Raw genomic sequence first — 57671 nt, forward strand, 5'->3', positions numbered from 1 at the left:
AAGACCGACCGGGCGATCCTGGAGCTGTTCCCCGGGGACGAGAAGCTGGCCCGCTGGATCCGGCTGGCCGGCGAGCGGGTGGAGTTCCAGGGCCTGCCGGCCCGCATCTGCTGGCTCGGCTACGGCGAGCGGCACCTCGCGGGCCTGCGGTTCAACGAGATGGTGGCCTCCGGCGAGCTGTCCGCGCCGATCGTGATCGGCCGCGACCACCTGGACTGCGGCTCGGTGGCCTCCCCCTACCGGGAGACCGAGGCCATGGCCGACGGCTCGGACGCCATCGCGGACTGGCCGCTGCTCAACGCCCTGGTCAACACCGCCTCGGGCGCCACCTGGGTGTCGCTGCACCACGGCGGCGGCGTGGGCATCGGCCGCTCGATCCACGCCGGCCAGGTGACCGTCGCGGACGGCACCGAGCTGGCCGCGCGCAAGATCGAGCGGGTGCTGACCAACGACCCGGCCATGGGCGTGATCCGGCACGTCGACGCGGGCTACCGGCGCGCCGCCGACGTGGCCGCCGCGAAGGACGTCGTGATCCCCATGGCGGGTGCGCGGTGATCGACCTCGCGGACCTCGCCGACGTCGGCCGCGACCCGCGGCGCGGCGGGTACTCGCGGCACGGCTTCGACCGCGCCGAGCTGGAGCTGCGCGCCTGGTTCACCGAGCAGGCGCGGAGGCGCGGCCTGGACGTGCGGCCCGACCGCAACGGCAACCTGTGGGCCTGGTGGGGCGAGCCGGGTCCGGGCGCGGTGGTCACCGGCAGCCACCTGGACTCGGTGCCCGGCGGCGGCGCGTTCGACGGCCCGCTGGGCGTGGTGTCCGCGCTCCAGGCGGTGGACCTGCTGCGCGCCCGCGGCTTCACGCCGACCAGGCCGCTGGCGGTCGTGGTGTTCGTGGAGGAGGAGGGCGGGCGCTTCGGCGTGGCCTGCCTGGGCTCGCGGCTGATGACCGGCGCGATCTCGGCCGAGGCCGCGTGCGCGCTGACCGACGCCGACGGCGTCACCTTCGGCGAGGCGGCCCACGCGGCGGGCTTCGACCCGCTGCGCATGGGCCGCGACGACCGGGCGCTGTCGTCCGTCGGCGCGTTCGTCGAACTGCACGTGGAGCAGGGGCGCGGACTGGAGGTGCCGGTCGGGCTGGCATCGTCGATCCTGGCGCACGGCCGGTGGCGCCTCACCTTCACCGGCGAGGGCAACCACGCCGGGGCGACGCTGGTCGAGGACCGCCGCGACCCGATGCTGCCGGCCGCCGCGGCGGTGCTGGCCGCCCGGCGGGCCGCGACGGGCGGCGCGCGGGCGACCGTGGGCCGGGTCGTGCCGAACCCCGGCGGCACCAACGTGATCGCCTCGTCCGTGGACGTGTGGCTGGACGCCCGCGCCGACGACGAGCCGCGCACCCGCGAGGTGGTCGAGGCGGTCACCGCGGCCGCCCGGGAGGCCGCGCGGGACGAGGGCTGCGAGGTGGTCGTGCGCGAGGAGAGCTGGGGCGGGACGGTGACCTTCGACGCCGGGCTGATGGCGGAGGTGCGCGCGGCGATCGGGGCCGACACGCCCGCGCTGCCCACCGGGGCCGGGCACGACGCGGGCGTGCTGGCCGCGCACGTGCCCACCGCGATGCTGTTCGTGCGCAACCCCACCGGGGTGAGCCACGCGCCGGGGGAGCACGCCGAGCCGGACGACTGCGCGGCGGGCGTGGTGGCCCTGGCGACGACGCTGGAGCACCTGGCCAGGTGACGGGCTTCTGGCTGGAGCGGGCGTGGCTGCCGGAGGGGCCGGCCGCGCGGGTGCTGGTGCGGGTGGACCGGGGGCTGATCACCTCCGTGTCCACTGTGGACACCATCCCGCTGGGCGTGGAACGCCTGCGCGGCATGGTGTTCCCGGGTTTCGCGAACGCCCACTCGCACGCGTTCCACCGGGCGTTGCGCGGGCGCACGCACGGCGACGGCGGCACGTTCTGGACGTGGCGCGAGCGGATGTACGCGCTGGCCGGGCGGTTGACGCCCGAGTCGTACCTGCGGCTCGCGCGGGCGGTCTACGCGGAGATGGCCGTGGCCGGCGTGACGGCGGTGGGTGAGTTCCACTACCTGCACGCGGGCGGCAACGAGATGGGCGAGGCGCTGCGGACCGCCGCCGCCGAGGCCGGTGTCCGGCTCACCCTGCTGGACGCCTGCTACCTCGCCGGGGGCATCGGCGAACCGGTGCGCGGGGTGCAGGAGCGGTTCTCCGACGGCACCGGCGAGCGGTGGGCGGCCCGCGTCGCGGAGCTGCGGGAGGACGGCAACACCAGGGTCGGCGCGGCCATCCACTCCGTGCGCGCCGTGCCCCGCGAGGAGTTGGCCCTGGTGGCGGGCGCGTTCCCGGACCGGCCGCTGCACGTGCACCTGTCGGAGCAGCCGGCCGAGAACCGGGCCTGCCTGGACGCGTACGGGATGACGCCGACGCGGCTGCTGGCCGAGGCGGGCGCGCTGACGCCGCGCACCACCGCCGTGCACGGCACCCACCTGTCCGCCGAGGACGTCGGGCTGCTGGGCGCGTCCGGGACCGGCGTGTGCTTCTGCCCGACCACGGAGGCGGACCTGGCCGACGGGCTCGGACCGGCGCGGGAGCTGGCCGACGCCGGGTCGCCGCTGTCGCTGGGCAGCGACCAGCACGCGGTGGTCGACCCGCTGCTGGAGGCGCGCGCCCTGGAGCACGGCGAGCGGCTGCGGACCGGCCACCGGGGGCGGTTCGCGCCCGCCGAACTGGTCGCGGCGCTGACCAACCACGCGGCGATCGGGTGGCCCGGGGCGGGGCGGATCGCGGTGGGCTCGCCGTGCGACCTGGTGGCGGTGCGGCTGGACTCGGCGCGCACGGCCGGCGCGTCGCCCGACCAGGTGGTCCTGGCGGCCACCGCGTCGGACGTGGCGACGGTCGTCTCCGGCGGCCGGGTGGTGGCGCGCGACGGGGTGCACGAGGCGTTGGGCGAGGTCGGGCGGTTGCTGGGGGAGGTCCTGTGAGCAGCGCGGTGGTCACCGGCATCGGTGAGCTGACCACGAACGACCCGGAGCTGGGGCGGCTCGCCGACGCGGCGCTGGTGGTCGAGGACGGGGTGGTGGCGTGGGTCGGGCCCGCCTCGTCCGCGCCGGCCGCCGACGGGGCCGTGGACGTCGGCGGGCGGGCCGTGCTGCCGGGGTGGGTGGACAGCCACACGCACCTGGTGTTCGCGGGGGACCGGACCGCCGAGTTCGAGGCGCGGGTGGCCGGCCGGCCGTACACCGCCGGCGGGATCGCGGTGACCGTGTCCGCCACCCGGGCGGCGTCGGACGAGGAGCTGGCCGCGAACCTGCGGCGGCACGTGGCCGAGGCCGCCGCGCAGGGCACCACGACCGTCGAGACCAAGACCGGCTACGGGCTGACCGTCGCCGACGAGGTGCGGTCCGCGCGCATCGCCGCGGCGGAGGTGGACGAGGTGACGTTCCTCGGGGCGCACCTGGTGCCGCCGGGCGCGGACGCCGCCGGCTACCTGGACCTGGTGACCGGGGAGATGCTGGACGCGGTCGCGCCGCACGTGCGGTGGGCGGACGTGTTCTGCGAGGTCGGGGCGTTCGACGAGGACCAGTCCCGGACCGTGCTGCGGGCCGCCGCCGCGCGCGGGCTGGGGCTGCGCGTGCACGGCAACCAGCTGGGCGAGGGGCCGGGCGTGCGGCTGGCGGTGGAGCTGGGCGCGGCGAGCGTCGACCACTGCGCGCACCTGTCGGCGGCCGACGTGGACGCGCTGGCCGGGTCGTCGACGGTGGCCACCCTGCTGCCCGCGTGCGACCTGTCGACCCGCCAGCCCCTGGCCCCGGCCCGGCGCCTGCTCGACGCGGGCGCGACCGTCGCGCTGGCCAGCAACTGCAACCCGGGCAGCTCCTACACCAGCTCGATGGCGTTCTGCGTGGCCACGGCCGTGCTCCAGATGGGGTTGACGGTGCGGGAGGCCGTCGCCGCCGCCACCCTGGGCGGCGCGCGGGCGCTGCGCCGCGACGACGTGGGCCACCTCGGCGTGGGCGCGCGGGCCGACCTGCACGTGCTCGACGCGCCGTCGGCCACGCACCTGGCGTACCGGCCCGGCGTGCCGCTGACGTGGGCGGTCTGGCGGGCGGGCGTGCGGCTGCGGTGAAGGAGGCCCGTGGTCCCGGTGCTCCCGGGACCACGGGCCGGTCGAATGGACCTCCAGGGTGGTGGGCGGCGAGTCGGCGGCGCCGACCGGCGGCGCCGACGCGAGCGCGGCCCCGGCGACCAGGGCGGTGGCGACCGCGACCTTCGCCGGGTTGAGCACGTGCTGTCTCACGGGCGTCGGGCGGGCGCGGGACCCGCGCGTCACCTCGTCGGGCCGGGACCTCCCGTTCGACGTGCCGGCCCTCGGGGGAGCTGGAGCGGCTCCACGTGGCCGGATCCGCGCGGTACGGGCAGGCTTGGCGGTATGGAGTACACCCAGCTCGGCCGTTCCGGCCTGTCCGTGTCCCGCCTGTGCGTCGGGACGATGAACTTCGGGCCGGAGACCCCGGAGGCCGACAGCCACCAGATCATGGACCGCGCCCACGAGCACGGCCTGAACTTCTTCGACACCGCCGACGTCTACGGTTGGCAGAAGGGCGAGGGCGTCACCGAGCAGATCATCGGCCGGTGGTTCGCCCAGGGCGGCGGGCGGCGCGAGCGCACCGTGCTGGCCACCAAGCTGTACGGCGACATGGGGGACTGGCCCAACGAGAAGCGGCTGTCCGCGCTGCACATCCGGCGGGCTGCGGACGCCTCCCTCAAGCGGCTCCAGACCGACTACATCGACCTGTACCAGATGCACCACGTGGACCGGAACGCGCCGTGGGACGAGGTCTGGGAGGCGTTCTCGGTCCTGCGGCAGCAGGGCAAGGTGATCTACTTCGGGTCGTCGAACTTCGCCGGGTGGCACCTCGCCCAGGCCCAGGAGGCGGCCCGGAACAGGAACTTCCTCGGGCTGGTCAGCGAGCAGTCGATCTACAACCTGCTCAACCGGTACGTGGAGCTGGAGGTGCTGCCGTCGGCCCGCCACTACGGCATCGGCGTCATCCCGTGGTCCCCGCTCAACGGCGGCCTGCTCGGCGGCGTGCTGCGCAAGCAGCGCGAGGGCGGGGGCTCGCGGGGCAACAGCGGGCGCAGCGCCGAGGCGCTGGAGAGGTACCGCTCGGCCATCGAGGCGTACGAGAAGCTGGCCGCCGACCTCGGTGAGGACCCCGCCCACCTGGGCCTGGCGTGGCTGCTGCACCAGGAGGGCGTGACGGCGCCGATCATCGGCCCGCGCACGCGGGACCAGTTGGACGGCTCGCTGCGGGCGGTGGAGATCAAGCTGGACCGGGAGGTGCTGGACCGCCTGGACGAGCTGTTCCCGGCCCCGGGCCCGAACGGCAGCAAGCCCGCGCCGGAGGCGTACGCCTGGTGAGCACGGACGCCCGGTGAGCGCCGATGCCCGATGAGCACGGACGAGGCCCCCGCCCGGGAACGGGCGGGGGCCTCGTCGGCTCGTCGTCGGCTCAGTCCTCGAAGTCGTCCTCGTCGTCGCGCGCCAGGTACGTGGCCAGGCGCTCGACCGCCGTCTCGAACTCCGGGTTCGCGTCGACGAACCGGCGCAGCTTGTCGGCCAGCCAGGCGAGGCTGACCTCCTCCTCGCCGCGCCGGCTCTCCAGCTCCTCGATACCCCGGTCGGTGAAGTACACGACCCCTACTCGAACGCCTTGGTGATCAGCTCGCGCTGCTCGACCTCGTGGACCTTGGACGACCCGGCCGACGGCGCGGCCATCGGGCGCCGGGACACGCGCTTGACCCGGAAGCGGTCCGGCAGCAGCTCCGGCAGCGCCAGCCCGAAGAACGGCCACGCGCCCTGGTTCGCCGGCTCCTCCTGGACCCAGCGGACCTCGGCGGCGTTCGGGTAGCTCTCCAGCGCCTCGGTCAGCTTGCGCGCCGGCACCGGGTACAGCTGCTCGACCCGCACCACCGCCACGTCCTTGACGCCGCGCTTCTCCTGCTCGGCCAGCAGCTCGTAGTAGATCTTGCCGTAGCACAGGATGACCTTGGTGACCTCGGACTTCACCACGTTCCGGTCGTCGATGACCGACTGGAAGCGGTTCTCGACGAAGTGCTCCACCGGGCTGACCGCGGCCTTGAGGCGCAGCATCGACTTGGGGGTGAACACCACCAGCGGGCGGTTCACGCCGTCCAGCGCGTGCCGGCGCAGCAGGTGGAAGTAGTTCGCCGGGGTCGACGGCACCGCGATCGTCATCGAGCCCTCCGCGCACAGCTGGAGGAACCGCTCGATGCGGCCGGAGGTGTGGTCAGGGCCCTGGCCCTCGTGACCGTGCGGCAGCAGCAGCACCACGTCGGACAGTTGGCCCCACTTCGCCTCACCGGACGAGATGAACTCGTCGATGATCGGCTGCGCGCCGTTGACGAAGTCGCCGAACTGCGCCTCCCACAGCACCAGCGCGTCCGGGTTGGCCACCGAGTAGCCGTACTCGAAGCCGAGCGCCGCGAACTCCGACAGCACCGAGTCGTAGACCATGAACTTGCCCTGGGTCTCGGCCAGGTTCTGGAGCGGGGTGTACTCCTCGGACCGCTTGCGGTCCACCAGCGTGGCGTGCCGCTGCACGAACGTGCCGCGCCGCGAGTCCTGGCCGGCCAGGCGGACCGTGCGGCCCTCCATCACCAGCGACCCGAACGCCAGCAGCTCGGCGAACGCCCAGTCGATGCCGCCCTCGCGGGCCATCTTGGCGCGCCGCTCCAGCACCGGCTTCACCCGCGGGTGCGGGGTGAAGCCCTCGGGCAGGTCCACGTGCGCGTCGGCGATCCGCTCGATCGTCGACCGCTCGATGCCGGTGGGCAGCTTGGCCGGGATCTGCTGCTCGGCCTCGATCGACGGCGAGGTCTTGATCGGGTGCTTCTCCAGCTCCCGGACCTCGTTGAACACGTGCTCCAGCTGCGAGGAGAAGTCCTGGAGCGCCTTCTCGGCCTCCTCCACGGAGATGTCGCCGCGACCGATCAGCGCCTCGGTGTAGGTCTTGCGGACCGAGCGCTTGGTGTCGATCACGTCGTACATCGAGGGCTGCGTCATCGACGGGTCGTCGCCCTCGTTGTGGCCGCGCCGCCGGTAGCAGACCATGTCGATGACGACGTCCTTGTGGAACCGCTGCCGGTACTCCACGGCCAGCTTCGCGACCCAGTAGCACGCCTCGGGGTCGTCGCCGTTGACGTGGAACACCGGCGAGCCGATCATCTTCGCCACGTCGGTCGAGTACTTCGACGAGCGCGAGTTCTCCGGCGCGGTGGTGAAGCCGACCTGGTTGTTGACGATGACGTGCACGGTGCCGCCGGTGCGGTAGCCGCGCACGAGCGCCAGGTTCAGCGTCTCGGCGACCACGCCCTGGCCCGCGAACGCGGCGTCGCCGTGCAGCGCGACCGGCAGCACGGTGAAGCCCTCGCCGCCCTTGTCGAGCATGTCCTGCTTGGCCCGGACGATGCCCTCCAGCACCGGGTCCACGGCCTCCAGGTGCGACGGGTTCGCGGTCAGCGACACCTTGGTCTCGCCGTCGCCGAACATGCGGAAGTACTTGCCCTCCGCGCCCAGGTGGTACTTCACGTCGCCGGAGCCGTGCGCCTGGCCCGGGTCGAGGTTGCCCTCGAACTCGCGGAAGATCTGCGAGATCGGCTTGCCGACGATGTTGGCCAGCACGTTCAGCCTGCCGCGGTGCGGCATGCCGATGACGACCTCGTCGATCTCGTGCTCGGCGGCCTTGTCCAGCACCGCGTCGAGCAGCGGGATGACGGTCTCGCCGCCCTCCAGCGAGAACCGCTTCTGGCCGACGTACTTCGTCTGGAGGAAGGTCTCGAACGCCTCGGCGGCGTTGAGCTTCGACAGGATGTACTTCTGCACGGTGGCCGGCGGCTTCTCGTGCGGTACCTCGACGCGCTCCTGGATCCAGAGGCGCTCCTCCGGGTCGAGGATGTGCATGTACTCGACGCCGACCGTGCGGCAGTACGAGTTGCGCAGCACGCCCAGGATGTCGCGCAGCTTCATCCGCTCCTGGCCCGCGAACCCGCCCACCGGGAACTCCCGGTCCAGGTCCCACAGGGTCAGGCCGTGCGACAGCACGTCCAGGTCGCGGTGGCTGCGCTGGCGGTAGTTCAGCGGGTCCGTGTCGGCCATCAGGTGGCCGCGGGTGCGGAAGGCGTCGATCAGCTCGATGACGCGGGCGGTCTTGTCGACCGCGCCCTCGGGGATGTCGGCGACCCAGCGGATCGGCTCGTACGGCAGGCGCAGCGAGGTGAAGACGTCGTCGTAGAAGCCGTCCTCGCCCAGCAGCAGCTGGTGGATCCGCTTGAGGAACTCGCCGGACTCCGCGCCCTGGATGATCCGGTGGTCGTAGGTGGAGGTCAGCGTGATGATCTTGCTGACGCCCATGTCGGTCAGGGCCTGCTCGCTGGTGCCCTGGAAGTGCGCCGGGTACTCCATCGCGCCCACGCCGATGATCGCGCCCTGGCCCGCGGTCAGCCGCGGCACCGAGTGGTTGGTGCCGATCGTGCCGGGGTTGGTCAGCGAGATCGTGGTGCCGGAGAAGTCCTCGGCGGTCAGCGCGCCGCCGCGCGCCTTGCGGATCAGGTCCTCGTACGCCTGCCAGAACTGCGTGAACGTCATGTTCTCGCAGCCCTTGATCGAGGCCACGACCAGCGAGCGGGAGCCGTCCTTGCCGGGCAGGTCGATGGCCAGGCCGAAGTTGACGTGCTCGGGCGTGATCGCGTTCGGTTTGCCGTCGATCTCGGCGTAGTGGCGGTTCATGTTCGGGTACGCCTGGAGCGCCCGGACCACCGCGTAGCCGATCAGGTGGGTGAAGGAGACCTTGCCACCGCGGGTGCGCTTGAGGTGGTTGTTGATCACGATGCGGTTGTCGGCCAGCAGCTTGGCCGGCACCGCGCGCACGCTCGTCGCCGTCGGGACGGTGAGCGACAGCTCCATGTTCTTCGCGATGGCGGCGGCCGCGCCGCGCAGCGGCTTGCGCTCCTCGCCCTTGCCCTGCTGCACCGGCGCGGCCTTGGCGGCCTGCGCGGGAGCGGGCTTGGCCGGCGCCTGCTTCGGTTGTGCCTGTGCCTGTGCCTGTGCCTGCTTCGGCTGCGCGGCCGGCGCGGACCGGTCGGCCGGCTTGTCGGCGGGCTTGTCGTCGGTCCGGCCGGTGGGCTTAGCGGCCGGCTCGTCAGCGGGCTTCGCGGCGGACTTGGTGGCCGGCGCCGCGGCGGCCTTGGTGGCCGTCGTGGTGGTCGACGTGCTCGTGCCGTTCTCCGCGGACGTCGCGGCCCCGTTGGCGGACCGCTGCGTCGACTTGTAGTCGGCGAAGAAGTCGTGCCACGCCGGGTCTACCGACGACGGGTCGGCGAGGAACTGCTCGTACATCTCCTCGACCAACCACTCGTTGGGGCCGAACTGCGAAGCAGGGCTGCTGCTGGACACGGCTGGCGCTCGCCTCTATCCATCTCGCTCTTGGCAATGACTCACTCATCGTCAGGCTAGTCCCCCGTCTGGTGCAGTTCACACACAGGAGGGGCCGGGCGTCGAGTGTTCCCTCACAGGATCGATCAGGGCATCGGTCCCGTAACGGGTGCTTGAGCATCACTTGAGGTCGAGCCCGTCGCGTACTTCCCGGACTTCGACCCGACGTCGCCGCGCGCCCCCGCCCGCACTTCGGCGGTGAGGTGTTCAGTCACCTGAACGGAACCGATCCCACCTGCGTTTTCAACCTTGTGGTTGACCAACCGCGCAGACCGCCGTACCGTTGTGTTCAACCGAGCGGTTGAGCAAGGAGGCGGTGGTGGACGACCGGTTGTCGCGGGTGTTCTCGGCCCTGGCCGACCCGATCCGGCGCGACGTGGTGGCGCGGCTGGCCTCGGGGGACGCCACCGTGAACGAGCTGGCCGAGCCCTACCCGGTGACCGTGCAGGCCGTCTCGAAGCACCTGCGGGTGCTGGAGGAGGCGGGGCTCGTCACGCGCGGCAGGCAGGCGCAGCGGCGGCCCGTCCACCTGGAGGCGGAGGTGTTCGACCTGATGACGAAGTGGATCGAGCGCTACCGGCGTGAAGCCGAGCAGCGCTACCAGCGACTGGACGCCGTGCTCGCCGAGTTGGCCGAGCCCGAGCAGACCCGTGCCGAAGGAGAAGTGCCATGACCACGACCGAGCGAGCGGGAACCACGATCAGCGCCGACCCGGCGCTCCCGCTCATCCGCATCACCCGGGAGTTCGACGCGCCGCCCGAGGCGGTGTTCCGCGCGCACACCGAGCGCGACCTGGTGGTCAGGTGGCTGGGCCCGCGCTCGGTGACCATGGAGGTCGTCCGCTGGGACGCCACCACCGGCGGCGCCTACCGCTACCTGCACCGGCGCGACGACGAGGAGTACGGGTTCTTCGGCTCGTTCCACGAGGTGCGCCCGGCGGAGCGGATCGTGCAGACGTTCACCTTCGAGGGTTTCCCGGACGGGGTCTGCCTGGAGACGCTGACCCTGGAGGACCTGGGGGACGGGCACACCCGCCTGCACGCGCTGAGCGTGTACGAGTCGATCGAGGTGCGGGACGCGGTGCTGTCCAGCGGCATGGAGACCGGTGTGGTCGAGGGCTACGAGCAGCTGGACGAGCTGCTGGCCTCCTGAGCGCCGCCCTGTCGGCCCCCCTCGCGTGGTGAGCGGGGCCGTCAGGCGTTGGGGGTGGCCGGGCTGGGCTGGCCGGGGTGCGGCGGCCGGGCAGGGCTGGTCGGGCAAAGGCAGGGCGGGCAAGGCCACCCCGCCGCCCGACGCGGCGCCGCCCGACCGCAGGGCGCGGTCAGCCGGCCTGGGCGTCGGCCAGGTCACCGCCTGCCGCGCCGCCGGGCGCGCTCTCGTCGTCCGGCACGCCCTCCCCGATCCCGTGCGCCCACAACCGCGCGTAGTGCCCCCCGGCGGCCAGCAGCTCGGCGTGCGTCCCGACCTCCACCACCCGCCCGTCCGCCAGCACGACGATCCGGTCCGCCCGAGCCGCCGTGGCCAGCCGGTGCGCCACGACGAAGGTCGTCCGGGCACCCGCCAGGTGGTCGGACGCCTCCAGCACCGCCGACTCGGTGGCCGGGTCCAGTGCCGCCGTGGCCTCGTCCAGCAGCAGCAGCGAGGGCCGCACCAGCTCGGCCCGCGCCAGCGCCACCAGCTGCCGCTGCCCGGCCGACAACCCCTGCCCCCGCTCACCGACCTGCTGGTGGAACGCCGCCGGCAGCGAGGCGACCACCGGCAGCGCGCCCACCGCCCGCACCGCCGCCTCGATCTCCGCCCGCGTGGCCTCCGGCCGGGCGTAGGCCACGTTCTCCGCGACGTCCCCGCCGAACAGGTGCGCCTCCTGCGGCACCACGCCCAACCGCTGCCGCAGCGCCGACAGGTCGTAGTCCCGCACGTCGACCCCGTCGACCAGCACCTGCCCGCCGGTCGCGTCGTAGAACCGCGCCACCAGCTTCACCAGCGTCGACTTCCCGGCGCCCGTGGCACCCACCAGCGCCACCGTCTCGCCGGGCTCGACCCGCAGGGACACGCGGTCCAGCGCCGGCCGCTCGGCGCCCTGGTAGGCGAAGGTGACGTCCCGCAGCTCCACCTCGCCGCGCAGCTCGGTCACCGGCACCGGGTCGGCGGCCTCCGGCACCGTGGTGGGCGTGCGCAGCAGGTCCCCGATCCGGCTCAACCCCACCCGGGCCTGCTGGTACCCGTCGAACACGCCGGACAGCTGGTAGAGCGGCGCGAAGAACAACCCCAGGTACAGCACGAACGCCAGCAGCACGCCGGGCGACAGCGTCCCCTCCGCCACCCGGTACGCGCCGACCACCAGGATCGCCGCCTGCGCCACCCCCGACAGCAGCGACAGGAACGGGAAGTACGTCGCGATGTAGCGCTGCGCCCGGATGCGGGACCGCCGGTAGGCGTCGCTGCGCTCGGCGAACGCCTGCGCCGAGCGCCCCTCCCTCGTGTAAGCCTGCGAGACGCGCAGGCCCGAGACGTTCTCCTGGAGGTCCGCGTTGACCGCGCTGACCCGCTCCCGCGCCTCCGCGTAGGCCGCCGACGACAGGCGCTGGAAGATCACCGTCGCGATCACCAGCACCGGCAGCACCGCGAGCGCCACCAGCGACAGCCCCGGGTCGGTCACGACCAGCGCCGCGGCGATGCCGACCACGGTCAGCACGCTGATCGCGAACGTGGTCAACCCCGTCTGGAGGAAGCTCGACAGCGCGTCCACGTCCGTGGTCATTCGGGTCATGATCCGGCCGGCCATCTCGCGCTCGTAGTAGTCCAGGCCGAGCCGTTGCAGGTGGGCGTAGCTGCGCACGCGCAACAGGTACAGCAGGCGCTCGCCCAGCCGGGAGGTCACCACGACCCCCGCCGCCGTCGACACCCAGCCCGCCGCCACCAGGCCGAAGCCGATCCCGGCCACCGCGACCAACCAGCCGGCCGCGCCGCCCACCACGCCCCGGTCGATGCCGAGCCGGACCAGGCCGGGCAGGGCCACCGCCAGCGCCGTGTCGACCAGCAGCAGCCCGCCGACGCCGAGCATGGCCCAGCGCACCGGGCGCAGCAGGGTGCGCAGCCGGAAACCGGGGTCGGGCCGGCCGGGGTCCTCGCCCCGCAGGTCGGGTTCGTCGGTCGCGGGCGGCAGGGCCTGCACGCGGGCCATCAGCTCCGGCGTCGGCGGGGTGCCGCCCACCAGCGCCGAGGTGCCCCCGCCGCCCCTGGCCCGCGGCGCGGCGGCGGGAACCGACCGGTTCGCCGCGCGGACGGCCAGCTCGTCCTCGTCCGAGCCCGGCCACAGCTCCGGGGTGAAGCCGTCGGGACCGGGTTCCAGCCGGTGGTCGGCCCGCGGGTCGACGTGCTCGATCGCCTCGCCGGGCCCGGCCAGCAGCTCCCGGTACAGGCGGCAGCGCCCGTGCAGCTCCTCGTGCGTGCCCACGTCGACCACGCGGCCCGCGTCCAGCACCGCGATCCGGTCCGCCAGCGCCAGCGAGGAGCGCCGGTGCGCGACCAGGATCGTCGTCCGCTCGGCGGTGACCGCGGCCAGCGTGCGGTGGATGGCGGCCTCGGTGGCGTTGTCGACGGCCGAGGTGGCGTCGTCGAGCACCAGCACCCGCGGGTCCGACAGCAGTGCCCTGGCCAGGGCGACGCGCTGGCGCTGGCCGCCGGACAGGGTCAGGCCGCGCTCGCCGACGACCGTGTCGTAGCCCCGGGGCAGGTCCTCGACGAACCCGTGCGCCTCGGCGGCGCGGGCCGCCGCGCGGACCTGCTCGTCGGAGGCGTCCGGCAGGCCGTAGGCGATGTTCGCGCGCACCGTGTCGGAGAACAGGAACGCCTCCTCGAACACCACGCCCACGGTCCGGCGCAGCGATTCCAGGCGCAGCTCCCGCACGTCGACCCCGCCCACGGACACGGCGCCGGACTGCACGTCGTAGAAGCGCGGCAGCAGCAGGGAGATCGTCGACTTGCCCGACCCGGCCGTGCCGACGACCGCCAGCGTCTCGCCCGGCTCGACCCGCAGCGACACCCCGGACAGCACCGGCTCGCTGCGCGTGTACCCGAACGACGCGTCCCGCAGCTCCACCGCCACCGGACCGGACGGCACGTCGCGCGCGCCGTCCACCACGTCCGGCTGCGAGTCGATCAGCTCGTAGACCCGCTCCACGCCCGCCCGCGCCAGCTGGGCGGTCACCATCAGGCTCGACAGCAGCCGGGTCGGGCCGACCAGGTTCGCCACGTAGGTCGCGAACGCCACGAACGTCCCCAGCGTCACCTCCCCGCGCAGCGCGAGCCAGCCGCCCAGCGCCAGCACCGCCACCTGGCCCAGGTAGGGCAGCCCGGAGAGGGTGGCGGCCGGCCGGGCGGTCAGCCGGGCCGCCCGCATCCGCTCGGCGAACAGGACCCGGGCCCGCCGCTCCAGCCGGGAGACCTCGCGCGCCTCCTGCCCGAAGCCCTTCACCACGCGCACGCCGGTGACGGTCTCCTCCACGTGCTGCGCCACGTCCGCCGCGCGCTGCTGGGCCGACCAGGTGGCCGGGAACAGCGTCAGCCTGGTGCGGGCGGCGACGACGCCCACCGCGGGCACGATCACCAGCGCGACCAGGGTGAGCACCGGCGACAGCCAGAACATCGCCACCAGCGCGGCCACCGCGAACACGACCGTGCCGAACGCCAGCGGGGTCATCGACAGCAGGCTGTTGACCAGCTGGAGGTCGGTGATCGAGCGGGACACCACCTGGCCGGTGCGCAGCGCGTCCTGCTTCGGCCCGTCCAGCCGCTGCACCGCGCCGAACACGGCCCGGCGCAGGTCGTGCTGCACGTCCACGGCCAGCCGCCCGCCCAGGTAGCGGCGCACGAAGGCGGAGCCGAAGGTCAGCAGCTCCAGCCCGACCAGCACGACCGCGAGCCCCGCCAGGCGGTCCGTCCGGCCGGCCACCGCGTCGTCCACGGCGGCCTTGATCAGCAGCGGCCCGACGGCCTGGAGCCCCACGCCCACGACGGCGGCCAGCACCGACCACACCACGAGACCGCGGTGCTGCCAGCACGCCTGGGCGAGTCGCTTGATCCAGCCATCGGGGTTGTCCACGCCCCCACATTAGGTCCGGTCACCGACGCTGTCCGGACGCGGGAAACCGACGAGGGCCGCCCCGGGAATTCCAGGGCGGCCCTTGGTCCTTTCAAGATCACCTGATCAGGTGATGTCCTTGCGCTGCGTAGCCGCCCAGCCGGCCAGGAAGAACAGCCCCGACCACACCAGGAAGATGAGCCCGCTCAACCACCAGTCGAACGCCCCGAGCGCGCCCGCGACCGCCCGCAGCACCTCCACCAGCTCGTCGGGCACCACGCCCGCGTTGGCCAGGAACAGCGACGAGGCCACCGAGCCGGTCAGGCCGTTCACCGCGCCGTTGGGCAGGAAGCCGATGACGTCCGGCAGCTCCTGCGCGGCCAGCACCAGCTGGATGCCGTTCTCGATGATCAGCATGTAGAGGATCAGCACCACGGTGGTGGCCACCGTGCTGGTCATCAGCGCGCCCACGCCCACGCCGAACATCGTCATCAGGATCGACGACAGGATGCCGACGCCGGCCAGCGCGAGCCAGCCGCCCGCGCTCGGCAGCGCGCCCGCGTCCGAGGTCAGCGCGATGCCGATGCTCACCGCGGCCACGATCGCCACGCCGTAGATCGCGCCCCACGCGATGTAGACGAGCATCTTCGCGGTCATCGCCGCGACCCGGTTGGGCGCGGTCAGGAACGTGGTGGTGATGGTCTTGCGGTGGATCTCGTTCGAGATCGCCAGGCCACCGAAGATCATCGGGAAGATGGTGGCCACGTTGATGCTGCGCGCGATGCCGAACACCGACACCTGCCACTGCGACGGGTCCACCCCGAGCAGCCGGGTCAGCTCCTCGGCCTCCGAGCTGCTGACCACGTCCATGATGCTCTTGCCGATGGCGCCCGTGCCGAGCGCCCAGCCCAGCGCGAGCAGCACGGTCGGGATCATCAGGCCCCACCACAGGCCCGTGGTGGTGGTCTTGCGGAACTCCGCCTTGATCAGGTTGCCCATCACGCACCGCCCCCCAGGCCGCCCTGTCCCTGCTGCTGCCCGTACGGGTTGTCCGGCGGCTGTTGCTGCCCGTGCGGGTTGTCGGCCTGCTGCTGACCCTGCGGTTGGCCCTGCGGCGGCGTGCCGGGCTGCACCGGCTGGTGGTAGCCGGACGGCGGCTGCTGCGGGGCGTACGGGCTCGGCTGCTGCTGGTACCCCGGGTACCCGGGCTGCGGCAGACCGGGCTGCGACAGACCGGGCGGCGGCGTGCCGGGCTGCTGGTAGCCCTGCTGCTGGTAGCCCTGCTGGTAACCCGCCTGCTGGTAACCCTGCTGGTAGCCCTGCTGCTGGTCGGGCTGCGGGTACCCGGTCGGCGGGTAGCCGGGCGGCGGCGCGTAGTAGCCGGTGCCCGGCTGCTGGGGCGGGAGCTGCCCCGGCGCCGCGTACTGGCCGCTGGTGAGCTGGAAGAACAGCCGTTCGAGGTCGGCCTTCTCCTCCTCGATCCCGTAGACCGACACGCCCGCCTTCAGCGCGGTGTCCGCGACCTGTCGGGGCTCCACGCCGGTGACCGCGATCCGGCCGTCCGGCAGCTGCTCGATGCCCGCCACGCCCTCCTCGCGCAGGGCGGTGACCAGTGCGCCCGCGTCGGACGGCTGCACCAGCACCCGCGCCTGCTGCCGCTCGCGCAGGTGGTCCAGCGGCCCGTAGAACATGGTCTGGCCGCGGCTGATGATGACCACCTGGTCCACCGTCTGCTCGACCTCGGCCAGCAGGTGGCTGGAGATCAGCACGGTCCGCCCGCTCCGCGCGAACGACTGGAGGAACGACCGCAGCCAGGCGATGCCCTCGGGGTCCAGGCCGTTGGCCGGCTCGTCGAGCACGAGGATCTGCGGGTCGCCCAGCAGGGCGGTGGCCAGCGCCAGCCGCTGCTTCATGCCGAGCGAGAAGCCGCCCGCCTTGCGGTCGCCCGCCGCGCCCAGGCCGACCAGTTGGAGCACCTGGTCCGCCCGCGAGTCCGGCACGCCGATCGCGGCGGCGTAGACCCGCAGGTGGTTGCGCGCGGTGCGCTTGGGGTGGAAGCCCTGCGCCTCCAGCACCGCGCCGACCACGCGACCGGGGTTGCCGAGCCGGTCGAACGGGCTGCCGTTGATCAGGGCGGTGCCCGCGGTCGGGGTCACCAGGCCGAGCAGCATGCGCAGGGTCGTCGTCTTGCCCGCGCCGTTGGGTCCGAGGAAGCCCGTCACCGAACCGGGTTCCACCGTGAAGCTCAGGTTCTGCACCGCCGCGACCGGACCGAACTGCTTGGTCAAGCCCTGCACCACGATGCGGCCACTGCCGTCGTGCACGCGTCCTCCCGGATTGCTCCTACCGGGGGTCATCCTGCCTTAGCGGGATCACTCGGGGAGGGCGTGTCGCGGTTTCGACACCACCGCGGGGAGCTCGGTGGTCGCCTCCGGGTCGCCGGGGCGGCGCGGCGCCCGCGGCGGCGAGCGGCGCGGTGGCGTGCGCAACCCCCGGCGCTCGCGGCGGCGCTCGCGGTGCGAGGCGCCCTCGCCGATGAGGTGCTGGTGCGCCATCGCCCACACCTGGCACGGCCACTTCTTGTTCCGCAGCACGCCGGGGCACACCCGGCAGCGGCTGTCCGGATCCGGTTGGTGCACGGTCAGCAGCAGCCGCCAGCCGTCGGCCAGGCGGTGGATCTCGGCGCGCGCGAGCGGCACCAGCGCTTCGTCCACGCCGCGCTCGGCGACCTCGTCGAGCAGGGCCAGCCGGCGCAGCACGGCGGCCCGCAGCGCTTCGTCCACGCCGCTCACATCCTGTCCGCGGCCTGGTCGAGCAGGCGGTGCAGTCGTCGGGTTTGGGTGACGGACATCACAGCGGACTCTCCGGGCGGGGCGACCAGGAGCACCCGGTCGTCCTCGACGATCACGGTCATGGACCGGTCGCGCCCGAACGGGTCGTGGCAGTCGATCCAGCCCTGGGGTTCGGCCATCGGGACTCCGATCGGGATTGGCGCGGCGCCTCGCCGCGCGAGCGGACGACCCCGCTGCGTAGTCGCGGGGGTTCCCAGTCCTGTCCATCGGCCGACGAGGCGCCGTGACTTACCCGTTACCCGCCATGTTCACCCTTTCGCTTGAGCGATGCGCACGCACGGTGGTTCACCGGTCGGGTGCTGTCGGCCGGACCGGTGGGCCCGCTGGGCACGGACCCCCGACTCCGGCTAGGATTGGCAGCGCGGCCCGCTCCCAGTGACCCCCAGGCTGGTTGAGCGGGCCGCCTTTTATGTCGAGGGCCCCGCTCACGTTCGGTGAGCGGGGCCCTCTCCTTCCGGGATCAGATCGCGAGCGCGGTGTGCTCCAGGTCGTGGGCCTGCGCCACCGGCAGGTTGGTCAGCGCGCCCTCGTGCGCGTTCAGGCCCAGCGCCAGCGACGCGTCCGCGCGCAGCGCCTCCCGCCAGCCCCGGTCGGCCAGCGCCACGGCGTGCGGCAGGGTCGCGTTGGTCAGCGCGTAGGTCGAGGTGCGCGGCACCGCGCCGGGCATGTTGGCCACGCAGTAGAAGACCGACTCGTGCACCGGGTAGGTCGGGTCGGCGTGCGTGGTGGGCCGCGAGTCGGCGAAGCAACCGCCCTGGTCGATCGCGATGTCCACCAGCACCGAGCCGGGCCTCATCTGCGCCACCAGCTCGTTGGACACCAGCTTCGGGGCCTTGGCGCCGGGCACCAGCACCGCCCCGATCACCAGGTCGGCCTCGCGCACGGCCTGCTCGACGGCGTAGCGGCTGGACGTGACGGTGCGCAACCGGCCCTGGAACAGGGCGTCGACGTGCCGCAGCCGGTCGATGTTGGTGTCCAGGATCTCGACGTCCGCGCCCATGCCCGCGGCGATGGTGGCCGCGTTCAGGCCCGCCACGCCGCCGCCGATGACGACCACGCGCGCCGGGTGCACGCCGGGCACGCCGCCGGGCAGCATCCCGCGGCCCCCGGAGGGCTTCATCAGCGCGAACGCGCCCACCTGCGGCGCGAGCCTGCCCGCGACCTCGGACATGGGCGCGAGCAGCGGCAGCGCGCCGTTCGGGGTCTGCACGGTCTCGTAGGCGATGGCCGTGGTGCGGGACGCCAGCAGCGCCTCGGTCAGCGGCCGGTCGGCGGCCAGGTGCAGGTAGGTGAACAGGACCTGGCCCTCGCGCAGCCGGGGGTACTCCTCGGCGATCGGCTCCTTGACCTTGAGCACCAGCTCGCCCTCGGACCACACGTCGTCCACGCCCGCGAGCACCTTCGCGCCCGCGGCGAGGTACTCCTCGTCGGGGATGGCCGAACCGAGCCCGGCGCCCGCCTCCACGTAGACCTCGTGGCCGCGGGTGGTCAGCTCGTGGGCGCCCGCCGGGGTCAGCGCGACGCGGTACTCGTGGTTCTTGATCTCGCGGGGGACTGCGATCCGCACGGTGGGCTCCTTCGGCCGTCGTTGCACCAAAGGTCGGGTACCCGGAACGCGGTGTCATCGTGCCCGCGGCACCAACGGCCGGGGGGTCGGTTGTGCCGGGAGGACAAGTCGTGCGGCGCGTTGACACCCTCCCGCCCGCCACCTAGCGTGCGGACAGCCAACTGAACATCGGCCGCGGCGTCGCGTGAGGCGCCGGAACCCGCGCGGGAGAGACCCCAGGTGTGTCGTCTGGGGCGCCGAAGGAGCAAGCACCCCGCACACTCTCAGGCAGCGAGAACCGCTCGGGTGAGGCGACTCTGGAAAGCGTGCCCCACGGCGCGCACCAACGGTGCAAGCCGCAGCTTCGTGCGGCGAAGCTCTCAGGTCCCAGGACAGAGTGGGGGAACCAGGACCACCACCCAGGGAGCGCTGTCGTGACCTTTCCGGAGAAGCTGCTGTACACCCCCGAGCACGAGTGGGTCGACTGGGTGCCGGGCACCCCGGACCCCGTGGCGGTCGGCATCACCTCGTACGCGGCCGGGTCGATGGGCGACATCGTGTTCGTCGACCTGCCGGCGGCGGGCACCAGGGTGACCTCCGGCGAGGTGTGCGGCGAGCTGGAGTCCACCAAGTCGGTCAGCGAGCTGTACGCGCCGGTCACCGGCGAGGTCGTCGAGGTCAACCCGGCCGTGGTCGCCGACCCGTCGCTGGTCAACAACGACCCGTACGGGCGCGGCTGGCTGTTCAAGGTGGCGGTCGAGGAGGCCACCGGCCTGCTGACCGCGGCGAAGTACGCGGAACTGACCGAGGGCTGATCGTGGCGATCAGCGTGTTCGACCTGTTCTCCGTGGGCATCGGGCCGTCCAGCTCGCACACGGTCGGCCCGATGCGGGCGGCGACGATGTTCGCCGCCCGGCTGCGCCCCGCGCTCGCGTCCGTCGACCGGGTGCGGGTGGAGCTGTTCGGGTCGCTCGGGGCGACCGGCCACGGCCACGGCAGCCCGAAGGCGGTGCTGCTCGGGCTGGAGGGGCACCGCCCGGAGGAGGTCGACCCCTCGGGGGCCGAGGTGCGGGTGGCCGAGATCCGCGCGACCGGGCGGCTCCGGCTGGGCGGTGAGCGGGAGATCGCCTTCGCCGAGGACGGCGACCTGGTCATGCACCGGCGCAAGTCCCTGCCGCTGCACCCCAACGGGATGAGCTTCACGGCCTACGCGGGTTCGGCGGTGGTGGACTCGGCGGTGTACTACTCGGTCGGCGGCGGGTTCGTGGTCGACGAGACGGCCACCGGGACCGACCGGATCAAGCCGGACCAGACGCCGGTGGCGCACCCGTTCAAGACCGGTGACGAGCTGCTGGCCCGCACCCGCGAGTCCGGGCTGTCGATCAGCGAGGTGATGCTCGCCAACGAGCGGTCGTGGCGGGACGAGGCCGACATCCGGGGCGGCCTGCTGCACATCTGGCAGGTGATGCAGGACTGCGTCGAGCGGGGCTGCACGGAGTCCGGCGTGCTGCCCGGCGGGCTCAAGGTCCGGCGGCGGGCCGCGGAGATGCGGCAGCTGCTGGCGGCCGAGCACTACGCCACCGACCCGCTGCGGGTGATGGACTGGGTGACGCTGTTCGCGCTGGCGGTGAACGAGGAGAACGCCGCGGGCGGCCGGGTGGTGACGGCCCCGACCAACGGCGCGGCCGGCATCGTGCCCGCGGTGCTGCACTACTACAGGCGGTTCGTGCCGGGCGCGTCGGACGACGGCGTGGTGCGCTTCCTGCTGACCGCGGGTGCCGTCGGCGTGCTGTTCAAGGAGAACGCGTCGATCTCGGGGGCCGAGGTGGGCTGCCAGGGCGAGGTCGGCTCGGCCTGCTCGATGGCGGCCGGCGGGCTGGCCGAGGTGCTGGGCGGGACGCCGGAGCAGGTGGAGAACGCGGCCGAGATCGCCATGGAGCACAACCTCGGGCTGACCTGCGACCCGATCGGCGGTCTGGTGCAGATCCCGTGCATCGAGCGCAACGCGCTGGCGTCGATCAAGGCGATCACGGCGGCGCGGATGGCGCTGCGGGGGGACGGGTCGCACTTCGTGTCGCTGGACAAGGTCATCAAGACCATGCGGGAGACCGGCCGGGACATGAAGGACAAGTACAAGGAGACGGCTCGCGGCGGGTTGGCCGTGAACGTCATCGAGTGCTGATCCGGTGAGCTCCGCCCGACCGGGCCCTCGGGTCCGGTCGGGCGGAACCGCCCGGGTCCTAGCGCGGCAGCGCGGACTCGACCGCCGCCACCACCTCGTCCGCCTCCGGGTCGGTCGCCGGGCGGAAGCGGGCGACCACCTCGCCGGTCGGGGACAGCAGGAACTTCTCGAAGTTCCACTGCACGTCGCCGGCCTCGCCCGCGGCGTCCGGGACGGCGGTCAGCTCCCGGTACACCGGGTGCCGGTCGGGGCCGTTCACCTCGATCTTCTCGAACAGCGGGAACGTCACCCCGTACGTGGTGGAGCAGAACGTCGCGATCTCCTCCGCGGTGCCCGGCTCCTGGCCCATGAACTGGTTGCAGGGGAAGCCGACCACCGAGAAGCCGCGCTCCGCGTACCGCTCGTGCAGCTGCTCCAGGCCCTTGTACTGCGGCGTCAGGCCGCACCGGGACGCGACGTTGACCACCAGCAGCGCCCGGCCGGCCAGCGTGCCCAGGCTGGACGGCTCACCGGACAGGGTGTGCACCGGGATGTCGTGGATGCTCATGCCCGAAGGCTAGATCGCCGCAGTCCGACGAGTCCGCCCAGGACCAGCACCAGCGCCGGCGGCACCAGCGGCCCGCCCGGCGCCCACACCGAACCGGCCTCGACGGGCGCCACCGCCGCCGACAGGCACACCGCCGCCGCGAACGCCGCCGCGGTGGTCCGGAGTGCGTTGTCGGGCACCGCGTCCGCCAGCGCGAACAGGCCGACGCCGAGGGCGATCAGCGGGCCGACCGCCGGGTGCGACCACACCAGTACGGCCGTGCCGAGCAGCGCCGCCACCAGCGTCGGGTACAGCGCGCCGCGCCGCCACAGGACCGCGGCGAGGGCCAGCAGGACCACGCCCGTGCCGGTGCCCGCCCACCAGTGCGGCAGGTCGTGCAGGGCGGTGCTCGCCGCCCACGCGGCCCAGCCGACCGCGGCGGCCGTCGCGTGAGCCCCCGCGGGCGCGGTGTACCCGAGGCTCCGCGCGACCACCCACGTCCCGCCCAGCAGCACGGCCGTCCAGTACAGGCCGACCGCGGTCGGGTGGCGCAGGTCCGGCAGGTCCACCAGCAGCGCGAGCACGTGGCCCGCGCGCTGCCCCGACCCGCCCGGTTGGTACAGCGGCACGGCCAGCGGCGAGGCCGTCCCGAAGAACAGCAGCGGCACCGCCCAGGCCCGCCGCGCCACCGCCGTGCGGTGCCCGGTTGCGCTCGCCTCCCCCATCCGGCCAGGCCGGCAGCGGCCCCGGTGGGCGTCAACCGCGTGGCCCGGGAACACCGCGTCCCCGCCGGGTGTCGGCGCGCTCCCGCCCGCGCGGGCCGGGCAGCCGGCGCGCCCGGTGGTCCAGCGGTCGGAACGTCACCGGAACGCCGATCGCGCACAGCCGGAAGTCACCCATCGTCATCCCCCCGGGGAGTTTCCGGCGGAGGATGGATCGGGCCAGCTGAGACGGGGGCGTGTGCGGATGAGGTCCGATCACTCGGGTGGAGCAGGCGAACGGGCGCTCCGTGACCCCCGGGGGGACGGGGCGGACCCGCGTGGTTTCACCGATGTGAACTTCGTTGACGCTGGTGTGAACCGCCCCTAACGTCAACGGCGAGAGGTCCGAGGACCTCTTCAACCCGGGGAGGGGACCGCGACTTCGGCGGCGGTGTCGTGGCCCCCTTCCCGGGCCCTCGGGTCGGTGGTCGTCAGAAGTCGAAGACGGGGCCCGTGTGCGCGCGCATCAGGCAGGCGTTCGAGAACTCCGCCTGGAACGAGCGCTTCTCACCGCGCCACTTGCCGGTGGCCTTCACCCGCACGGGGGCGTACTCCATCGTGCAAGCGCCCTGACCGGGGTTCATGCCGCCGACCTGACCGTCCACCTCGGACAGCGCGGCGCAGGTCTCGTCCGCCCGGGGGTGCAGACCTCCGTTCGGTTCGCAGATGAGGTTGACGACCTGGAGCGCTCCGTCGCGCGTCGTGCTGAGCACGAAGCTCGACTCCGGGGCGGCGAAGCTGGGAATCAGTGCGGCGATCGCCGCGAGGACGGGGAGTGGTGCCATGTGCCCACCATGGGCCCACGGCACCGCCTCCTCCAGTTATCTCACCGGAAAGTGTGGTTCCGCTAAAGTTCCGCCACGATCAGGTCGAATATCGCGCCCATCCCGGCGGTGTCGAGTGGACCGGGAACGCGGGCGAGGTCGGCAGCCGGCCCTCCCGCGCGAACCTCCTCCACCACACCCACCCCCGCGCCCATCAGCGGGCGAGCGGGACCACGCTCCCCGTCCGCGCCGACTCGAACGCCGCCTCCACGACCTCCAGCCCGGCCACCGCGTCGGCCGCCGGCACCGGGGCCTGACCGGCCGCGACAGCCGCGTAGAAGTCCTGGTAGGCCCCCGGTGAGGTGCGCACCGGCACCTCGCCCAACAACCCCCGGTGCTCCTCGTCGTCCTCTCCCCACCCGGGCCCGCCGGGCGTCGCACCCGCCTTCAGCGCCTCCTCCTGCGGGTCCATGCCGAACTTCACGAACGCCGTCCGGTCGCCCAGCACCCGGAACCGGGGCCCGAGCGCGGCCGCCAGCGCCGAAGCCCACAGGTGCGACACCGCGCCGGTGGTGTGGGTCAGCGCCAGGAACGCGTCGTCGTGCGCCACCGCGCCGGGGCGCAGCGCGCGCACCTCCGCGTACACCGCGGTGGGCCGCCCGAACAGCGCGATGGCCTGGTCGACCAGGTGCGTCCCCAGGTCGTACACGATGCTGCCCAGGTCCGCCGGGTCGCCGGACTCCTTCCAGGAGTCCTTGACCTCCGGCCGCCACCGCTCGAACCGCGACTCGAACCGGTGCACCCGGCCCAGCTCGCCGTCCCCGACCAGCCGCGCCACCGTGCGGAAGTCGCCGTCCCAGCGCCGGTTGTGGAACGGCGCGAGCAGCAGCCCCCGGGACGCCGCCAGGTCCACCAGTTCGCGCGCCTGCGCCGCGGTCGCCGCGAACGGCTTGTCCACCACCGCGCTCAGGCCGTGCTCCAGCGCGGCGCGGGCGTGCGGGGCGTGGAAGCGGTTCGGCGTGGTCACCACGGCCAGGTCGAACTCGTCGGCGCGCGCCCACAGCTCGTCGGGGGACGCGATCAGCTCCGCCCCGGGGTAGCGGGCCCCCACCTCGGCCCGGCGCTCGGCGTTGCCGGTGACCACGGCGGCCAGCTCCAGACCGGGCGCGGTGGCGATGAACGGGGCGTGGAACGCGGCTCCCCCGAGCCCGTAGCCGATCAGTGCGGTGCGCATACCGGGAACCCTAGGCGTCCCACGACGTGGACGCCCTGTCGTGGGTTGTCACGCAGCGCTACCTTCAGCCCCATGAGTCTGCTGGTGACCCGACGGCACGTGGACTACGCGCGTGTCACCAGCACGGCCTGTCACCCCGGCTGATCCACCTCGTTCCAGCACCGCCGTCTCCCCCTTCGGCGTGCCCTCACCACCCCCCAGCCCGACAGGAGCACCCCGCATGTCCTGGTCGTTCGACACGAAGCAGGTCCACTCCGGCGCCGCGCCCGACCCCGCCACCGGCGCCCGGGCCACGCCGATCTACCAGACCACCTCGTTCGTGTTCCGCGACACCGCGCACGGCGCGGCGCTGTTCAGCCTCGCGGAGCCCGGCAACATCTACACCCGCATCAACAACCCCACCCAGGACGTGCTCGAACAGCGGGTCGCGGCGCTGGAGGGCGGCATCGCGGCGGTGGCGTTCGCCTCCGGCCAGGCCGCCGAGACCGCCACGATCCTCAACCTCGCCCGCGCGGGCGACCACCTCGTCTCCAGCGCCTCCCTCTACGGCGGCACCTACAACCTGTTCCACTACACGCTGCCCAAGCTCGGCATCGAGGTGTCCTTCGTGGACGACCCCGACGACCTCGACGCGTGGCGCGCGGCCGTGCGGCCCAACACCAAGGCGTTCTTCGCCGAGTCGCTGGCCAACCCGCGCAGCAACGTGCTCGACATCGAGGGCGTGGCGGAGGTGGCGCACGCGGCGGGCGTGCCGCTGGTCGTGGACAACACGGTGCCGACGCCCTACCTGCTGCGGCCCCTGGAGCACGGCGCGGACATCGTGATCCACTCCGCCACCAAGTACCTCGGCGGCCACGGCACCGCCATCGCGGGCGTGGTGGTCGACGGCGGGAAGTTCGAGTTCTCCGACGCCGAGCGGTTCCCCGACTTCACCGAGCCCGACCCCAGCTACCACGGTCTCCAGTACTGGCCCGCGCTCGGCCACGGCGCGTTCGCCGCGAAGCTGCGGGTGCAGGGCCTGCGCGACACCGGCGCGGCCATCGCCCCGCTGAACAGCTTCCTGGTCGTCCAGGGCATCGAGACGCTGTCGCTGCGGCTGGAGCGGCACTCGGCCAACGCGCTGGAGCTGGCCCGCTGGCTGGAGGCGCGCGACGAGGTGGCGAAGGTGCACTACGCGGGCCTGGAGTCCAGCCAGTGGCACGCCCTCGCCCTGAAGTACCTGCCGAACGGGCAGGGCGGCATCGTGTCGTTCGAGCTGCACGGCGGCGTCGAGGCGGGGCGGGCGTTCGCGGACGGGGTCGAGCTGTTCAGCCAGCTGGCCAACATCGGCGACGTGCGCAGCCTGATCATCCACCCGGCCAGCACCACGCACAGCCAGCTCACCCCGGAGGAGCAGCTCGTCGCGGGCGTCACGCCGGGCCTGATCCGGCTGTCGGTCGGCATCGAGGGCGTGGAGGACCTCAAGGCCGACCTGGAGGCGGGGTTCCGCGCCGCGAAGTCGGTGCTGTGACCCCCGGGAACCCCGGATTTTCGAGGAACCCCGGATTTTCGAGGAACCCCGGATTTTCCAGGAACCCCGGATTTTCCAGGACCACCGTCGGGGAGACCCCTCCCGCCACCGGTGGGTGGCGGGAGGGGGACCCCGTCGGGCGGCGCCGCTGGTTCCGCGGCGCCCTGCCCGGCCTGCCCCTGTCGATCGCCTACGAGACGTGGGGCGAGCCGAACGAGGACCGCTCGAACGCGGTGCTGGTGCTGCACGCGCTGACCGGCGACAGCCACGTGGCGGGCGGGGTCGAGCCGGGCCACCCGACGCCGGGCTGGTGGGACGGCCTGGTCGGGCCCGGCCGGGCGCTGGACCCGGCCGAGTGGTTCGTGGTCGCGCCGAACGTGCTGGGCGGCTGCCAGGGCACCACCGGGCCGTGGGCCCCCGCGCCGGACGGGGCCCCGTGGGGCCCGCGGTTCCCGCGCGTGTCCGTGCGGGACCAGGTGGCGGCCGAGGTGCTGCTGGCCGACCACCTGGGCATCGGCGCGTGGGCCGCGGTGCTGGGTGGGTCGATGGGCGGGATGCGCGCGCTGGAGTGGGCGGTGTCCGAGCCCGACCGGGTGCGGTCGCTGCTGGTGCTGGCCTCGCCCGCGGCGTCGACCGCGGAGAACATCGCGCTGGCCTCGGCCCAGCTGCACGCGATCGCGCTGGACCCGGTCGGGGGCATGGGCGTGGCCCGGCGGATCGCCCACGTCAGCTACCGCAGCGAGCCGGAGCTGGCGACCCGGTTCGGGCGCGCGGTGCAGCCGGACGGGCGGTTCGCCGTCGAGTCCTACCTGGACCACCACGCCGACAAGCTCGCCCGCCGGTTCGACCCGGAGAGCTACGCGGTGCTGACCGAGGCCATGAACGGCCACGACGTGGGTCGGGACCGGGGCGGCGTGCGGGCGGCGCTGGGCCGGGTCACCGCGCGCACGATCGTGGCGGGCATCGACTCGGACCGGCTCTACCCGCCGCACCTCCAGGCGGAGATCGCCGAGGCCGTGCCCGGCGCGGGCGCCCTGCGCGTGGTGACCTCGCCCTACGGCCACGACGCGTTCCTGATCGAGGTCGACCAGGTGGCCAAGCTGGTGGACGAGCTGCTGGAGGGGGTCCGGCACCCCCGGTGACGCGGGCCGGCCCGCGTCCCGCAAGCGCTTGCGCGGGCCGGTCACTCCTCCAGCGCGGTGGCGATCCAGGGCGCCACGGGCAGGTCGCGGGCCTGGCACTCGGCGGCCAGCTTCACCGTCCAGCGCAGCGCCTGGAGCACCACGGTGGCCAGCTCCTGCGGCTGCCCGTTGGCCAGCGCGATCTCGATCTGCTCGGCCGCCGCCTCCTCGTCGCCGTGCACCTCGGCGAGCAGCGTGCGGATCGCGGTGCGCACCGGCGGGTCGGCGTCGTCGATCGGCACCTCCTGCCCGTCCTCGTCGAAGACCTGCATCTTCACCGGGGTCGCGCCGCCCGAGCCGAGCGCGGCGACCATCTCGCTGCACTCGGAGAACAGCAGCAGGACCAGCTCCCGGATCTCCTCGTTGCCCTCGGGCGAGCCGCTGAGGTAGCCGGTGACCAGGTCGACCGCGACCGCGTCCTCACCGACCTTGGCGGCGGCCAGGGCCTCGGCGGCCACGGCCTGGAGCCGTGCGCGGCGGTCCGGATCTTGCTGCGGGTGCATGCGGCCATCTTCCGAGGGAGTAGGTGTGCACAGCTCTTGCCTATTGCCTACCCGGTGGTGTTCGGCTGAAGCAACGCCTTGTCCGCCGGGGTGCCGCTCGGGTATGTCGCGTCCGAGCGCACGTGCCGGGGTACCCCCGGCCGGCCGGCGTCAGGCTCATGATCCGCACTTTCCCCCGGGTGGCCCCGCCGCGCGACCGCGCGGGTCCCGGCGGTGTCCGCCACCCCCCGGACGGGTGGTGGACCCGCGCCGCCCGGTCCTGTTCGGACTGTCCCGGCGCGGTCGGTCCGGGCCCGGCGACCCGGACGGCCTACGGCTGTCGGAGCGCCTCGCGCGGCTGCTCGTGCTCCTCGTGCTGCGCCGGGTCCTGCTTCGGCACCGCCGCCAGCAGCGCGACCAGGATCGTCCCGCCGTGCAGGGCGATCTCCGCGGCGGTCGGCCGGAGCACCAGCAGGGCGGGCACGCAGGCCAGCGCGGTCAGCAGCCAGGGCCGGCGGGAGTGGCAGTTGCCCGCGTGCGCGGTGTGCAGCAGGTACCAGCCGAGCAGCAGGTGGATCAGGTTCTGGAGCGGGTCGACCCGGAACACCACCAGCGTGCCCGCCGCGCCCGCGAACCCGGTGACGAAGAACCCGAGCACGCCCAGCACGCCGTAGCCGACGCCGAGGGTGACCGCCAGCCGGGTGCGGTGGGTCTCCCGGGTCCGGCACGGCAGCTGGGTGGCGCCGCGCTCGAAGCGGTGGAACAGCAGCAGCACCGGCAGGAGCAGCAGCACGAGCACGGCCAGCCAGCGGGGCCGGTGCACGACCCAGCCGAACGCGGCGGGCCCGTCGAGCACCCCGAGCAGGCCGACCACGGCGGCGAGCGCGGTGAGGTAGCCGAGGTAGACCGTCATCGGGGCGGTGCGGGCGAACTCGACCACCCGCCACTGGCGGTGCCCCTCCAGCCACGCCGACGCGCGGGGCCGCAGCAGCAGCACCACGCAGATCTGGGCCAGGCCGAGCACCAGCAGGCAGACGGTGGGCGGGCTGAGGTTGGAGGTCCGCTCGCCGGGCAGCGCCATCATGGTGCGCGGGTAGCCGCCGAGGGTGATCAGCGCCAGCAGCACGGGCACGGCGGCCACCGCGAGCAGGGCGAGCACGCGCCGGGAGAGCCGGAGCAGGCTGCCGTCGGCGTAGTGGAACCCGAGCTGCTGGAGCAGCAGCGCGCCCAGGAGCAGGTTGACGTGGCCGCCGGTGCGCCAGTCGAAGCCGATGCGCAGCGCGTCGACCAGGATCATCAGGGCGACCAGCGCGACCGGGGTGACCAGGCGGGCGTCGCGGTGCAGCCGGGCCATCACCGGGGTGGCGGCCACCGCGACCAGGTAGAGGCCGAGGAACCACAGCGGGTGGGCGATGAGCCGGCCGAACAGCTCGACCCGCGACTTGTCCACGTCGAGCAGCTCCAGCGGCAGCGGCAGGACCAGCCAGGCCAGCACGAAGGCCAGCACCGGGCGCAGCAGCCACGAGGTGCGGGCGGCCAGGTAGCGCCCGTAGCCGCCGTGCTCGGCCTGGACGGCGTGCCAGCTGACCAGGTTGGCGTGGCCGCCCGCGAAGTAGAAGACCGGGGTGGCCTGGAGGACCCAGGTGAGCAGCCACAGCCAGGTGGCGCCGGTGCCCGCCCAGTGCAGCACGGTCAGCACCGACTGGCCGATGACGACCAGGCCCAGGGCGGCCAGCCGGAGGAAGGTGGCGTAGCGGTCGGGGTGCCGCGTCGGCGGCGGCGGTCCGGGCGGCTCGCGGCGGTGCGGCAGGCGGGCGACGAGCAGGAAGACGACGACGGCGCTGCCGAAGCCCCAGGCCAGCACCGGCTCGTGGCCCGGCGGCCCCCAGCGCTGCCGCCACGAGTTGAACTCCAGGCCCGCGGTGTAGAGCTGGGCGGTGGCGCGGCACCGGTCGGCGCTGCCGCGCGGGTTGCGGTCGCACTGGGCGTTCATGTCCACGACGAGGCGGGTGTCCAGCGACTCGCGCGCCTGCCGGTCGAGGGGGCGGCCCTTGCTCTCGGCGTAGCGGAGCAGGTCGTAGCCGAGGTCGTGGGCCCGGCAGCCGGTGCCGAAGTCCCACTCGGTGTCGCCGGCGGGGCCGGAGCAGCCCCCGTTGGGGTCGATGGCGCGGGTGGTGCCGTCCGGGGCGGTGACGACCCGCGGCGTGCGGTGGACGACCTCGGTGAAGTCGTCGGGGAACCCGGGCAGGGGGTCGGCGGAGGTGGGGTTGGCCATCGCCGCCACGGCGCGGGCGGCGACGGCGACGTCCCCGGTGAGCGGGGGCGGGTCGGTGGCGCCCGCGGGGCGGGAGGCGATCACGCCGCACGCGAACACGGCCAGGGTGATCAGGGTGAAGCGGCACCAGGCCGGTAAGCGGGCGAGCAACCGGAAGCCCGGCCACCCCCCGGCGGTCCTCACCCTGTCGTCACCCATCGGCCACCCAGGCTACGGACCGGCGTCACGGCCCGCCAACCCTGTGAGCCCCCGGTAGGGGGTGGGGCCGGCCCCACCACCGGTCAGCGCAGCCCGGGGTGGTCCTGCCGCCACAGGGTCAGCAGCAGGTAGGCGGCGACGCAGGTGCTCTCGGAGATCACGCCGTCGCGCAGCATCTGCTCCACCTCCCGGCGCGGGAACCAGCGCTGGCGCATGTCCTGCTCGGTCTCCTCCCGGTTCGGCTCGCCGGGCACGAGCCCGGAGGCGAGGAACACGTGGCCGCCCGCGCCGGTCATGCTGTTCGAGCTGTGGATGTAGCCCAGCCGGTCGAACCGGCGCGCGGTGAACCCGGTCTCCTCGGCCAGCTCGGCGACGGCCAGCTCCTCCGGCGTGCCGGTCACGCCCTGCGGGAACGAGCCGGACGGGAACTCCCAGGACCGGTGCCCGACCGGGTACCGGTACTGCTCCACCAGGTGGTACCCGTCGTCCTCCAGGGGGATCACCAGCGCGAAGTCGGGTTTGTCGATCACCGAGTAGACGCCGCGCGACCCGTTGGCGAGCTCGATCCGGTCCTCGCGCAGCGACAGCCACGGGTTCTCGTACACGACCCTGGACGACAGCGTCTTGATGCTCATGCCCCCAGTCTTACGGCCCGGGGTCGCTTTCCCGAGGGTCGGCGCTCAGCCGACCGCGCCCGAGAGCGAGGCCAGCGCCATCCGCGAGAGCAGCTTCGCCATCTGCTCCCGGTCCAGGTGGGCGCTGTGCGGGGTGGAGTTGATCAGGCCGAACACCGCGTGCGCGGCGGCCCGCGCGGTCGGCTCGTCCACCTCCGGCGAGGTCTTGCGGATCGTCTCGACCCACACCTCGACGTAGCGCCGCTGGAGCGCTCTCACCCGCCGCCGGTCGGGGTCGGTCAGGTTGGCCAGGTTCCGGATCTGCACGGTGATCAGCGCCGGGTCGTCCAGCGCGAAGTCGACGTGCCAGCGGATCAGCTCCCGCAGCGCGTGCCCCGGGTCCCGGGACACCGCGACGCGGGCGAGCCCGCCGTCCAGCAGGCGTTCGCTGATCTGCGTCAGCATTTCTCCCAGCATCGCGTCCTTGCTGCGGAAATGCCGGTAGAGCGCGGGTCCGGAAATACCCACGGCCGCGCCGATGTCGTCGATCCCGACCCCGTGGAAGCCGTGCCGGGCGAACAGTTCGGCGGCGGCGGCCAGGATCTGGTCGCGGCGGCTCTGCTTCACGGGTACGTCCGGCACGGCGCCCATCTTAAGCGGCTCGCCCACCCCGGGTAAACGGCCGTTAACTTCGGGGCCACCCGGAGATCGTTAACTACTTTCTGTAGCACTTCGTTAACTCTTGACCCACTCTTCTTGGGCGGGTCTACCTGCTGGTACCTGTTGTTGTGCACTGCATCACACCCTGCGCTGTTCCCCCTTCGGGAGGCTCCGATGCGTCCTGTCAAAACCCTGCTCAGCGCCGCGGTCGCGTTCGCCGCGTCGCTGGCGCTCGTGACCCCGGCCCACGCCGCGGGAGCCAATTACGTCGCGCTCGGCGACTCCTACTCCTCCGGGACCGGCACCGGCTCGTACTACAGCGACTCCGGCAGCTGCAAGCGCAGCCAGTACGCCTATCCCGCGCTGTGGGCGGCGGCCAACGCGCCCGCGTCCTTCACATTCGTCGCCTGCTCCGGCGCCCGGACCGGCGACGTGCTGAACAACCAGATCAGCGCGCTCGCCTCGACCACCTCGCTGGTCAGCATCTCGATCGGCGGGAACGACGCCGGCTTCTCCGACGTGATCACCAGCTGCACCCTGGGCACGGACGCGTCCTGCACCAACCGGGTGAACCAGGCCAAGGCTTACGCCACCGGGACCCTGCCCGGCCAGCTGGACAACGTCTACACCCAGATCCGCAACCGCGCGCCGTCCGCGAAGGTCGTCGTGCTGGGCTACCCGCGCCTCTACAAGGTGCCCGGCACCTGCTCGGTCGGCCTGAGCGACACCAAGCGGGCCGCGATCAACTCCGCCGCCGACACCCTGCACCAGGTCATCTCGGCCCGCGCGGGTGCCCGGTCGTTCACCTACCGCGACCTGCGCGGGGCGTTCACCGGGCACGAGATCTGCTCGTCGGACTGGTGGCTGAACAGCCTGTCCTGGCCGGTCGACGAGTCCTACCACCCGAACCGCAACGGCCAGCGCCTCGGCTACCTGCCGCAGTTCGCCGCCGTGGCCTGATCGTTGCGGCCTGATCGCCGCGGCCTGACCGCGGCCTGACCGCCGGGCACCGAAGAGGGGGCCGTAGCCGGCGGCCCCCTCCCGCTTGTCCGGTTCCGTTAACAGGCGCTAACATCCTCGTAGGTTAACGATGGCTAACCGCGAGGAGCCCGATGGACGCCCCGGTGCTGCGCAGCGTCGCCGACAAGTCGGCCGACGCCTTCCGGCGCTACCACGACGAGCACGCGCGCCTGGTGCGCGAGCTGCGCGCCAAGCTCCGCGCGGCCGCGAGCGGCGGCCCGGAGAAGGCCCGCAGGCGGCACGTGGAGCGCGGCAAGCTGCTGCCCCGCGACCGCGTGGACACCCTGCTCGACCCCGGCTCGCCGTTCCTGGAGCTCTCGCCGCTCGCCGCGGACGGCATGTACGACGACGAGGCCCCCGCCGCGGGCGTCATCACCGGCGTGGGGCGCGTCTCGGGCCGGGAGGTCGTGGTGGTCGCCAACGACGCCACGGTCAAGGGCGGCACCTACTACCCGATGACGGTCAAGAAGCACCTCCGCGCCCAGGAGGTGGCGCTGCACAACAACCTGCCCTGCGTGTACCTGGTGGACTCCGGCGGCGCGTTCCTCCCGCGCCAGGACGAGGTGTTCCCCGACCGCGAGCACTTCGGCCGCATCTTCTTCAACCAGGCCACCATGTCCGCCCGCGGCATCCCGCAGGTCGCGGCCGTCCTCGGCTCCTGCACGGCGGGCGGCGCGTACGTGCCCGCGATGTCCGACGAGGCGGTCATCGTGCGCGGCCAGGGCACGATCTTCCTCGGCGGCCCGCCCCTGGTGAAGGCCGCGACCGGCGAGGTCGTCACCGCCGAGGAGCTGGGCGGCGGCGAGCTGCACTCGCGCACCTCCGGCGTCACCGACCACCTCGCCGAGGACGACGGGCACGCGCTGCGCGTCGTCCGCTCCATCGTCTCCACCCTCGGACCGCGCGCCCCGCGCCCGTGGCGGGTGGAGCCGAGCGTGGAACCGGTGGTCGACCCGGGCGAGCTGTACGGCGTCGTGCCCACCGACAGCCGCACCCCCTACGACGTGCGCGAGGTCATCGCCCGCGTCGTCGACGGCAGCCGGTTCCAGGAGTTCAAGGAGCAGTACGGCACGACGCTCGTCACCGGCTTCGCCCGCATCCACGGCCACCCGGTCGGCATCGTCGCCAACAACGGCGTGCTGTTCGGCGAGTCCGCCCAGAAGGGCGCGCACTTCATCCAGCTGTGCGACCAGCGGTCCGTGCCGCTGGTGTTCCTCCAGAACATCAGCGGGTTCATGGTCGGCCGCGAGTACGAGGCCGCCGGCATCGCCAAGCACGGCGCGAAGATGGTCACCGCGGTGGCGTGCGCGCGGGTGCCGAAGTTCACCGTGGTCATCGGCGGTTCGTTCGGCGCGGGCAACTACTCGATGTGCGGCCGGGCCTACTCGCCCCGGTTCCTCTGGATGTGGCCGAACGCCCGGATCTCCGTCATGGGCGGCGAGCAGGCCGCGTCCGTGCTCGCCACCGTGCGGCGCGACCAGCTCGGCGACGCGTGGTCGGCGGAGGACGAGGAGGCGTTCAAGGCCCCGATCCGGCGGCAGTACGAGGACCAGGGCAACCCGTACTACTCCACCGCGCGCCTGTGGGACGACGGCGTGATCGACCCGCTCGACACGCGCACCGTGCTCGGGCTGGCCCTGTCCACGGCGGCCAACGCCCCGATCGAGCCGGTGTCCTACGGCGTCTTCCGGATGTGATGGCGATGTTCGAGTCCGTTCTGGTGGCCAACCGAGGCGAGATCGCGGTGCGGGTGATCCGCGCGCTGCGCCGGTTCGGCATCCGGTCGGTCGCGGTCCACAGCGACGCCGACGCCGACGCCCTGCACGTGCGGCTGGCCGACGAGTCGGTGCGGCTCGGCCCGGCGTCGGCCCGGGAGAGCTACCTCTCGATCGAGCGGGTCGTGGAGGCCGCGCTGTCGACCGGCGCGCGGGCCGTGCACCCCGGCTACGGCTTCCTGGCCGAGAACGCCGAGTTCGCCCGCGCCTGCGACAAGGCCGGGCTGGTGTTCATCGGCCCGCCCGCCGAGGCGATCGAGGCGATGGGCGACAAGATCCGCGCCAAGCTGACCGTCGCGGCGGCCGGCGTGCCCGTGGTGCCCGGCCGCACCGAGGTCGGCATGACCGACGACGACCTGGTCGACGCGGCCGGTGAGATCGGGTTCCCGGTGCTGCTCAAGCCCTCCGCGGGCGGCGGCGGCAAGGGGATGCGGCTGGTCCGCGAGCCGGGCGCGCTGCGGGACGCGATCGAGTCGGCGCGGCGCGAGGCGCGCGGGTCGTTCGGGGACGACGCGCTGCTCATCGAGCGGTTCGTCGGCAACCCCCGGCACATCGAGATCCAGGTGCTGGCCGACGCGCACGGCGCGGTCGTCCACCTCGGCGAGCGGGAGTGCAGCCTCCAGCGGCGGCACCAGAAGATCATCGAGGAGGCGCCGTCACCGCTGCTCACGCCCCCCGTGCGGGAGGCGATGGGCCGGGCGGCGGTGGAGGCGGCGCGGTCCGTCGGGTACGTCGGCGCGGGCACCGTGGAGTTCATCGTCGACGGCGCCTCCGGCGACTACTTCTTCATGGAGATGAACACCCGGCTCCAGGTCGAGCACCCGGTCACCGAGCTGGCGACCGGCGTGGACCTGGTCGAGCAGCAGCTGCGCGTCGCGGCGGGCGAGCACCTCCGGCTCGGCGAGGTGGCCTTCACCCGGCACGCGGTGGAGGCGCGGGTCTACGCGGAGGACCCGGCGCGCGGGTTCCTGCCGACCGGCGGCACCGTGCTGGCGCTGGAGGAGCCCGCGGACGTGCGGGTCGACTCGGCGCTGCGGGTCGGGTTGACCGTCGGCAGCGACTACGACCCCATGCTGGCCAAGGTGATCGCGGCCGGCGACACCCGCGAGGAGGCGCTGCGCCGGCTGGACGCCGCGCTCGGGCGGGTGGTGCTGCTGGGCGTGACGACGAACATCCCGTTCCTGCGGGCCCTGCTGCGGCACCCGGACGTGCGGTCCGGCGCGCTGGACACCGGGCTGGTCGAGCGCGAGCTGGACCGGCTGGTCGAGGTCCGGCGGCCGGACGAGGTGCTGGCCGCGGCGGCGCTGGAGCGGCAGCTGTCGCTGCGCGGCGGGGACGACCCCTGGGCGCGGGGCGACGGCTGGCGGGTCGGTGAGCACGCGTGGACCACGTGGCTGATCGACGGCGTGCCGGTGCGCGTGCGCGGCGACGAGGTGTCGGTGGACGGCGCGGAACCGGTGCGGCTCAAGGCTTCCGTCGAGGACGGCGCCCTGGTCGTCGGCGGTCGGCGGTACGCGGTGGCCAGGTCCGGGGACGTGCTGTGGCTCGGCGCGGACGGGTGCTCGTGGGCGCTGACCGAGACCCGGCCGTCCGAGGTCGCCGCGACCGCCGCCGGAGGCGCCGGCGGGCCGGTGACCAGCCCCATGCCGGGCACGGTGCTGGTGGTGCGCGCGTCCGCCGGTGACGAGGTCGCCGCGGGTCAACCGCTGTTCGTGGTCGAAGCGATGAAGATGGAGCACACCGTCACGGCACCCGTGGCCGGCGTGCTCGCCGAAGTTCGGGTCCAGGCGGGCGACCGGGTCGCGCTGGACCAACCCCTTGCCGTCGTCGTGCCCCACCAGGAGTGAGAACGATGTTGGACTTCCGTCTTGACGAGGACCACGAGGCGCTGCGCAAGACCGTCGAGGAGTTCGCGCGCGCCGAGGTCGCGCCCGTGATCGGCGGGTTCTACGAGCGCGAGGAGTTCCCGTACGAGATCGTCGCCAAGATGGGGCGGATGGGCCTGTTCGGCCTGCCGCTCCCCGAGGAGCACGGGGGCATGGGCGGGGACTACTTCGCGCTGTGCCTGGCGCTGGAGGAGCTGGCGCGGGTCGACTCGTCGGTGGCGATCACGCTGGAGGCCGGGGTGTCGCTGGGCGCGATGCCGATCCACCGGTTCGGCTCCGACGAGCAGAAGGCCACCTGGCTGCCCCGGCTGGCGGCCGGCGAGGTGCTGGGCGCGTTCGGGCTGACCGAGCCGGGTGGCGGGTCGGACGCGGGCGCGCTGCGCACCACCGCCCGCCTCGACGGCGACGAGTGGGTGGTCAACGGCACCAAGGCGTTCATCACCAACTCGGGCACGGACATCACCGGCCTGGTCACGGTCGCGGCGGTGACCGGGCGGCGGGAGAACGGCAAGCCGGAGATCTCGGCGATCCTGGTGCCGTCCGGCACGCCCGGGTTCACCGTGTCGCGCAAGTACTCCAAGGTCGGGTGGAACGCCTCGGACACGCGCGAGCTGGCGTTCCAGGACTGCCGCGTGCCGGCGGCGAACCTGGTCGGCGAGCGCGGGCGCGGGTACGCGCAGTTCCTCCAGACCCTGGACGAGGGCCGGATCGCCATCGCCGCGATCGGGGTGGGGTTGGCGCAGGGCTGCGTGGACGAGTGCCTGCGGTACGTGGGGGAGCGGGAGGCGTTCGGCCGCAAGATCGGGGAGTACCAGGCCATCCAGTTCAAGATCGCGGAGATGGAGGTGCGCACCCACACCGCGAGGCTGGCGTACTACCACGCGGCGTCGAAGATGCTGCGCGGCGAGCCGTTCAAGCGGGAGGCGGCGATCGCGAAGCTGGTGTCCTCGGAGGCGGCGATGGACAACGCGCGCGAGGCGACGCAGGTCTTCGGCGGGTACGGGTTCATGAACGAGTACCCGGTGGGGCGGTTCTACCGGGACGCGAAGATCCTGGAGATCGGTGAGGGGACCAGCGAGGTCCAGAAGATGCTGATCGCCCGGGAGCTGGGGCTGGGGTAGCCCGGGTTGGGGGTGGCCCGGGTTGGGGTCGGCCCGGGTTGGGGCCGGCCCGGTACCACCGGTCCGCACCCGGTGGAGTTATCACTCCACCGGGTTGTTCCACCGGGTGATCCCTACCCACCTGCCACGGCCGGTGCCACGCTCGGGTGGCCGTGGTCAGGGGGTCCGGGTGGCGAGCATCGGCCGGGTGGTGGCCGCGCTGGGGCAGGTGCTCGACCTGCTGCCGTTCGCGCGGTTGGCCGATGCCCTGGAGGCCGCCGAGGAAGCGCGGTCGCTGGTCGAGCGGGCGGGCGACGGCAGTGGCCGGGACGGGTTCCGGCAGGTGGCGGGGCGGTTCGGGGAGGCGGCCGAGGGCATCTCCGACCTCCTGGGGGCGTTGACCGGGATCCAGCACCTCGCCACGGCGATGGCGAACCGGTTGGAGGGGGAGGGGCTCGCGAGGCCGGCCGGTCCCGAGCCCGAGCCTGTCGCGCCCGAGCCCGCCGTGACCGGGGCCGATCCGCAGGCGGTGCTGTCGAAGCTGCCCGTGCGCAGCAGGACCACCGACAAGACGCGCGGGATCTGGGTGGACGACCAGGGCCGGGAGCGCGAGCAGATCACGAGCGGTCGGGACGACCTGGGCCGGCGCGCCGTGGAGGAGCTGAAACGCTTGGGCATCGGTCCCCCGCGCGGCGCGCTCGCGACGGCGGACCACGTCGAGGTCAAGTTGGCCGTCCTCCTCCGGGGAACCGGTCAACGGGCGGTCACCCTGTTCGTGAACAACCGGCCCTGCAACGAGGGCCGCTGGTCGTGCGACCGGCTCTTGCCGCGTATCTTGCGCCCGGGCCAGAGCCTCGTGGTTCAGTGGCCGGGCGGTATCACCACCTACCGGGGAAGGACACCGTGAGCATGGGGCACGTCCTGGAAGCGACCTACCGGCACGATGCCGGGGTGAGCCTGCTGCGCACCCGGGAGGACATCGCGGACTTCGTCGACCAGGTGCTCTCCGCCGGGTGGGAGTACACCGCCGCGGCGGTCTACGCCGTCGTCGAGGGGAGCGAGGCCGACCCGGACCACGAGTTGATCATCGGTGCCGACCCCCGGACCGGCATGGGGGCGCTGCGCTACGCCGGTGACGGTGATTGGTTCAGCAGAGGTGAGCGGACCGGCCCCGAAGAGGTGGTCTTCACGTACTTCGGGGTCAGGCACGACTTCCCGGCGGATGCCGAGGTGCCGTTGGACACCGTGCGCGAGGCCATGTGGGAGCTGCTGACCACGGGCGGCCGGCGACCCGGTTGCGTCACCTGGCAGGAAGACCGCGGTTAGTCCGCTACCCCCGGAACCGCCCGTCGCGCACACCGCGCACGAACGCGCCCCACCCCGGACCCAGGCTGATCACCGGCCCGCGCTCCCCGTCCTTGCTGTCCCGGACCCGCACGACCCCGCCCCCGAACCGCACCTCGACGCACTCGCCGGACGCGGTGCTGTAGCTGCTCCTGACCCACTCCCGCGTCACAGCCGCTCCACCTCCTCGCGGACGTCCCCGATGAACCGGCGCGACCCGTCCTCGTCCAGCGCCCGGTCGAACGCCTCGGCGAAGCTCGCGGTCGATTCGAGTATCACCTGCCGCTTGTCGATGACGGCACCGCTGATCGCCGTCTCCTGGTACACGAGGTCGCGCAGGCGTTCGGACGGGAACGACATGATCCGCAGCGCCGCGCCCAGCAGCGGGTGGGCGCCCGCGCTGAAGGGCATGACGCGGACGCGGACGTGGTCCGGCCGCTTGGCGATGACGTGCAGCAGGTGCGCGAGCTGCCCGCGCATGACCTCGGGCCCGCCGACCACCTGCCGCAGCGCGGCCTCACCCAGCAGGACGTCGAGCTTCAGCGCGTAGGTGCCCACCAGCCGGGCCTGCCGGGCGAGGCGCGTCTCCAGGCGCGGGCCGATGTCGACCGGCCTCGTGTAGGGGGTCCCGGCACGCATGACCGCCCGCGCGTAGTCGGCCGTCTGCAACAGGCCCGGGACGATGTCGGGGGCGAACTCGGAGATCCGGTCGGCGCCCGCCTCCAGGCCGAGCAGCCGGACGAAGTCCTCCGGGAACAGGTACGCGTAGTCGTACCACCACTCCCGCTGGTCGGCCTGCTCGCGCAGCTCCTCCAGCTCCCGGCGCTCCGCGTCGTCCAGGCGGTAGACCTCCACCAGGTCGCGCAGCTTGGCGGCGGTCAGCCTGCGCTTGCCCGACTCCATCACCGACAGGTTCGTGCTGCCGATCCCGGTGGTCCTGGCTACAGACGCGGCGGTCAGGCCGAGCCGCTCGCGGTGCTCGCGGAGGCGCAGGCCCAGTTCCCACGCCTGGACCGTGCTGGAGGTCGGTCCGCTGGCCATGTCCCACCCTGGAGTTCCGCGCTGGTCGGTCGACGGGACATAGCGTAGCGAAAAGTCACCCGATAGATACCTGGCGTGATGATAACTATGACCATAACTTTGAAACATGACCCCACACCGCAAGACCCGAAGCCCCCGCAGGACCAACGGCCGCCCGGCCACCAACGGCCGCCCGGCCACGACCCGTAGCCCCCACCACGACCGAAGATCCCGCCACACCGGCGGAGGAAGGCGGTGCCGCCCGGGGCACCGCCTAGAACCGCCCGTGCCTGCCCTCGCCCGCCAGGAACCGCCGCAGACCACCCTCGACCTCCCGCAACGACACCACCCCGTGGTCCCGTTCGTTGGCCAGCGCGGCCTCCTCCGACAGGCCCTCCTGCTCCAGCACCGACAACCGGTCCTGCCGCAGGCACGCCTGGGGGAACCCGGCGATCTGCGCGGCCAGCTCCTCGGCCGCCGCCCGGCAGGTGCCGTTGGGCACGACCCGGTTCGCCAACCCGATCCGCAACGCCTCGCCGGAGTGCACCGGCCGGCCGGTCAGGACCAGGTCCAACGCCCGCGAGGTCCCGATGAGCCTCGGCAGCCGCACCGTCCCGCCGTCGACCAGGGGCACGCCCCAGCGCCGGCAGAACACGCCGAACACCGCGTCCTCGTCCGCGACCCGCAGGTCGCACCACAGGGCCAGCTCCAGGCCGCCCGCCACGGCGTGGCCCGCCACGGCGGCGATCACCGGCTTCGACAACCGCAACCTGGTGGGGCCCATCGGTCCGGAGTCCGACATCGGGTCGTTGCCGCGCTCGGTGCCCACCGCCTTGAGGTCGGCCCCCGAGCAGAACGTGCCGCCCTCGCCGTGCAGCACGGCCACCGACGCGGACGGGTCCTCGTCGAACTCGCGGAACACCTCGGTCAGGGTGTGCGCGGTCGGCCCGTCGACCGCGTTCCGGGCGGCCGGGCGGTTCAGCAGGACCGTGAACACCGGTCCCGAGCGCTCCACGCGCACGGCGCTCACAGCTTGGGCAGCCCCCGCTCCACGATCGCCCCGAAGTCGACCCCGCGCGGCAGCGTGCCGAACGCCGCGCCCCGGTCCCCGGCCAGGCGGGAGGCGCAGAACGCGTCCGCCACCGCCGGGTGCCCGAACCGCACCAGCAGCGAACCCTGCAACGCCAACGCCATCCGCTCCACCAGCCTGCGCGCCCGGACCTCCAGGTCCCCGGTGTCGGCCAGCTCGTCCTTGAGCTCCGCCACGACCCCGTCCAGCCGGGGGTCGGCGCCGTGGGCGGCGTCCAGTTCGGCGAGGAACCCGGCCACCGCGTCGGGGGAGCGCCCGAGCACCCGCAGCACGTCCAGCGCCGCCACGTTGCCCGATCCCTCCCAGATGGACATCAGCGGCGACTCGCGGAACAGCCGGGGCATCCCGGAGTCCTCGACGTACCCGTTGCCGCCCAGGCACTCCAGCGCCTCGGCCGCGTGCGCCGGGCCGCGCTTGCAGACCCAGTACTTGGTCACCGCCAGGCCGAGCCGGCTGCGGCTGCCCGCCAGCCACAGCGCCGCCGTGGTCGCCGCCTCCGACTCCACGGCGAGGTCGGCCAGCACGTTGCGCATCGCGGGCTGGTCGACCAGCGGGGCGCCGAACGCGGTGCGGTGCGCCGCGTGGTGCGCGGCCCGGGTCAGCCCCGCCCTCATCCCGGCGGCCGTGCCGATGACGCAGTCCAGGCGGGTGCTGTTGACCATCTCGATGATGGTCCGCACGCCCCGGCCCTCCTCGCCGACCAGCCAACCGACCGCCTCGTCGTACTCGATCTCGGCCGAGGCGTTGGACCTGTTGCCCAGCTTGTCCTTCAGGCGCTGGAGGAACACGGCGTTGCGCGTGCCGTCCGGCAGCACGCGCGGCACCAGGAAGCAGGACAGGCCGCCCGGCGCCTGCGCCAGCGTCAGGAACACGTCGGACATCGGGGCCGAGGTGAACCACTTGTGCCCGGTCAGCAGGTACCCGTCGCCGTTCGGCACGGCGCGGGTGGTGTTCGCGCGCACGTCCGAGCCGCCCTGCTTCTCGGTCATCGACATGCCCGCGATGAGGCCGCGCTTACCCTCGGGGGCGCGCAGGCCGAAGTCGTACTCGCGCGAGGCCAGCAGGGGCTCGAACCGGGCGGCCAGTCCCGGGGCGGCGCGCAGCGCGGGCACGGCGGCGTAGGTCATCGAGATGGGGCACCCGTGCCCGGCCTCGGCCTGGCTCCACGCGTAGAACTTCGCGGCCCGTGCCACGTGCGCGCCGGGTCGGTCGTCGCGCCACGGCGTGGCGTGCAGGCCGTGGCGCACGGCGGTGGTCATCAACCGGTGCCAGGCCGGGTGGAACTCGACCTCGTCCACCCGGTGCCCGTACCGGTCGTGGGTGTGCAGCACGGGCGAGTGGGTGTTGGCCAGCCGGCCCAGCTCCTGGACCTCGGCGGTGCCCGCCAGCAGGCCCAGCTCGCGCAGCTCCGGCTCGGCCCAGCCCGCGCCGCCCCGGTGCAGGCCGTCCAGCAGCGCCGGGTCGGCCGAGACGTCGTGGCCCTCCAGCGGCGGGACCTGGTTGGTCACCTCGTGCGTGACGCGCGTCATGCCCGTCAGGGTACTACTGATGGGTAACTTCGTGGACCCTGGAAAGTCGGGGGTGCTGATCTTGCGGTTCCGGCCTACCGTCGATCCGGTGAGCGATCACGAAGGGGCGGTGGCCGCGCTGCGCGGTCAGTACGCGGCGATCCCGGCGGGCGCACCCGTGCGCCTCGCCAAGTCGACGTCGAACCTGTTCCGGTTCCGCGACGACCAACCCGGCGGGCTCGACGTGCACCGGTTCAACCGGGTGCTGTCCGTCGACCGCGAGGCCCGCACCGCGCGGGTCCAGGGCATGACGACCTACGAGGACCTGGTCGACGCGACCCTGCCGCACGGCCTGATGCCGCTGGTCGTGCCGCAGCTCAAGACCATCACGCTGGGCGGGGCGGTGGCGGGCCTCGGCATCGAGTCGAGCTCGTTCCGCAACGGCCTGCCGCACGAGTCGGTGCGCGAACTGGAGGTCATGACCGGCGAGGGCGCCGTCGAGGTGGTCAAACCGGGCGACGACCTGTTCCGGGGGTTCCCGAACTCCTACGGCACCCTCGGCTACGCGCTGCGGCTGGACATCGAGCTGGAACCGGTCTCGCCGTACGTGCGGCTGCGGCACGTGCCGTTCGGGGACGCCGCCGAGTGCGCCCGGGTGATCTCCGCGATCTGCGCGGAGGGCGCCTACCTGGGCGAACCGGTCGACTTCGTGGACGGCACGGTGTTCTCGGCGGGGGAGCAGTACCTGACCCTGGGCAACTGGACCGGCACCGCGCCGTGGACCTCGGACTACACCGGCAACCGGATCTACTACCGGTCGATCCAGGCCCGGCGCACCGACTACCTGACCGCGCGCGACTACCTGTGGCGGTGGGACACCGACTGGTTCTGGTGCTCGCGGGCGTTCGGCGTGCAGCACCCGCTGGTCCGGCGACTGGTGCCCAAGCGCTACCTGCGCTCGGACGTCTACCGCCGGGTGGTGGCGTGGGACCGGCGGCACCGCTTCTCCGCCCGGCTGGGCAAGGCGGTGGAGGAGCCGGTGATCCAGGACGTGGAGATCCCGGTGGACCGGCTGGCGGAGTTCCTGGACTTCTTCCACCGCGAGATCGGCATCAGCCCCGTGTGGCTGTGCCCGATCCGGCTCCGCGACCGGGCCGGCTGGCCGCTGTACCCGATGGACCCGGACGTGCTCTACGTCAACGTCGGCTTCTGGTCGACGGTGCCGCTGCGCCCGGACGAGGAGCTGGGCAGCCGCAACCGGCTCATCGAGGCCGAGGTCACCCGGTTGGGCGGGCACAAGTCGCTGTACTCCGACTCCTACTACGGGGAGCGGGAGTTCTGGGACCTCTACGACGGGCCGGCGTACCGGCGGCTCAAGGAGCGCTACGACCCGGACGGGCGGCTGCCGGACCTGTACGCCAAGTGCGTTCTGCGTGGATGAGAGGAGCGTGGTCGTGCGGTTGGCTGAGGTGTTCCAGCGTGCGGTCGGCGGGAGGGACGTCGGCTTCAGCGCGTACGACGGCAGCCGGGCGGGACCCGCGGACGCGGGCGTGCGCATCGAGGTGCGCACCCCGCAGGCGCTGTCCTACCTGGCATCGGCACCCGGGGAGCTGGGCCTGGCCCGCGCGTACGTGACCGGGCACCTGGAGATCATCGGTGACGTGTACGGGGCGCTGACGCGCCTGTCGGAGCTGTCGCTGCGGGAGGTGCCGTGGGGGCAGCGGGTGGAGCTGCTGGCCACCCTGGGGCGGGCCAGGCTGGGGACGCGGGTCGAGCCGCCACCGCAGGAGCGGCGGTTGCACGGGCTGCGGCACTCCAGGTCGCGGGACCGCGAGGCGATCGCCCACCACTACGACGTGTCGAACAAGTTCTACGAGTGGCTGCTCGGGCCCTCCATGGCCTACACGTGCGCGGTGTACCCGACCCCGGGGTCCACTGTGGAGCAGGCGCAGTTCGCCAAGCACGACCTGGTGGCGCGCAAGCTGGGGCTGGAGCCCGGGATGCGGCTGCTGGACGTGGGCTGCGGCTGGGGCGGGATGGTCCTGCACGCGGCCCGCGAGTACGGCGTGCGGGCGCTGGGCGTGACGCTGTCGCGCAACCAGGCGGAGTGGGCGCGCAAGGCCATCGCCGAGGCGGGCCTGTCCGACCTGGCCGAGGTGCGGCACCTGGACTACCGGGACGTGCGCGAGGACGGGTTCGACGCGGTCAGCTCCATCGGCCTCACCGAGCACATCGGCAAGGCCAAGCTGCCCGCGTACTTCCGGTCCCTGAACCGGAAGCTGCGCCCCGGCGGCCGGCTGCTGAACCACTGCATCACCCGGCCGGACAACCGGCAGCCCGCCCGGACCGGCGGCTTCATCAACCGGTACGTGTTCCCGGACGGCGAGCTGGTCGGTCCCGGCCACCTCGTGTCGCTCATGCACGACACCGGCCTGGAGGTGCGGCACGAGGAGAACCTGCGCGAGCACTACGCCCTGACCCTGGCGGCGTGGTCGCGGAACCTGGACGAGCACTGGGACGAGGCGGTGGCCGAGGTGGGCCTGGCCCGCGCCCGGGTGTGGCGCCTGTACCTGGCGGCGTCCCGGCTGGGGTTCGACCGCAACAACATCCAGCTGCACCAGGTGCTGGGTGTGAAGCTCGACGGCACGGACGCGCACATGCCCCTGCGGCCGGACTGGTGATCGGGCGAGGGAGCTTGGGCCGGAGGGCTGAGCACTGAAGATCGGCCGCGCGGGTCTGGCCGTCCTGGTCTGGCCGTGTGCGTCCGGCCGCATGGCTCCGGCTGCGCGGGTCCGAGCGCGAAGGCCCGAACAGCCGAACACTGCCGGGGCGCTCAAGGGTTCACCGCCCTTGAGCGCCCGCTGGTCCCACCACCCACCGCCCACTCCCCACCCACCATCAGGCGGTGAGCTGCCCGATGATCTGCTGCACCTCGTTCGACGGGATCGCGAAGCCGATGCCCACGCTGCCCGCCTGACCGCTGTCCGCCGCGGGCGAGTAGATCGCCGAGTTGATGCCGACGACCTCGCCCGCCGCGTTCACCAGCGGGCCGCCCGAGTTGCCGGGGTTGATCGAGGCGTCGGTCTGGATCGCCTGGTAGCTCACGGCCGCGTCGCGGCGGCCGGTGGTCGCCGGGACGGTCACCGTGCGGTCCAGGGCGCTGACGATGCCCGAGGTCACGGTGCCCTGGAGACCCTCCGGCGAGCCGATGGCCACCACCTGGTCACCGATCCTCACCTGGTCGGAGTCGGCGAACACGGCCGGGGTCAGGCCGCTCACGCCCTCCGCCCGCAGCACCGCCAGGTCGCTGGACGCGTCGCTGCCCAGCACCGAGGCGTCGACGGTCCGCCCGTCGGCCAGCGTCACGGTGACCTGGCGGGCCCCGGCGACCACGTGGTTGTTGGTCAGGATTCGCCCGTCACCGCTGAGCACCACGCCGGAGCCCAGGCCCTCGCCCTGGTCGGTGGTCACGTTGACCTGCACCACGCTGGGCAGCACCCGCGCGGCGATCGACGAGACGTCCGACGTGGACGGGGCGCCGGTCCGCAGCGCCGCCGGGCTGCTGACCGCGGCCGTGGTCGCGTCCGGCGCGTTGAGGGCGCCGACCACGCCACCGGTGACCCCGCCGAACAGCGCGGCGGCCAGCGCCGCCGAGGTCACCACCGTCCCGGTGCGCCGCCAGAACGGCGCCCGCTGCTCCACCAACGACCCGCTCACCGCGGGGAATTCCTCTGCCATGCACCCAGGTTCGCCCCGCGTCCTGTGAGCAGGCTGAGCCCCGGGTCAGGACTTGCCAAGAATCGCGGCGACCCCGTCCGCCGACAGCGGCTCGCCGAACAGCGGCCCCTGCACACCGGACACGCCCAGCCCGGCCAGCCGCGCCACCTCGTCCTCCGTGCGCACGCCCGCCGCGTGCAGGGGGAGGCCCAGGGTCCGCGCCCACGACAGCAGCGCCGCGGTCGCGTCCTCGTCCATCGGGGTCGCGTCCGCGGTGATCCCGCGCATCGGCGCGCCCTCGAACTTGAGCCCGCACAGCGGCAGCCGGCGCAGCCGGTCGATGCCGTGGTTGGCGTTGCCCACCCGGTCGAGCGCCAGCCCCACGCCGTGCTCGGTGAGGATGGCCAGCTCCTCCAACTGCTCCTCACCCAGCCGGCCGAGCAGCACCTCGTCCAGCTCCAACCGAAGCCCGGACGCGGGCAGACCGCTCTCCCGCAGCACCCGGCGCACCTCGGCCACCAGCTCCGGCTCCTGGCACTGCCGCGCGGTCAGGTTCATGGTCAGCACGGGCGCCGCCGCGCCGAGCTCCGCGTGCCAGCGGCCGGCGTCGTGGCACGCCTGCTCCAGCGCCCACGCGCCCAGCCGCGCGGCCATGCCGGTGCCGGCGACCAGCGGGCCCAGCTCCAGCGGGTCGACCGGGCCCTCGGCGGGGTGCTCCCAGCGCAGCCGCGCCTCCACGGCCAGCAGCGACCGGTCCGCCGACGAGCGCACCGGCTCGTAGTCGACCCGGAAGTCGCCCTGCTCCAGCCCGCCCGCGACGGACGCGGCCAGCCGCATCGGGGTCCGCTCCCGCCGGTCGCGCTCGGGGTCGTAGAGCGCCCACTGCGCCTTGCCGTCCTCCTTCGCCCACCGCACGGTCACGTCGACGCACCGCATCAGCTCCGTCGCGTCCGCGCCGCGCGCCGCCCGCACCACGATGCCGACGCTGGCGGTCACGCCGATGCCGTCCTCCTCCACCCACACCGGCTCGGCGAGCAGGTCCAGCGCCTCCTCGGCGTACGTCACCACCGCGGGCACGTCGACCGGGTCGCGGATCAGCACGCCGAACTCGTCCGGCCCGATCCGGGCCAGCTGCCCGACCTCGCCGAACACCGACCGCAGGTGCGCGGCCGCGGCGCTGAGCACCCGGTTGCCGACCTCGTGCCCGAACGCGTCGTTGACCACCCGGAACCCGTCCAGGTCGAACACGACCAGCGCGAGCGCCGCCGGGCCCCTGGTGCCGACCGCGTTCTCCAGCCAGCCGACGAACTGGCCGCGGTTGGCCAGGCCGGTCTGCACGTCGTGCAGGCTCTGGTGCAGCAGCCGCGCCTGGAGCGCCCGCACCTCGTCCAGGTCCTCCAGCACGGCCACGTAGTAGGCGGGCTCGTCCTCGTCGTCGCGCACCAGGGCGATCGAGACCAGCGCGGTGACCGGCTCGCCGTCGCCGCCCAGCAGCCGCAGCTCCGCGTGCACCTGGTCGCGGTCGTCGGTCCTCAGCCGTTCGGCCAGCCGGGTCAGCGCCGCCTGGTCGTCGGGGTGCACGAGGGCGCGGCTGGTGGTCCCGGCCAGCTCCTCGGCGCCGCGGCCGAGCATGTCCAGCATGGCGGTGTTGCAGTCCAGCAGCTCGCCGCCGAGGCCGGTGACCGCGATGGCCGCGGGCGAGGTCCGGAACACCGCGCGGAACTTGGCCTCGCTGGCCCGCAGCTTCGCCTCGGCCGACCGGGTGAGCCGCAGCGCGCGGGTCTGGCTCTGCTCCTGCTCGTCGAGGGTGTGCACGCGCAGGCCGTCGGCGAACCCGGCGGCGAACGCGGCCAGCACGCCCATCAGCCGCTTCGCCCGGTCGGCGGGCAGTCCGAAGTGGTCCAGCAGGTGGTCGCCGACGAACGCGAGCGAGCGCTCCAGCGTGGACGCGGACCGCAGGCCGTGCTCGACCATCGCGCGGCCCGCCCGCTGCGCCGCGGTCGCGGGGCCGTCGTGCCTCAGCGCGGTGTGCAGGTCGGTGGTGAACCCGGCGAGCAACGCCTCCAGCCGGGGACGCCGGAGGTCGGCCACCACGGTCGAACCGATGGTGGCGGCCCACCGCCGGGCGAACTCGCCCCGGTCGTCGCCGGACTCGTCACCCGGTCTTGCCGCGCCTGCCTCTTCGACCATCTTCATTCAGCTCTGCGGGCCCGTCGTAGAGGGGACATCCTGGGTGTCGACCTGCCGCGCGATGGGGCACCGCGATAAGCCGACGTGCGCATTTCCGGTCATTCTTCACTCGAATGGTGCAATGGCAGACCGTAGGGCGCGATTCAGCTTAGTGTCACCCGCCCGAACATGCACAAGACGACCGCGTCACACCCCCGGAGCAGCCCAAACACCCCATCGTTCCCGTCCCCGGAGGAATTGGACCCCCGTCGGACCTGAACGCTTCTTGGAACGTTTTGCGGCGTTCCCCACCACCCCCGGCCGCGCGAGTCGTACGTCCAGGCCCGCCGTGTCGTACGTCCAGGACCCCCGAACTACACGTTCAGGACCCCCGGACCCGGCAACGCCCAGGGCCCCCGGACCACGGGGGTCCGGGGGCCCTGGAGGAGGGTGTCCCGAGGTCAGGCGACCGCGGCGAGGACCGAGGCGATCCGGGTGGCGATCCGGTCGTTGTCGGTGGGGGCGAGGCTGAGCCAGCCGTCCTCGTGCACCATCAGGTAGCGGCCCTGGTGGGTGTCGAACCACGTGATCAGGGTGCCCGCCCGGGTGCGCCGGTAGCCGCCGGCCACGCTGACGCCGAACTGGCCGCCCGCGACCCGGCTCGCGGCCAGCTCGCTGACCGCGGTCGCGTCCTCGCGCGACAGTCCCGCCTTCTGGAGCGCCTCGCGCTCGTCCAGCTCACCGCCGCCCCACGGGTCGTCCTCGTCGTCGTCCTGCTCGTCCTGGAGCGCCACGGCCTCGTGCAGCGTCTCCAGCCGCAGCGACAGGGCGCTGCCCGGCCCCGCCGACCCGCCCGGCAGCACGTCCACGATGGACCGGGCCAGCGCCGTCGGCCGGATGCCCAGCACGCCGATCGACCCGCTGTCGATCACCGCCATCGCGCCCAGCTCACCGCCCGCCACGGCCACCGCCCGCACCGCCCGGTCCACGTGGGCCACCGCGTCGACGGCCACCTCGTGCTCCGCCAGCAGCCGCAGCAGCTCGACCAGCCGCGGTGCGGGCTCGCCGTACCCGGCCAGCGCCTGGCCCCGCAGGTGCTCGCGCTCCTCCTCGGTGGACCCGGGGACCGGCACGTCCAGCGGGTAGGGCAGCCGGCCCAGCCGGAGGTGGTGCCACAGCGCGTCCAGCTCCCGCGGCGTCAGCAGGAACTCGGGCTCGATCACGCCTGCTCGCCCTTCTTGCGCGGCTTCGCGCCGCCGATCACCGACGGGGGCAGGTTCTCGCCGGGCACCTCGAAGATGTCCTCGCCCCGGATGTACGCCGCGGCGCGGTGCTCCTTGTCCTCGTCCTGACCGCCGCCGGCGGGGGCGCCGCCCATGGGCGCGCCACCGGCCATCGGGGACGCCGCCGCGCTTGCCGCGCCGGGACCGAAGCCGGGCACCGGTCCGCGGGGCGCGCCGGGCCCGGCCGTGCCCGTCGAGCCGCCGGCCGCGAGGGAACCGCCCGTGCCACCGGCGCCGCCCGACCCGGTCGGGCCGAACCCGCCGGCACCGCCGCCGACGGCGCCGCCCGCGCCGCCGCCGAACCCACCGGCTCCGCCGCCACCACCGCCGAAGCCGCCCGCGCCGCCGGACCCGGTCGGTCCGAAACCGCCACCCGTCGGCCCGAAGCCGGGCACACCGCCCACCGGCACGCGGCCGGGACCGGTCACCGGGGGCGTGCCGGGGCTGCCGGCCGGGACGTAGGCGGGCGGCTTCACGCCGGGCGGCAGGGTGCCGCCACCCTGCTTGGGCGCGGTGTTCGGGTTCGCCGGCTGGTACGGCGGCACGTAGCCGCCCCCGCTGGACGGCGGCACGTACCCGCTGCCCGACGGGGTGTAGCCGGGGGTGGTGTAGCCGGGGGTGGTGTAGCCGGGGGTGGTGTAGCCGGGGGTGTAGCCGCCGGGCGCGGTGTACCCGCCCGGAGCGGTGTACCCGCCGCCCGAGGGCGCGGTGTAGCCCGCCGGGTTGTACGGGTGGGCCACCGGCACCCGGGCCGCCGCCGCGGCCGCCGTGGTGCCCTCGGGCCGGGAGATGGCCGGGGGCATCCCGAGGGCCGCGGCCGCCGTCGCGTACGAGCCGCCGGTCGGCGCGGGGGCCGTGTAGGACGCGGCCGGCGTCAGCGGCGCCGCGGGCGTGGTCGTCGCCGCGTAGCCGGACGGTGCCGTCGCCGCGCCACCGCCACCGCCCGACGAGTAGGCGCTGACCGCCGTCGCGTCACCCAGCACCGGCCCCGACACCGAGGTGGCCGCCAGCGCGAGCCGGGGCTCCTCGGTCCGCCCGGTCACCGGGTTGAACGGCGGGGTGAACAGGGGCGTGCCCTGGTCGACGCCCCGCGACTCGTGCTCCATCGTGTTCATCACGGTCACGGCGTGCTCGTGCAGCGCCCGCGCCTGCTCGTTGGCCGCCTGCACGTCGGCGGCCGAGCTCGCCAGCCCCTGGATGCCGCCCGCGGTGAACGTCCCGGCCGCCTGGTCCCAGTTGAAGTCGACCGGCTCGGGCATGCTCGCCCGCGCGTTCTCCATGATGTGGCTCTGGTCCTGGACCCGCTTGCCCACCTCGACGGCGGTCGCCGCGGTGTCGGTGACCCAGTCGGCGAGCTTCTTGAGGGCCCCGCGCGCGGCGTCCGCGGCGTCGCCGGTCCAGCCGGACTCGCTCAGCGCGACCCGCTCGTTGATCAGCCGCGCCGACTCGGTCAGCTCGGTGCCGAACTGGCCCCACTCCGAGCCGATCTCGCCGGTCTGACCGGGGTCGTTGTTGTTGTGCACCGCCTCGTACAGCTCGCGGTGGGACCGGGACGCCCAGTTCTGCGTCTCGGTCAGGACCAGGTCGATCTCCTCGGCCTGCAGCTTCGTCATCTCCGCCGGTCCTCTCAGTTCCCGCTCAGCCGCTTCATCTCGACCTCGTGCTCCTCGTCGGCCGCCGTGAAGTTGCGGATGGCGCTGCGCACCGAGTCGTGCGTCTGCTGCAACACCTCGCGGTAGGCGGTCATCACGGCCACGAACGACCGGGGGTCGCCGTCGGCCCGGATCTCGAACTTGTGGGCCATCTTGTCGCCGACGGGGTTGGCGCCCAGCGGCGCGGGGCGGGCGAGGCGGCCGGCCCGCTCCAGCCACGAGTCGACCTGGTCGATCTGCTCCAGGAGCATCCGGCGCAGTTCCTCGCCCGTGGCGGGGTCGAGCGACACCCGCCCGGAGTTCACGGTCTCCTGGAGGGCCACGACCTTGCTGTCGAGGGTCGGGGCCTCCCGCGGCGGGGCCTGCTCGCCCCCGTCTTCGGCGATGTACATCGTCAATCCCTCGCGAAGGCAGCCTTCTGGACGGAACACACGGTCGCGCCGAGCTCCAACGCCCGGCCAACGCGGGGCCAACGCGCCGGTCAGGGCTGCCGCGGCCACTGTGCGAAACTCATCGATCACAAGGTGACTGCCCCGAAAGGTTGCAGGATGCGGGTGAACCTGCTCGGCCCGGTGGAGCTGGTTTCCGCAGGTGGGGAGCCGGTTCGACTGGGAGCGGCGAAGCGCAGGACCGTGCTGGCGGCCCTCGCGCTGGAGCTCAACCGGGTGGTGTCCGGTGACCGCCTCCTCGACCTGGTGTGGGACGGCTCACCCCCGCCGCAGGCCAAAGCCGCCCTCCAGGGACATATCGCCCAACTCCGGAAGGTCTTGACCGGGGGTGTAGCGCTCGTCACGCGTGCTCCCGGTTACGCGCTGACCGGCTCGCGGGACGCGGTGGACGCGTTCCGGTTCGAGGACCTGGTGGCGCGCGCGCGGGACGTGGCCGACGAGCGGGCCGTCGACCTGCTGCGGGAGGCGTTGGCGCTGTGGCGCGGGCCGGTGCTGGCCGACGTGCCCGGCGAGCAGCTGCGCGAGGCGGTGTCGGCGCGGTTGGAGGAGCGACGGCTGGGGGCCGTGCAGGACCTGGCGACGCGGCTGTTCCGGCTGGACCGGGCGGCAGAGGCGGTGCCCGCCCTGCGCGACGAGGTGGCGGCCGACCCGCTGCGCGAGGCCCTGGTGGCGCGGCTGGTGCTGGCCCTGCACGGGACCGGGCGGCAGGCCGAGGCGCTGGAGCTGTTCCACCGGACGCGGGAGCGGCTGGCCGAGGAGCTGGGCGTGGACCCGGGGCCGGAGCTGCGCGACGCCTACCAGGTCGTGCTGGGCGGTGCCGCCGTGCCGCCGCGGGCGCCGGTGAACCGCGCCCCCGCCCAGCTCCCGCGCGAGCACCGCGGGTTCGTGGGCCGGGAGCTGGAGCTGTCGGACCTGCGTGAGAGCCTGATGGGGCAGGACTCGGCGATCGGGCTGCTGGTGGGCCCGGCCGGGGTCGGCAAGACCGCGTTGGCGCTGCACTGGGCGCACCGGGTGGCGGGCGACTTCCCGGACGGGCAGCTGTTCGTCAACCTGCGCGGGTTCGACGAGACCGAGCCGCTGGACCCGCGAACCGCGCTGGTCGGGTTCCTGCGCGCGCTGGGGCTGACGGACTCGCAGATCGCGGCGGACCTGGAGGACCAGGCCGCGCAGTACCGGTCGCTGCTGGCCGGGCGGCGGGTGCTGGTGCTGCTGGACAACGCCCGGTCGGCCGAGCAGGTCCGGCCGCTGCTGCCCGGCTCGGCGCGGTGCCTGGTGCTGGTCACCTCGCGGCACCGGCTGGACGACCTCGTGGTGACCGAGGGCGCGTCCTCGCTGCACGTGCCGACGTTGCCGGAGGAGAGCGCGGAGCACCTGCTGGCGGCGCTGCTGGGGCGGCCGCGGATCGAGCAGGAGCCGGAGGCGGTGGCCGAGCTGTGCGAGCTGTGCGACCGGCTGCCGCTGGCGCTGCGGATCGCGGGCGCGCGGCTGGCGTCCCGGCCGCGGTGGACGATCCAGTCGCTGGTGGACGAGCTGCGCGACGAGCAGGGGCGACTGTCGGCGCTGTCGCTGCCCGAGGCGGGGCGCGGGGTGCACGCGGCGCTGGCGGTGAGCTACCGGGAGCTGCCGGAGGGCGCGGCGCGGCTGTTCCGGCGGCTGGGGCTGCACCCCGGCACGGACCTGGACAGCTACGCGGCGGCGGCGCTGCTGGACATCAACGTGGTGAGCGCGCGGACGCACCTGCGGACCCTGGCCTACGCCAACCTGCTGCACGAGTCCACGCCGGACCGGTACTCGCGGCACGACCTGGTGCGGCTGTTCACCCACCACCTGGCGGCGTCGGAGTCGGGGAAGGACAACAAGCTCGCCGCGCACCGGCTGCTGGACTACTACCTGCACGTGGCGGACTCGGCGCGGGCGCACCTGTCGGACCACGTGCTGCCGTTCGGGCCGCCGGCGCACCGGCCCGCGTCGTTCCCGGAGCTGTCCTCGCACGCGGCGGCGCTGGACTGGTTCACGCTGGAGGAGGCCAACCTCGGGCTGGCGCTGGACATCGCGGTGAACGCGGGCGAGCGCGAGCGGACGTGGCAGCTGGCGCTGTGCCTGGACGCGTTCCACTTCCGCCGCGGCAACCGGCTGGACCGGCTGGCGCTGTGCCGGATCGGGCTGGCGGCGGCGCGGTCGCTGGGGGACGGGCACGCGGAGGCGACGTTCCTGCTGCGCCTGGGGTCGACGCTGGCCGACCTCGGGCGGATCGACGAGGCGATCGCGGCGTGCACGCGCGCGGCGGCGCTGGCGGGCGGCGACCGGAACCTGGAGCTGGCCGCGCTGGCGAACCTGGGGTACTGCCTCATGGCGGACGACCGGCTGGACCGGGCGCAGGAGGTGATCCTGGAGGCGCTGGAGGTGGCCCGCGAGGTGGGTGACGCCCGCACGCAGGCGAACATCCGCAACAACCTGGCGAACGTGCTGCTGCGCAAGCACCAGCCGGAGGAGGCGCTGCGGCACGCGACCGAGGCGCTGGACCTGTTCCCGGCGGCCCCGTCCAAGGCGCACACGGCGACCCTGCACACGCTGGGGGCGGCGGCGCAGCAGCTGGGACGGGCCGACGAGGCGCTGGAGTCCTACCGGGCGGGGCTGGAGCTGGCGGCGAGCCTGGGCGACCGGTACCAGGAGGCGCTGTGCCACCGGGCCATCGGCGACGTGCTGGAGCAGTCGGAGGGCGTGGACGCCGCCCGCCCGCACTGGCTGGCCGCGTTCAACCTGTACCGCGACCTGCGCCTGGCCGACGCCGACGACCTGGCGCGCAAGCTGTCCCCGGCCACCCGCCCGTGAGTCGCGAACGCTCAACTCGGGGGTCCCGAACGTAGAACTCGGGGGTCCCGAACGTACGACACGGTGGTCCCGAACGTACGACACGCGCACGTGTCGAACACTCAGGTCGCGCGAGTCGTACGTTCAGGTCGCGCGTGTCGTACGTTCAGGTCGCGCGTGTCGTACGTTCAGGTTGGGTGAGTCGTACGTTCAGGACCCGCGTGTTGTACGTTCGGGAGTCCTGGGGTGAGTGGGTGGGTTGGGTCAGGCGGTGGCTGTGGCGGCTGCTCGGCCGGCTACCCGGCCGGAGAACAGGCAGCCGCCCAGGAAGGTGCCCTCCAGGGCCCGGTAGCCGTGGACGCCGCCGCCGCCGAAGCCCGCGGCTTCGCCGGCCGCGTAGACGTTGGGCAGGGGGTCGCCGGACGGGGTGAGGACGCGGGCGTCCAGGTCGGTGTGCAGGCCGCCCAGGGTCTTGCGGGTCAGGACGGAGAGGCGCACGGCGATCAGGGGACCGGCCTTCGGGTCGAGCAGGGGGTGGGGCTCGACCACCCGGATCAGCTTGTCGGTGAGGAAGCGGCGGGCCTCGCGCATGGCGTTGACCTGCGCGTCCTTGCCCAGGCCGGAGATGACCTGGCGGTCGCGCTCCACGATCGTGCGCCGCAGTTCGTCGGCGTCGATCAGGGACGTGCCGGCGAGCCGGTTCATGCCGGCGGCCAGCTCGGCGGGGGTGTCGGCGAAGATGAACTCCTCGGACAGCTCGGCGAACGCCTCGACGGGCGCGACCGCGCCGGGCAGGGCCCGCTTGAGCACCAGCTTGACGTCCTTGCCGGTCAGGTCGGGGTTCTGCTCCGAGCCCGACAGCGCGAACTCCTTGCCGATGATCCGCTTGTTCAGCACGAACCACGAGTGGCCGTGGCCGGTCTTGACGATGTGCTCCAGCGCGCCCAGCGCGTCGAAGCCCGGGAACAGGGGCACCGGCAGGCGCCGGCCGGTGGCGTCGAGCCACAGCGACGACGGGCCGGGCAGGATGCGGATGCCGTGGCGGCTCCACACCGGGGCGTAGTTGGCGATGCCCTCGGGGTAGTGCCACATGCGGTCCTCGTTGACGATGGCGCCGCCCGCGTCCCGCACGACCCCGAGCAGCTCGCCGTCCACGTGGTCGGGCACGCCGGACAGCATGTGCTCCGGCGGGGTGCCGAGCCGGGCCGGCCAGTTGCGGCGCACCACCTCGTGGTTGGCGCCGATGCCGCCGGAGGTGATCACCACGGCCTGGGCGCGCAGCTCGAAGTCCGCCACGACCGCGCGGGAGCTGGGTTCGCCGCGCTCGACCGCGCTGGGCTCCAGCACGGAGCCGCTGACGCCGTCGACCTCGCCGCCGGTGCTGGTCAGGCCGGTCACGCGGTGCCGGAACCGCAGGTCGACCAGGCCGCGCGCGACGCCCGCGCGCACCCGCCGCACGAACGGCGCCACGATGCCGGGCCCGGTGCCCCAGGTGACGTGGAACCGCGGCACGGAGTTGCCGTGCCCGCCGGCCAGGTACCCGCCGCGCTCGGCCCACTGCACCAGCGGGAACCAGCGGACGCCCATCGCGTGCAGCCACGACCGCTTCTCGCCCGCGGCGAAGTGCACGTACGCCTCGGCCCACCGCCGGGGCCAGTGGTCGCACTCGCGGTCGAACGCCGCCGAGCCCAGCCAGTCCTGGAGCGCCAGCTCGGCCGAGTCGCGGACCTTCAGGCGCCGCTGCTCGGGCGTGTCGACCAGGAACAGCCCGCCGAACGACCAGAACGCCTGCCCGCCGAACGAGGTCTCCGGTTCCTGGTCGAGCAGGATGACCCGGCGGCCCGCGTCGACCAGCTCGGCGGTGGCGACCAGGCCCGCGAGACCCGCGCCGACGACGATGACATCCGCGTCCTGTGGCATCGGGCGAGTCTAGATCGAGGCGCACGTCGCGCAAGACAGTTGAATAAATTTCACTTTCGAGGAGAGGGGGGCCGGTGTCGTACGCATCGGGTGAGGTCGGCGCCGTGTGGCGACCCGTGGACGCGGTGCCGACCATCGACCGACCGCTGACGCGGGCGCGGCTGGTGGGGACCGGCGACGTGACCGGGGGGCGGTTCGGTCTGTTCGAGTGGCGGATGCGCCCGCGCGCGGGCGGCCCGGCCGCGCACTTCCACAAGACGTTCTCCGAGTCGTTCTACGTGCTGTCCGGCGCGGTCCGGTTGTTCAACGGCGAGACCTGGGTCGAGGCGACCGCCGGCGATTTCCTCTACGTGCCGGAACGGGGCGTGCACGCTTTCCGCAACGATTCCGACGAGCCCGCGTCGATGTTGATCCTGTTCGCGCCCGGCCCGCCGCGCGAGGAGTACTTCCGGGAACTGGCCGAGATCGGCGAGTCCGGGCGGCGGCTCACCCCGGAGGAGTGGACCGAGCTGTACGCCCGGCACGACCAGTACATGGTCTGATCGAGGGGTCACGACCGGTGCGGTGGCCGAGCGAGGGGCCACTACCGGTGCGGTGGCCGAGCGAGGGGTCACGACCGCTACGAGGGGGTTCGGGGCCGCCGGCCGTCCGGTGAGGGGGTGTTCCGTCCGGCCGACGGCGGTCGGGCGTGCGTGGGCGCACCTGCAACGTCCTCGGGGAGAGGGGCCGCGCGGGGCACGGGGGGAGGCACCCCGGCGGTCCTGACGTCCGGTGCGGCGTCCACGCCGCGCCGACCACTGGTAGAACGGCCGGTGTCGAACGGCTGTTCCCCGGGTGACCGGGGGGTGTCAGGCGTCACCACGCAGTTCGGTCACCCGCCGCTGCGCCCGGGCGAGCCGGTCCCGCGCGGTGTCCGCCCGGCGACGGGCCCGCTCGGCGGCCACCGCCGCCGCGTGCTCGGCCCGCTGCGCCCGCTGGAGCTCGGCGCGCAGCGACGCCGCGTGCTCGGCCCGCTCGTCCAGCAGCCGGTCGGCCTCGGCCAGCGACGCCTCCGCCCGCCGCGCGTCGGACCGGGCGGCGTCGACGTCCCCGCGGGCCTTGGCCAGCTGCCGCTCCCGGCGCTGCTCGCCGCGGGGCGCGAGGTCGTCGCGCACGCCGACCGCACCCGGCCCCACCGGCGGGAACGCCGCCCGCTCGACCGGCCTGACCAGCCGGCCGATCCGGATCCGGGCGGCCAGCACGCGGTCCGCGCACGCCGCGACCAGCGTGGCGCGCACCTGCCGCACGGCCTCCGGCCCGAGCGGGTGGCCCGCCGCGCGCGCCAGGTCCTCGGCCTGCCGGGCCAGGGCGTTGAGCGTGACCCGGCGGCGCGCGCCGAGTTGCCGCAGCGCGTTCCCGCGCAGCTCCTCCGCCGCCCGCAGCTCCTCGCCCAGCGCCAGCAGGTCGACCAGCACGTCGGTCTCGCGGGCCAGCGAGTTGAGCGCCCACGCCGACGCGGTCGGCTTGCGCAGCGCGGCGATCTCGCGGGCCAGCG

The 57671-nt window shown here is 73.7% G+C and carries 48 protein-coding genes and 1 riboswitch (2 of these 49 cut by a window edge); of the genes, 21 read left to right on the forward strand and 27 right to left on the reverse strand.

The annotated features are described in order from the left end of the window. The 5 genes from hutU to ACFP3R_RS13155 form a co-directional block, all read left to right on the forward strand. A protein-coding gene (gene hutU, locus ACFP3R_RS13135) for a urocanate hydratase (RefSeq protein ID WP_380635926.1) crosses the window boundary here: on the forward strand, positions 1-555 show its final stretch. Its footprint begins 1089 nt before the window's first position; the window shows 555 of its 1644 coding nt (coding positions 1090-1644); its start codon lies beyond the left edge, outside the window; it ends in the stop codon at positions 553-555. Continuing rightward, positions 552-1730 carry an allantoate amidohydrolase gene (locus ACFP3R_RS13140; protein WP_380635928.1) on the forward strand — a complete coding sequence of 393 codons (1179 nt, stop codon included), beginning with the start codon at positions 552-554 and terminating at the stop codon, positions 1728-1730. Before hutU ends, ACFP3R_RS13140 begins: the two co-directional genes overlap by 4 nt. Beyond that, positions 1727-2992 carry a formimidoylglutamate deiminase gene (locus ACFP3R_RS13145; protein WP_380635930.1) on the forward strand — a complete coding sequence of 422 codons (1266 nt, stop codon included), beginning with the start codon at positions 1727-1729 and terminating at the stop codon, positions 2990-2992. Before ACFP3R_RS13140 ends, ACFP3R_RS13145 begins: the two co-directional genes overlap by 4 nt. Continuing rightward, positions 2989-4137 carry an imidazolonepropionase gene (gene hutI / locus ACFP3R_RS13150; protein ID WP_380635932.1) on the forward strand — a complete coding sequence of 383 codons (1149 nt, stop codon included), beginning with the start codon at positions 2989-2991 and terminating at the stop codon, positions 4135-4137. Before ACFP3R_RS13145 ends, hutI begins: the two co-directional genes overlap by 4 nt. 303 nt (positions 4138-4440) lie before the next feature. Continuing rightward, positions 4441-5433, forward strand: a complete 993-nt coding sequence (locus ACFP3R_RS13155; protein ID WP_380635933.1) for an aldo/keto reductase — start codon at positions 4441-4443, stop codon at positions 5431-5433. A gap of 91 nt (positions 5434-5524) precedes the next feature. Here ACFP3R_RS13155 and ACFP3R_RS13160 read toward each other — a convergent pair whose 3' ends face one another. Together ACFP3R_RS13160 and ACFP3R_RS13165 are read right to left on the reverse strand one after the other, a co-directional pair. Beyond that, the gene (locus tag ACFP3R_RS13160; RefSeq protein ID WP_380635935.1) at positions 5525-5707 is read right to left on the reverse strand and encodes a DUF6104 family protein; all 183 of its coding nucleotides are present in this window, start codon (positions 5705-5707) and stop codon (positions 5525-5527) included. A 5-nt stretch (positions 5708-5712) separates the two neighbouring features. After that, positions 5713-9486, reverse strand: coding sequence for a multifunctional oxoglutarate decarboxylase/oxoglutarate dehydrogenase thiamine pyrophosphate-binding subunit/dihydrolipoyllysine-residue succinyltransferase subunit (locus ACFP3R_RS13165; protein ID WP_380635937.1), 3774 nt, complete (start codon positions 9484-9486; stop codon positions 5713-5715). A gap of 355 nt (positions 9487-9841) precedes the next feature. On the opposite strand from ACFP3R_RS13165, the gene ACFP3R_RS13170 reads away from it, so the two are divergent. Together ACFP3R_RS13170 and ACFP3R_RS13175 are read left to right on the forward strand one after the other, a co-directional pair. Continuing rightward, positions 9842-10198 carry an ArsR/SmtB family transcription factor gene (locus tag ACFP3R_RS13170; protein ID WP_380636132.1) on the forward strand — a complete coding sequence of 119 codons (357 nt, stop codon included), beginning with the start codon at positions 9842-9844 and terminating at the stop codon, positions 10196-10198. Continuing rightward, complete coding sequence (locus tag ACFP3R_RS13175) at positions 10195-10677, forward strand: SRPBCC family protein (RefSeq protein WP_380635939.1); 483 nt, start codon at positions 10195-10197, stop codon at positions 10675-10677. Before ACFP3R_RS13170 ends, ACFP3R_RS13175 begins: the two co-directional genes overlap by 4 nt. A 169-nt stretch (positions 10678-10846) precedes the next feature. Here the strand turns inward: ACFP3R_RS13175 and ACFP3R_RS13180 are convergent, their stop codons facing one another. The 6 genes from ACFP3R_RS13180 to ald form a co-directional block, all read right to left on the reverse strand. After that, positions 10847-14629: an ABC transporter ATP-binding protein gene (locus ACFP3R_RS13180; protein ID WP_380635941.1), complete on the reverse strand. Its 3783-nt coding sequence runs from the start codon at positions 14627-14629 to the stop codon at positions 10847-10849. Positions 14630-14734: 105 nt separating this feature from the next. Continuing rightward, complete coding sequence (locus ACFP3R_RS13185) at positions 14735-15607, reverse strand: ABC-2 transporter permease (RefSeq protein WP_380636134.1); 873 nt, start codon at positions 15605-15607, stop codon at positions 14735-14737. Continuing rightward, the gene (locus ACFP3R_RS13190) at positions 15607-16932 is read right to left on the reverse strand and encodes an ABC transporter ATP-binding protein (RefSeq protein ID WP_380635943.1); all 1326 of its coding nucleotides are present in this window, start codon (positions 16930-16932) and stop codon (positions 15607-15609) included. Before ACFP3R_RS13190 ends, ACFP3R_RS13185 begins: the two co-directional genes overlap by 1 nt. A 48-nt stretch (positions 16933-16980) precedes the next feature. After that, positions 16981-17391, reverse strand: a complete 411-nt coding sequence (locus tag ACFP3R_RS13195; RefSeq protein ID WP_380635945.1) for a hypothetical protein — start codon at positions 17389-17391, stop codon at positions 16981-16983. A 5-nt stretch (positions 17392-17396) separates the two neighbouring features. After that, positions 17397-17579 (reverse strand): hypothetical protein, encoded by a 183-nt coding sequence (locus ACFP3R_RS13200; protein WP_380635947.1) that lies wholly within the window; start codon positions 17577-17579, stop codon positions 17397-17399. Between the two features lie 341 nt (positions 17580-17920). Continuing rightward, the gene (gene ald / locus ACFP3R_RS13205; RefSeq protein ID WP_380635949.1) at positions 17921-19027 is read right to left on the reverse strand and encodes an alanine dehydrogenase; all 1107 of its coding nucleotides are present in this window, start codon (positions 19025-19027) and stop codon (positions 17921-17923) included. A 194-nt stretch (positions 19028-19221) separates the two neighbouring features. Further along, positions 19222-19317: riboswitch (glycine riboswitch) on the forward strand. 123 nt (positions 19318-19440) lie between these two features. Between ald and gcvH the strand changes: the two genes are divergently transcribed. Both gcvH and ACFP3R_RS13215 read left to right on the forward strand, forming a co-directional pair. Beyond that, complete coding sequence (gcvH, locus tag ACFP3R_RS13210) at positions 19441-19821, forward strand: glycine cleavage system protein GcvH (RefSeq protein WP_380635950.1); 381 nt, start codon at positions 19441-19443, stop codon at positions 19819-19821. Between the two features lie 2 nt (positions 19822-19823). Then, complete coding sequence (locus ACFP3R_RS13215) at positions 19824-21188, forward strand: L-serine ammonia-lyase (protein ID WP_380635952.1); 1365 nt, start codon at positions 19824-19826, stop codon at positions 21186-21188. A 58-nt stretch (positions 21189-21246) separates the two neighbouring features. Here the strand turns inward: ACFP3R_RS13215 and ACFP3R_RS13220 are convergent, their stop codons facing one another. The 4 genes from ACFP3R_RS13220 to ACFP3R_RS13235 form a co-directional block, all read right to left on the reverse strand. Next, positions 21247-21735: a glutathione peroxidase gene (locus ACFP3R_RS13220; RefSeq protein WP_380635954.1), complete on the reverse strand. Its 489-nt coding sequence runs from the start codon at positions 21733-21735 to the stop codon at positions 21247-21249. Then, the gene (locus ACFP3R_RS13225) at positions 21732-22439 is read right to left on the reverse strand and encodes a hypothetical protein (RefSeq protein ID WP_380635955.1); all 708 of its coding nucleotides are present in this window, start codon (positions 22437-22439) and stop codon (positions 21732-21734) included. The genes ACFP3R_RS13220 and ACFP3R_RS13225 overlap by 4 nt, the downstream gene beginning before the upstream one ends. A 467-nt stretch (positions 22440-22906) precedes the next feature. Next, positions 22907-23260, reverse strand: coding sequence for an SSI family serine proteinase inhibitor (locus ACFP3R_RS13230; RefSeq protein WP_380635957.1), 354 nt, complete (start codon positions 23258-23260; stop codon positions 22907-22909). A 193-nt stretch (positions 23261-23453) separates the two neighbouring features. Continuing rightward, on the reverse strand, positions 23454-24473 hold the full coding sequence (locus ACFP3R_RS13235; protein WP_380635958.1) for a Gfo/Idh/MocA family oxidoreductase: 1020 nt from the start codon (positions 24471-24473) through the stop codon (positions 23454-23456). 220 nt (positions 24474-24693) lie between these two features. On the opposite strand from ACFP3R_RS13235, the gene ACFP3R_RS13240 reads away from it, so the two are divergent. Continuing rightward, a complete protein-coding gene (locus ACFP3R_RS13240; RefSeq protein ID WP_380635959.1) occupies positions 24694-25983 on the forward strand; it encodes a bifunctional o-acetylhomoserine/o-acetylserine sulfhydrylase in 1290 nt (429 codons plus the stop codon). Positions 25984-26147: 164 nt separating this feature from the next. Continuing rightward, positions 26148-27125: a homoserine O-acetyltransferase MetX gene (gene metX / locus ACFP3R_RS13245; RefSeq protein ID WP_380636136.1), complete on the forward strand. Its 978-nt coding sequence runs from the start codon at positions 26148-26150 to the stop codon at positions 27123-27125. Positions 27126-27166: 41 nt separating this feature from the next. Here the strand turns inward: metX and ACFP3R_RS13250 are convergent, their stop codons facing one another. The 4 genes from ACFP3R_RS13250 to ACFP3R_RS13265 all read right to left on the reverse strand — a co-directional run bounded on the left by ACFP3R_RS13250 (position 27167) and on the right by ACFP3R_RS13265 (position 31375). Continuing rightward, on the reverse strand, positions 27167-27667 hold the full coding sequence (locus ACFP3R_RS13250; protein ID WP_380635961.1) for a hypothetical protein: 501 nt from the start codon (positions 27665-27667) through the stop codon (positions 27167-27169). Between the two features lie 310 nt (positions 27668-27977). Beyond that, on the reverse strand, positions 27978-30119 hold the full coding sequence (locus ACFP3R_RS13255) for a phospholipase A2 (RefSeq protein ID WP_380635962.1): 2142 nt from the start codon (positions 30117-30119) through the stop codon (positions 27978-27980). Positions 30120-30202: 83 nt separating this feature from the next. Continuing rightward, positions 30203-30754 (reverse strand): NUDIX domain-containing protein, encoded by a 552-nt coding sequence (locus ACFP3R_RS13260; protein WP_380635964.1) that lies wholly within the window; start codon positions 30752-30754, stop codon positions 30203-30205. 45 nt (positions 30755-30799) lie between these two features. After that, on the reverse strand, positions 30800-31375 hold the full coding sequence (locus tag ACFP3R_RS13265) for an SACE_7040 family transcriptional regulator (protein WP_465269991.1): 576 nt from the start codon (positions 31373-31375) through the stop codon (positions 30800-30802). Positions 31376-31567: 192 nt separating this feature from the next. Here ACFP3R_RS13265 and ACFP3R_RS13270 point away from each other — a divergent pair, with 192 nt between their 5' ends. The 6 genes from ACFP3R_RS13270 (at position 31568) to ACFP3R_RS13295 (ending at position 38500) form a co-directional block, all read left to right on the forward strand. Continuing rightward, positions 31568-32353 carry an SGNH/GDSL hydrolase family protein gene (locus tag ACFP3R_RS13270; RefSeq protein WP_380635966.1) on the forward strand — a complete coding sequence of 262 codons (786 nt, stop codon included), beginning with the start codon at positions 31568-31570 and terminating at the stop codon, positions 32351-32353. 152 nt (positions 32354-32505) lie between these two features. Continuing rightward, entirely contained in the window at positions 32506-34110 is a 1605-nt protein-coding gene (locus tag ACFP3R_RS13275; RefSeq protein ID WP_380635967.1) for a carboxyl transferase domain-containing protein, read from the forward strand. A 5-nt stretch (positions 34111-34115) separates the two neighbouring features. Continuing rightward, positions 34116-36035 carry an ATP-binding protein gene (locus ACFP3R_RS13280; RefSeq protein ID WP_380635969.1) on the forward strand — a complete coding sequence of 640 codons (1920 nt, stop codon included), beginning with the start codon at positions 34116-34118 and terminating at the stop codon, positions 36033-36035. 5 nt (positions 36036-36040) lie between these two features. After that, entirely contained in the window at positions 36041-37195 is a 1155-nt protein-coding gene (locus ACFP3R_RS13285; protein WP_380635971.1) for an acyl-CoA dehydrogenase family protein, read from the forward strand. 169 nt (positions 37196-37364) lie between these two features. Then, a complete protein-coding gene (locus ACFP3R_RS13290; protein ID WP_380635973.1) occupies positions 37365-38081 on the forward strand; it encodes a DddA-like double-stranded DNA deaminase toxin in 717 nt (238 codons plus the stop codon). Between the two features lie 2 nt (positions 38082-38083). Further along, on the forward strand, positions 38084-38500 hold the full coding sequence (locus tag ACFP3R_RS13295) for an Imm1 family immunity protein (protein ID WP_380636138.1): 417 nt from the start codon (positions 38084-38086) through the stop codon (positions 38498-38500). A gap of 4 nt (positions 38501-38504) precedes the next feature. On the opposite strand, the gene ACFP3R_RS13300 is transcribed toward ACFP3R_RS13295, so the two are convergent. From ACFP3R_RS13300 to ACFP3R_RS13315, 4 genes are all read right to left on the reverse strand, one after another. After that, a complete protein-coding gene (locus tag ACFP3R_RS13300) occupies positions 38505-38690 on the reverse strand; it encodes a DUF397 domain-containing protein (protein ID WP_380635975.1) in 186 nt (61 codons plus the stop codon). After that, positions 38687-39559, reverse strand: coding sequence for a helix-turn-helix domain-containing protein (locus tag ACFP3R_RS13305; RefSeq protein WP_380635977.1), 873 nt, complete (start codon positions 39557-39559; stop codon positions 38687-38689). Before ACFP3R_RS13305 ends, ACFP3R_RS13300 begins: the two co-directional genes overlap by 4 nt. A gap of 253 nt (positions 39560-39812) precedes the next feature. After that, positions 39813-40568, reverse strand: coding sequence for a crotonase/enoyl-CoA hydratase family protein (locus ACFP3R_RS13310; protein WP_380635979.1), 756 nt, complete (start codon positions 40566-40568; stop codon positions 39813-39815). Further along, positions 40565-42157, reverse strand: a complete 1593-nt coding sequence (locus tag ACFP3R_RS13315; RefSeq protein ID WP_380635981.1) for an acyl-CoA dehydrogenase family protein — start codon at positions 42155-42157, stop codon at positions 40565-40567. The genes ACFP3R_RS13310 and ACFP3R_RS13315 overlap by 4 nt, the downstream gene beginning before the upstream one ends. Positions 42158-42176: 19 nt before the next feature. Here ACFP3R_RS13315 and ACFP3R_RS13320 point away from each other — a divergent pair, with 19 nt between their 5' ends. Further along, a complete protein-coding gene (locus ACFP3R_RS13320) occupies positions 42177-43577 on the forward strand; it encodes an FAD-binding oxidoreductase (RefSeq protein ID WP_380635982.1) in 1401 nt (466 codons plus the stop codon). 13 nt (positions 43578-43590) lie between these two features. Continuing rightward, a complete protein-coding gene (locus ACFP3R_RS13325; RefSeq protein WP_380635983.1) occupies positions 43591-44817 on the forward strand; it encodes a class I SAM-dependent methyltransferase in 1227 nt (408 codons plus the stop codon). A gap of 217 nt (positions 44818-45034) precedes the next feature. On the opposite strand, the gene ACFP3R_RS13330 is transcribed toward ACFP3R_RS13325, so the two are convergent. The 5 genes from ACFP3R_RS13330 to ACFP3R_RS13350 all read right to left on the reverse strand — a co-directional run bounded on the left by ACFP3R_RS13330 (position 45035) and on the right by ACFP3R_RS13350 (position 51349). Next, positions 45035-45874 (reverse strand): S1C family serine protease, encoded by an 840-nt coding sequence (locus ACFP3R_RS13330; protein WP_380635985.1) that lies wholly within the window; start codon positions 45872-45874, stop codon positions 45035-45037. Positions 45875-45919: 45 nt separating this feature from the next. Continuing rightward, positions 45920-48043 carry a putative bifunctional diguanylate cyclase/phosphodiesterase gene (locus tag ACFP3R_RS13335; RefSeq protein WP_380635987.1) on the reverse strand — a complete coding sequence of 708 codons (2124 nt, stop codon included), beginning with the start codon at positions 48041-48043 and terminating at the stop codon, positions 45920-45922. A 440-nt stretch (positions 48044-48483) separates the two neighbouring features. Continuing rightward, positions 48484-49245 carry an ESX secretion-associated protein EspG gene (locus tag ACFP3R_RS13340; RefSeq protein WP_380635989.1) on the reverse strand — a complete coding sequence of 254 codons (762 nt, stop codon included), beginning with the start codon at positions 49243-49245 and terminating at the stop codon, positions 48484-48486. Further along, positions 49242-50918 carry a PPE domain-containing protein gene (locus ACFP3R_RS13345; RefSeq protein ID WP_380635990.1) on the reverse strand — a complete coding sequence of 559 codons (1677 nt, stop codon included), beginning with the start codon at positions 50916-50918 and terminating at the stop codon, positions 49242-49244. The genes ACFP3R_RS13340 and ACFP3R_RS13345 overlap by 4 nt, the downstream gene beginning before the upstream one ends. Positions 50919-50932: 14 nt before the next feature. After that, positions 50933-51349 carry a hypothetical protein gene (locus ACFP3R_RS13350; protein WP_380635992.1) on the reverse strand — a complete coding sequence of 139 codons (417 nt, stop codon included), beginning with the start codon at positions 51347-51349 and terminating at the stop codon, positions 50933-50935. A gap of 156 nt (positions 51350-51505) precedes the next feature. Here ACFP3R_RS13350 and ACFP3R_RS13355 point away from each other — a divergent pair, with 156 nt between their 5' ends. Next, complete coding sequence (locus ACFP3R_RS13355; RefSeq protein WP_380635994.1) at positions 51506-54238, forward strand: AfsR/SARP family transcriptional regulator; 2733 nt, start codon at positions 51506-51508, stop codon at positions 54236-54238. Between the two features lie 243 nt (positions 54239-54481). Here the strand turns inward: ACFP3R_RS13355 and ACFP3R_RS13360 are convergent, their stop codons facing one another. Then, the gene (locus ACFP3R_RS13360) at positions 54482-56137 is read right to left on the reverse strand and encodes an FAD-binding dehydrogenase (protein WP_380635996.1); all 1656 of its coding nucleotides are present in this window, start codon (positions 56135-56137) and stop codon (positions 54482-54484) included. Positions 56138-56211: 74 nt separating this feature from the next. On the opposite strand from ACFP3R_RS13360, the gene ACFP3R_RS13365 reads away from it, so the two are divergent. Continuing rightward, a complete protein-coding gene (locus ACFP3R_RS13365) occupies positions 56212-56679 on the forward strand; it encodes a cupin domain-containing protein (RefSeq protein WP_380635997.1) in 468 nt (155 codons plus the stop codon). A gap of 306 nt (positions 56680-56985) precedes the next feature. On the opposite strand, the gene ACFP3R_RS13370 is transcribed toward ACFP3R_RS13365, so the two are convergent. Continuing rightward, positions 56986-57671 carry the 3' portion of a hypothetical protein gene (locus ACFP3R_RS13370; RefSeq protein WP_380635999.1) on the reverse strand. It continues 139 nt past the right edge of the window, so 686 of the gene's 825 nt are visible here — the last part of the coding sequence; the start codon falls outside the window, past its right edge; it ends in the stop codon at positions 56986-56988.

The organism is Saccharothrix lopnurensis, assembly GCF_042658445.1.
GTDB lineage: Bacteria > Actinomycetota > Actinomycetes > Mycobacteriales > Pseudonocardiaceae > Actinosynnema > Actinosynnema lopnurensis.

Bases quoted from the DNA above. Each gene is read 5' to 3' on its own strand.
- ACFP3R_RS13155 (WP_380635933.1), top strand. From the start codon at position 4,441: ATGGAGTACACCCAGCTCGGCCGTTCCGGCCTGTCCGTGTCCCGCCTG.
- ACFP3R_RS13175 (WP_380635939.1), top strand. From the start codon at position 10,195: ATGACCACGACCGAGCGAGCGGGAACCACGATCAGCGCCGACCCGGCG.
- ACFP3R_RS13185 (WP_380636134.1), bottom strand. From the start codon at position 15,607: ATGGGCAACCTGATCAAGGCGGAGTTCCGCAAGACCACCACCACGGGC.
- ACFP3R_RS13200 (WP_380635947.1), bottom strand. From the start codon at position 17,579: ATGGCCGAACCCCAGGGCTGGATCGACTGCCACGACCCGTTCGGGCGC.
- ACFP3R_RS13220 (WP_380635954.1), bottom strand. From the start codon at position 21,735: ATGAGCATCCACGACATCCCGGTGCACACCCTGTCCGGTGAGCCGTCC.
- ACFP3R_RS13225 (WP_380635955.1), bottom strand. From the start codon at position 22,439: ATGGGGGAGGCGAGCGCAACCGGGCACCGCACGGCGGTGGCGCGGCGG.
- ACFP3R_RS13230 (WP_380635957.1), bottom strand. From the start codon at position 23,260: ATGGCACCACTCCCCGTCCTCGCGGCGATCGCCGCACTGATTCCCAGC.
- ACFP3R_RS13235 (WP_380635958.1), bottom strand. From the start codon at position 24,473: ATGCGCACCGCACTGATCGGCTACGGGCTCGGGGGAGCCGCGTTCCAC.
- ACFP3R_RS13240 (WP_380635959.1), top strand. From the start codon at position 24,694: ATGTCCTGGTCGTTCGACACGAAGCAGGTCCACTCCGGCGCCGCGCCC.
- ACFP3R_RS13250 (WP_380635961.1), bottom strand. From the start codon at position 27,667: ATGCACCCGCAGCAAGATCCGGACCGCCGCGCACGGCTCCAGGCCGTG.
- ACFP3R_RS13255 (WP_380635962.1), bottom strand. From the start codon at position 30,119: ATGGGTGACGACAGGGTGAGGACCGCCGGGGGGTGGCCGGGCTTCCGG.
- ACFP3R_RS13260 (WP_380635964.1), bottom strand. From the start codon at position 30,754: ATGAGCATCAAGACGCTGTCGTCCAGGGTCGTGTACGAGAACCCGTGG.
- ACFP3R_RS13270 (WP_380635966.1), top strand. From the start codon at position 31,568: ATGCGTCCTGTCAAAACCCTGCTCAGCGCCGCGGTCGCGTTCGCCGCG.
- ACFP3R_RS13275 (WP_380635967.1), top strand. From the start codon at position 32,506: ATGGACGCCCCGGTGCTGCGCAGCGTCGCCGACAAGTCGGCCGACGCC.
- ACFP3R_RS13280 (WP_380635969.1), top strand. From the start codon at position 34,116: ATGTTCGAGTCCGTTCTGGTGGCCAACCGAGGCGAGATCGCGGTGCGG.
- ACFP3R_RS13285 (WP_380635971.1), top strand. From the start codon at position 36,041: ATGTTGGACTTCCGTCTTGACGAGGACCACGAGGCGCTGCGCAAGACC.
- ACFP3R_RS13295 (WP_380636138.1), top strand. From the start codon at position 38,084: ATGGGGCACGTCCTGGAAGCGACCTACCGGCACGATGCCGGGGTGAGC.
- ACFP3R_RS13305 (WP_380635977.1), bottom strand. From the start codon at position 39,559: ATGGCCAGCGGACCGACCTCCAGCACGGTCCAGGCGTGGGAACTGGGC.
- ACFP3R_RS13315 (WP_380635981.1), bottom strand. From the start codon at position 42,157: ATGACGCGCGTCACGCACGAGGTGACCAACCAGGTCCCGCCGCTGGAG.
- ACFP3R_RS13320 (WP_380635982.1), top strand. From the start codon at position 42,177: ATGGGTAACTTCGTGGACCCTGGAAAGTCGGGGGTGCTGATCTTGCGG.
- ACFP3R_RS13330 (WP_380635985.1), bottom strand. From the start codon at position 45,874: ATGGCAGAGGAATTCCCCGCGGTGAGCGGGTCGTTGGTGGAGCAGCGG.
- ACFP3R_RS13335 (WP_380635987.1), bottom strand. From the start codon at position 48,043: ATGGTCGAAGAGGCAGGCGCGGCAAGACCGGGTGACGAGTCCGGCGAC.
- ACFP3R_RS13345 (WP_380635990.1), bottom strand. From the start codon at position 50,918: ATGACGAAGCTGCAGGCCGAGGAGATCGACCTGGTCCTGACCGAGACG.
- ACFP3R_RS13350 (WP_380635992.1), bottom strand. From the start codon at position 51,349: ATGTACATCGCCGAAGACGGGGGCGAGCAGGCCCCGCCGCGGGAGGCC.
- ACFP3R_RS13355 (WP_380635994.1), top strand. From the start codon at position 51,506: ATGCGGGTGAACCTGCTCGGCCCGGTGGAGCTGGTTTCCGCAGGTGGG.
- ACFP3R_RS13360 (WP_380635996.1), bottom strand. From the start codon at position 56,137: ATGCCACAGGACGCGGATGTCATCGTCGTCGGCGCGGGTCTCGCGGGC.